This is a genomic window from Loktanella sp. DJP18 (genome assembly GCF_049310965.1).
Taxonomy (GTDB): Bacteria; Pseudomonadota; Alphaproteobacteria; order Rhodobacterales; family Rhodobacteraceae; genus Loktanella.
On record NZ_JBMERN010000005.1, the window covers coordinates 54,895 to 98,287 of the forward strand.

General features: G+C 64.7%; 49 protein-coding genes, 1 other RNA gene and 1 riboswitch (1 of these 51 cut by a window edge). Of the genes, 21 read left to right on the plus strand and 29 right to left on the minus strand.

Annotation, left to right across the window (positions count from 1 at the left end):
• The 3 genes from ACOI1H_RS02550 to ACOI1H_RS02560 all read right to left on the minus strand — a co-directional run.
• On the minus strand, positions 1–1,045 hold the 5' portion of the coding sequence (locus tag ACOI1H_RS02550; RefSeq protein WP_422435152.1) for an 8-oxoguanine deaminase. It extends 290 nt beyond the left edge of the window; the window shows 1,045 of its 1,335 coding nt (coding positions 1–1,045); it begins with the start codon at positions 1,043–1,045; its stop codon lies beyond the left edge, outside the window.
• Positions 1,038–1,841 carry an inositol monophosphatase family protein gene (locus ACOI1H_RS02555; RefSeq protein ID WP_422435153.1) on the minus strand — a complete coding sequence of 268 codons (804 nt, stop codon included), beginning with the start codon at positions 1,839–1,841 and terminating at the stop codon, positions 1,038–1,040. The genes ACOI1H_RS02550 and ACOI1H_RS02555 overlap by 8 nt, the downstream gene beginning before the upstream one ends.
• Before the next feature lie 120 nt (positions 1,842–1,961).
• Positions 1,962–2,333 carry a helix-turn-helix domain-containing protein gene (locus tag ACOI1H_RS02560; RefSeq protein ID WP_422435154.1) on the minus strand — a complete coding sequence of 124 codons (372 nt, stop codon included), beginning with the start codon at positions 2,331–2,333 and terminating at the stop codon, positions 1,962–1,964.
• Positions 2,334–2,614: 281 nt separating this feature from the next.
• Between ACOI1H_RS02560 and ACOI1H_RS02565 the strand changes: the two genes are divergently transcribed.
• The 3 genes from ACOI1H_RS02565 to ACOI1H_RS02575 all read left to right on the plus strand — a co-directional run bounded on the left by ACOI1H_RS02565 (position 2,615) and on the right by ACOI1H_RS02575 (position 5,502).
• Positions 2,615–3,586: an NADPH:quinone oxidoreductase family protein gene (locus ACOI1H_RS02565; RefSeq protein WP_422435155.1), complete on the plus strand. Its 972-nt coding sequence runs from the start codon at positions 2,615–2,617 to the stop codon at positions 3,584–3,586.
• A gap of 130 nt (positions 3,587–3,716) precedes the next feature.
• Positions 3,717–4,487, plus strand: coding sequence for a Bax inhibitor-1/YccA family protein (locus tag ACOI1H_RS02570; protein ID WP_422435156.1), 771 nt, complete (start codon positions 3,717–3,719; stop codon positions 4,485–4,487).
• 124 nt (positions 4,488–4,611) lie between these two features.
• On the plus strand, positions 4,612–5,502 hold the full coding sequence (locus ACOI1H_RS02575; RefSeq protein ID WP_422435157.1) for a DMT family transporter: 891 nt from the start codon (positions 4,612–4,614) through the stop codon (positions 5,500–5,502).
• Between the two features lie 56 nt (positions 5,503–5,558).
• Here the strand turns inward: ACOI1H_RS02575 and rpmG are convergent, their stop codons facing one another.
• From rpmG to gatC, 6 genes are all read right to left on the minus strand, one after another.
• Complete coding sequence (rpmG, locus tag ACOI1H_RS02580) at positions 5,559–5,726, minus strand: 50S ribosomal protein L33 (protein WP_072857731.1); 168 nt, start codon at positions 5,724–5,726, stop codon at positions 5,559–5,561.
• Between the two features lie 115 nt (positions 5,727–5,841).
• Positions 5,842–6,234, minus strand: an RNA gene (gene rnpB, locus ACOI1H_RS02585) — RNase P RNA component class A.
• Positions 6,235–6,246: 12 nt separating this feature from the next.
• Entirely contained in the window at positions 6,247–6,870 is a 624-nt protein-coding gene (locus ACOI1H_RS02590; protein WP_422435158.1) for an N-acetylmuramoyl-L-alanine amidase, read from the minus strand.
• Positions 6,871–6,929: 59 nt separating this feature from the next.
• On the minus strand, positions 6,930–7,643 hold the full coding sequence (locus tag ACOI1H_RS02595; protein ID WP_422435159.1) for a hypothetical protein: 714 nt from the start codon (positions 7,641–7,643) through the stop codon (positions 6,930–6,932).
• A 36-nt stretch (positions 7,644–7,679) separates the two neighbouring features.
• On the minus strand, positions 7,680–9,161 hold the full coding sequence (gatA, locus tag ACOI1H_RS02600) for an Asp-tRNA(Asn)/Glu-tRNA(Gln) amidotransferase subunit GatA (RefSeq protein WP_422435200.1): 1,482 nt from the start codon (positions 9,159–9,161) through the stop codon (positions 7,680–7,682).
• Positions 9,161–9,448: an Asp-tRNA(Asn)/Glu-tRNA(Gln) amidotransferase subunit GatC gene (gene gatC / locus ACOI1H_RS02605; protein WP_422435160.1), complete on the minus strand. Its 288-nt coding sequence runs from the start codon at positions 9,446–9,448 to the stop codon at positions 9,161–9,163. The genes gatA and gatC overlap by 1 nt, the downstream gene beginning before the upstream one ends.
• Positions 9,449–9,671: 223 nt before the next feature.
• Between gatC and ACOI1H_RS02610 the strand changes: the two genes are divergently transcribed.
• Positions 9,672–10,361: a metal-dependent hydrolase gene (locus tag ACOI1H_RS02610; protein ID WP_422435161.1), complete on the plus strand. Its 690-nt coding sequence runs from the start codon at positions 9,672–9,674 to the stop codon at positions 10,359–10,361.
• Between the two features lie 22 nt (positions 10,362–10,383).
• Here the strand turns inward: ACOI1H_RS02610 and ACOI1H_RS02615 are convergent, their stop codons facing one another.
• Entirely contained in the window at positions 10,384–10,830 is a 447-nt protein-coding gene (locus ACOI1H_RS02615) for a nucleoside deaminase (RefSeq protein WP_422435162.1), read from the minus strand.
• Between the two features lie 65 nt (positions 10,831–10,895).
• Here ACOI1H_RS02615 and ACOI1H_RS02620 point away from each other — a divergent pair, with 65 nt between their 5' ends.
• From ACOI1H_RS02620 to ACOI1H_RS02675, 12 genes are all read left to right on the plus strand, one after another.
• Positions 10,896–11,753 (plus strand): pseudouridine synthase, encoded by an 858-nt coding sequence (locus ACOI1H_RS02620; protein WP_422435163.1) that lies wholly within the window; start codon positions 10,896–10,898, stop codon positions 11,751–11,753.
• Positions 11,754–11,842: 89 nt separating this feature from the next.
• Positions 11,843–12,049 (plus strand): hypothetical protein, encoded by a 207-nt coding sequence (locus tag ACOI1H_RS02625; protein WP_422435164.1) that lies wholly within the window; start codon positions 11,843–11,845, stop codon positions 12,047–12,049.
• The gene (locus ACOI1H_RS02630; RefSeq protein ID WP_422435165.1) at positions 12,049–12,924 is read left to right on the plus strand and encodes a 5-bromo-4-chloroindolyl phosphate hydrolysis family protein; all 876 of its coding nucleotides are present in this window, start codon (positions 12,049–12,051) and stop codon (positions 12,922–12,924) included. The genes ACOI1H_RS02625 and ACOI1H_RS02630 overlap by 1 nt, the downstream gene beginning before the upstream one ends.
• Positions 12,925–12,926: 2 nt before the next feature.
• Complete coding sequence (locus ACOI1H_RS02635) at positions 12,927–14,096, plus strand: toxic anion resistance protein (RefSeq protein ID WP_422435166.1); 1,170 nt, start codon at positions 12,927–12,929, stop codon at positions 14,094–14,096.
• Between the two features lie 2 nt (positions 14,097–14,098).
• Complete coding sequence (locus tag ACOI1H_RS02640) at positions 14,099–15,073, plus strand: DUF2927 domain-containing protein (RefSeq protein WP_422435167.1); 975 nt, start codon at positions 14,099–14,101, stop codon at positions 15,071–15,073.
• Between the two features lie 135 nt (positions 15,074–15,208).
• Positions 15,209–15,772: a hypothetical protein gene (locus ACOI1H_RS02645; RefSeq protein ID WP_422435168.1), complete on the plus strand. Its 564-nt coding sequence runs from the start codon at positions 15,209–15,211 to the stop codon at positions 15,770–15,772.
• Between the two features lie 81 nt (positions 15,773–15,853).
• Positions 15,854–16,960 (plus strand): SPFH domain-containing protein, encoded by a 1,107-nt coding sequence (locus ACOI1H_RS02650; protein WP_422435169.1) that lies wholly within the window; start codon positions 15,854–15,856, stop codon positions 16,958–16,960.
• 177 nt (positions 16,961–17,137) lie between these two features.
• A complete protein-coding gene (locus tag ACOI1H_RS02655) occupies positions 17,138–18,238 on the plus strand; it encodes a primosomal protein N' (replication factor Y) - superfamily II helicase (RefSeq protein WP_422435201.1) in 1,101 nt (366 codons plus the stop codon).
• Between the two features lie 14 nt (positions 18,239–18,252).
• Positions 18,253–19,158: a carbohydrate kinase family protein gene (locus ACOI1H_RS02660; protein WP_422435170.1), complete on the plus strand. Its 906-nt coding sequence runs from the start codon at positions 18,253–18,255 to the stop codon at positions 19,156–19,158.
• A gap of 1 nt (position 19,159) precedes the next feature.
• Positions 19,160–19,597, plus strand: coding sequence for a D-aminoacyl-tRNA deacylase (gene dtd, locus ACOI1H_RS02665; protein ID WP_422435171.1), 438 nt, complete (start codon positions 19,160–19,162; stop codon positions 19,595–19,597).
• 60 nt (positions 19,598–19,657) lie between these two features.
• The gene (locus ACOI1H_RS02670; protein ID WP_422435172.1) at positions 19,658–20,821 is read left to right on the plus strand and encodes an alpha-hydroxy acid oxidase; all 1,164 of its coding nucleotides are present in this window, start codon (positions 19,658–19,660) and stop codon (positions 20,819–20,821) included.
• 115 nt (positions 20,822–20,936) lie between these two features.
• Positions 20,937–22,814 (plus strand): amylosucrase, encoded by a 1,878-nt coding sequence (locus ACOI1H_RS02675; RefSeq protein ID WP_422435173.1) that lies wholly within the window; start codon positions 20,937–20,939, stop codon positions 22,812–22,814.
• On the opposite strand, the gene ACOI1H_RS02680 is transcribed toward ACOI1H_RS02675, so the two are convergent.
• Positions 22,811–23,434 (minus strand): YdeI/OmpD-associated family protein, encoded by a 624-nt coding sequence (locus tag ACOI1H_RS02680; protein ID WP_422435174.1) that lies wholly within the window; start codon positions 23,432–23,434, stop codon positions 22,811–22,813. The two genes, ACOI1H_RS02675 and ACOI1H_RS02680, sit on opposite strands and share 4 nt — an antisense overlap.
• Before the next feature lie 160 nt (positions 23,435–23,594).
• Between ACOI1H_RS02680 and ACOI1H_RS02685 the strand changes: the two genes are divergently transcribed.
• From ACOI1H_RS02685 to ACOI1H_RS02705, 5 genes are all read left to right on the plus strand, one after another.
• A complete protein-coding gene (locus ACOI1H_RS02685) occupies positions 23,595–24,251 on the plus strand; it encodes a 50S ribosomal protein L25/general stress protein Ctc (protein WP_422435175.1) in 657 nt (218 codons plus the stop codon).
• Positions 24,252–24,335: 84 nt separating this feature from the next.
• Positions 24,336–25,022, plus strand: coding sequence for an aminoacyl-tRNA hydrolase (pth, locus tag ACOI1H_RS02690; RefSeq protein ID WP_422435176.1), 687 nt, complete (start codon positions 24,336–24,338; stop codon positions 25,020–25,022).
• Positions 25,019–26,056, plus strand: a complete 1,038-nt coding sequence (locus tag ACOI1H_RS02695; RefSeq protein WP_422435177.1) for a DUF2332 domain-containing protein — start codon at positions 25,019–25,021, stop codon at positions 26,054–26,056. Before pth ends, ACOI1H_RS02695 begins: the two co-directional genes overlap by 4 nt.
• A gap of 37 nt (positions 26,057–26,093) precedes the next feature.
• Complete coding sequence (locus ACOI1H_RS02700) at positions 26,094–26,468, plus strand: DUF2237 family protein (RefSeq protein ID WP_422435178.1); 375 nt, start codon at positions 26,094–26,096, stop codon at positions 26,466–26,468.
• The gene (locus ACOI1H_RS02705; RefSeq protein WP_422435179.1) at positions 26,465–27,103 is read left to right on the plus strand and encodes a DUF4893 domain-containing protein; all 639 of its coding nucleotides are present in this window, start codon (positions 26,465–26,467) and stop codon (positions 27,101–27,103) included. Before ACOI1H_RS02700 ends, ACOI1H_RS02705 begins: the two co-directional genes overlap by 4 nt.
• Here the strand turns inward: ACOI1H_RS02705 and ACOI1H_RS02710 are convergent.
• From ACOI1H_RS02710 to ACOI1H_RS02795, 18 genes are all read right to left on the minus strand, one after another.
• Positions 27,052–27,606 (minus strand): helix-turn-helix transcriptional regulator, encoded by a 555-nt coding sequence (locus tag ACOI1H_RS02710; RefSeq protein WP_422435180.1) that lies wholly within the window; start codon positions 27,604–27,606, stop codon positions 27,052–27,054. The genes ACOI1H_RS02705 and ACOI1H_RS02710 overlap by 52 nt on opposite strands.
• Positions 27,606–28,076, minus strand: coding sequence for a PepSY domain-containing protein (locus ACOI1H_RS02715; protein WP_422435181.1), 471 nt, complete (start codon positions 28,074–28,076; stop codon positions 27,606–27,608). Before ACOI1H_RS02715 ends, ACOI1H_RS02710 begins: the two co-directional genes overlap by 1 nt.
• Positions 28,077–28,167: 91 nt before the next feature.
• Complete coding sequence (locus tag ACOI1H_RS02720) at positions 28,168–28,686, minus strand: PepSY domain-containing protein (protein ID WP_422435182.1); 519 nt, start codon at positions 28,684–28,686, stop codon at positions 28,168–28,170.
• 141 nt (positions 28,687–28,827) lie between these two features.
• Positions 28,828–30,054, minus strand: coding sequence for a tryptophan synthase subunit beta (gene trpB / locus ACOI1H_RS02725; RefSeq protein WP_422435183.1), 1,227 nt, complete (start codon positions 30,052–30,054; stop codon positions 28,828–28,830).
• 78 nt (positions 30,055–30,132) lie between these two features.
• Positions 30,133–30,774, minus strand: a complete 642-nt coding sequence (locus tag ACOI1H_RS02730) for a phosphoribosylanthranilate isomerase (RefSeq protein WP_422435184.1) — start codon at positions 30,772–30,774, stop codon at positions 30,133–30,135.
• Between the two features lie 3 nt (positions 30,775–30,777).
• Positions 30,778–31,146 carry a lipopolysaccharide assembly protein LapA domain-containing protein gene (locus ACOI1H_RS02735; RefSeq protein WP_422435185.1) on the minus strand — a complete coding sequence of 123 codons (369 nt, stop codon included), beginning with the start codon at positions 31,144–31,146 and terminating at the stop codon, positions 30,778–30,780.
• Positions 31,147–31,186: 40 nt separating this feature from the next.
• Complete coding sequence (ihfB, locus tag ACOI1H_RS02740; RefSeq protein WP_422435186.1) at positions 31,187–31,468, minus strand: integration host factor subunit beta; 282 nt, start codon at positions 31,466–31,468, stop codon at positions 31,187–31,189.
• 299 nt (positions 31,469–31,767) lie between these two features.
• Positions 31,768–33,447 carry a 30S ribosomal protein S1 gene (gene rpsA, locus ACOI1H_RS02745; protein ID WP_422435187.1) on the minus strand — a complete coding sequence of 560 codons (1,680 nt, stop codon included), beginning with the start codon at positions 33,445–33,447 and terminating at the stop codon, positions 31,768–31,770.
• A 625-nt stretch (positions 33,448–34,072) separates the two neighbouring features.
• The gene (locus tag ACOI1H_RS02750) at positions 34,073–34,681 is read right to left on the minus strand and encodes a (d)CMP kinase (protein ID WP_422435188.1); all 609 of its coding nucleotides are present in this window, start codon (positions 34,679–34,681) and stop codon (positions 34,073–34,075) included.
• Positions 34,678–36,030 carry a 3-phosphoshikimate 1-carboxyvinyltransferase gene (gene aroA, locus ACOI1H_RS02755; RefSeq protein WP_422435189.1) on the minus strand — a complete coding sequence of 451 codons (1,353 nt, stop codon included), beginning with the start codon at positions 36,028–36,030 and terminating at the stop codon, positions 34,678–34,680. The genes ACOI1H_RS02750 and aroA overlap by 4 nt, the downstream gene beginning before the upstream one ends.
• A gap of 119 nt (positions 36,031–36,149) precedes the next feature.
• On the minus strand, positions 36,150–36,866 hold the full coding sequence (gene trmB / locus ACOI1H_RS02760; protein WP_422435190.1) for a tRNA (guanine(46)-N(7))-methyltransferase TrmB: 717 nt from the start codon (positions 36,864–36,866) through the stop codon (positions 36,150–36,152).
• Between the two features lie 69 nt (positions 36,867–36,935).
• Positions 36,936–38,117, minus strand: a complete 1,182-nt coding sequence (gene metK, locus ACOI1H_RS02765) for a methionine adenosyltransferase (RefSeq protein ID WP_422435191.1) — start codon at positions 38,115–38,117, stop codon at positions 36,936–36,938.
• 7 nt (positions 38,118–38,124) lie between these two features.
• Positions 38,125–38,174: riboswitch (SAM-SAH riboswitch) on the minus strand.
• 32 nt (positions 38,175–38,206) lie between these two features.
• On the minus strand, positions 38,207–39,706 hold the full coding sequence (lnt, locus tag ACOI1H_RS02770; RefSeq protein WP_422435192.1) for an apolipoprotein N-acyltransferase: 1,500 nt from the start codon (positions 39,704–39,706) through the stop codon (positions 38,207–38,209).
• Position 39,707: 1 nt separating this feature from the next.
• A complete protein-coding gene (locus tag ACOI1H_RS02775) occupies positions 39,708–40,604 on the minus strand; it encodes a hemolysin family protein (RefSeq protein ID WP_422435193.1) in 897 nt (298 codons plus the stop codon).
• Between the two features lie 31 nt (positions 40,605–40,635).
• Complete coding sequence (gene ybeY / locus ACOI1H_RS02780; protein WP_422435194.1) at positions 40,636–41,127, minus strand: rRNA maturation RNase YbeY; 492 nt, start codon at positions 41,125–41,127, stop codon at positions 40,636–40,638.
• Complete coding sequence (locus ACOI1H_RS02785; RefSeq protein ID WP_422435195.1) at positions 41,124–41,927, minus strand: ORF6N domain-containing protein; 804 nt, start codon at positions 41,925–41,927, stop codon at positions 41,124–41,126. The genes ybeY and ACOI1H_RS02785 overlap by 4 nt, the downstream gene beginning before the upstream one ends.
• Positions 41,924–42,937 (minus strand): PhoH family protein, encoded by a 1,014-nt coding sequence (locus tag ACOI1H_RS02790; protein ID WP_422435196.1) that lies wholly within the window; start codon positions 42,935–42,937, stop codon positions 41,924–41,926. The genes ACOI1H_RS02785 and ACOI1H_RS02790 overlap by 4 nt, the downstream gene beginning before the upstream one ends.
• Before the next feature lie 135 nt (positions 42,938–43,072).
• On the minus strand, positions 43,073–43,390 hold the full coding sequence (locus ACOI1H_RS02795; protein ID WP_422435202.1) for a hypothetical protein: 318 nt from the start codon (positions 43,388–43,390) through the stop codon (positions 43,073–43,075).
• Positions 43,391–43,393 lie beyond the last annotated feature (3 nt).

Consider the following 43,393-nt stretch of genomic DNA (forward strand, 5'->3'; position numbering starts at 1 on the left):
CGCTCATCTTGTCGGCCCCCAGACTGACGCGCTGCAACAGCATCGCCTGACGCGCCTCGGCGATCAAGTTGCCTGCGTCGTTGCTGGCCGACCCGTCGATGCCAAGTCCCACGTTCACCCCCGCATCCAGCATCGCCCGCACCGGCGCGATGCCGGACCCCAGCCGACAGTTGGAGCAGGGACAGTGGGCGACGCCGGTGCCGGACCGCGCGAACAGGTCGATCTCTGCCGCGTCGAGTTTCACGCAATGGGCGTGCCAGACGTCCGCGCCGGTCCAGCCCAGGTCTTCGGCGTATTGACCGGGCCGGCAGCCGAACTGGGCCAGCGCATAGGCCACGTCCTCGTCGTTTTCGGCCAGATGCGTGTGCAGCATCACGCCCTTGTCGCGGGCCAGCAAGGCCGCGTCGCGCATCAGGTCTCGGCTGACCGAGAATGGCGAACAGGGCGCGACGCCGACGCGGACCATCGCTCCTGGCCTGGGATCGTGAAAGGCGTCGATGACCCGGATGCAGTCGTTCAGAATTGCGTCCTCACGTTCGACTAGCGAATCGGGTGGGAGGCCACCACTGCTTTCTCCGATGCTCATGGCCCCGCGGGTGGGATGAAACCGCAGACCGATGTCCCCCGCCGCCGCGATGGTATCGTCCAGCCGCGCACCGTTCGGGAACAGGTACAGATGATCCGCCGTCAGTGTGCAACCCGACAGCGCCAGTTCGACCAGCCCCACCTGCGCCGAAACGAACATCTCTTCCGGTCCGAAACGCGACCAGATCGGATAGAGCGTGCGGAGCCAGCCGAACAGAAGGGCGTCCTGCCCGCCCGGGACGGCGCGGGTCAAGGTCTGATAAAGATGGTGGTGGGTGTTGATCAGGCCGGGCGTCACGACGCAGCCTGCGACGTTGTGGCTCGTGCCCGTGGTTGTCAGCCCCTGCCCCACGGCAGCGATCACGCCGTCGCGGATCAGGACATCGGCCCGCGCCAGTTCCGTTCCCGCGTCGTCCATCGTGACGACGACATCGGCACCGCGCAGCAGCGTTTCAGCCATCGATGGCGTCTTGCAGGATCTGAAGCGCGACGGCGTGAATGTCGCGGTTCGCTGCGGCGATGACGCGGCCGCCGTGATGCGCCGCCCCACCCTGCCAGTTTGACACGATGCCGCCCGCCGCCTGGATGACGCAGATCGGCGCGTGAACGTCGTAGGGTTGCAGCCCTGCCTCGATCACCAGATCGACCTGCCCCGCGGCCAGCAAGGCATAGCCATAGCAATCCATGCCATAGCGGGTCAGTTGCATCCGCTCTGACACTGCACGAAAGGCCCGCCCTTCAACCTTGGTCCCGACCTCGGGAAAGGTCGTCAGCATGATGGAGCTTTCCAGCGGGCGACTTTGCCGGGTCGCGAGCGGGTGGGTTCCATGCGGCCCCTGCACCTCTGCGATGCCGAACCCACCGATGAACCGCTCGCCGATGAAGGGTTGATCGATGAGGCCGAACAGCGGACCCGTCGCGTCGGCGACCGACACCAGGACACCCCAGGTCGGCGTGCCGCACAGATAGCCGCGCGTGCCGTCGATCGGGTCAAGCACCCAAGTCAGGCCGCTGGTGCCTGCCTGCACGCCCATCTCTTCGCCCAGGATTCCGTCGTCGGGGCGTTCACACGCGATGACGGCCCGCATAGCCGCTTCTGCCGCGCGGTCCGCAGCGGTCACCGGATCGAACAGGTCCTGCCCCTTGTTGTCGGCCTGGAGGCCGGGCGAGCGGAACAGGCGCAACGTTTCAGGACGAGCCGCGTCGGCGATCAGGTGCGCAACGCGGATCAGGTCCGCTTTCAGCGTATCGTCCAAAATGTCGGGTTCCCGATGTTACCGGATCGGCAGGTCGTCCTGTCGTGTGGTCACACTACCCGATGGACGTCGTGTTGCAAACGCCGCGTACGGCGGAAGTCGATCAACACCGATGCTACGTCAGGCCGCCTCGCTCAGCACACGGGCAAGGTCGAACAGACGACGACGCTGATGTTCCGGGATCGCATAGTAGGACCGCAGAAGATCAAGCGCTTCCTTGTCGGTCAGGATATCGCCCGGCAGTTCGCCCGCACGCACGGTAAGCTGGCTTTCCGCCTCGATCCCTTCAAAGAAAAATGACACCGGCACACCCAGCACATGCGCGATATCCCACAACCGGGACGCGCTGACACGGTTCATGCCGGTCTCGTATTTCTGGATCTGCTGAAACTTGATACCGACCGCTTCGGCAAGCTGTTGCTGGGTGGTGCCATTCATCCACCGCCGATGACGGATGCGCTTGCCGACGTGGACATCTACAGCGTGTTTCATCAATTCTTTCCTTGTTAACGGACTAGGTCCAATAAATTTGCGACCAAACCGGAGCGTCATGACCGGCGGTCGAAGTCTTCCTAAAGACGCCATAAAATAAGCTCCGGTAAACACGCAACGGTTGCAACGCGACGCCTAACCTTAAGGACAGGATCGTCGAACACAACTTGGCCAAAAGGTCAAAAATGACGCTACGTTAACCCTACGGGCGGCGGCCTTGACAAGATCGCCGCAAGATTGCGCCATTGCGGCCCGAAACCTTGCGAAAGACCAAACATCCCATGCGCGCATTTCAGGTCACCGTGTTCGACGCCCCGCCGCAGCTTGTCGACATCCCGACGCCAAACCCCGCACCGGGCGAGGTGGCGCTGCGCATCGCGGCGTGCGGGATCAACTTCGCCGACCTCCTGATGGCGCAGGGCAAATATCAGGATACCCCGAAACCGCCATTTACACTGGGTATGGAAGTTTGCGGGACCGTCATAGCACTGGGCGAGGGTGTCACCGACCCGGCTGTCGGCACCCGTGTCAGCGTGTTCGGCGGTCAGGGCGGCATGGCCGAGGTCGGCGTCTTTCCCGCACATCTGTGTCGCCCGGTGCCGGATGCCATGCCGGATACCGTCGCTGCCGGGTTTCAGGTGGCCTACGGCACGTCGCACCTTGCGTTGACGCGGCGCGCGCGGCTGAAGTCGGGCGAGACGCTTCTGGTGCTGGGTGCCGCGGGTGGCGTCGGACTGACCGCCGTCGAGATCGGCAAGGCCTTGGGCGCGACCGTGATCGCCGTGGCGCGGGGCGCTGACAAGTTGGCCGTGGCACGGGCAAAGGGTGCGGATCACCTCATCGATTCGGACGCGGGCGAACTGAAAGCGCAGCTCAAGTCGCTTGCAGGCCGGATTGGCGGCGTCGATGTCGTCTACGATCCCGTTGGCGGCGACGCCTTCAAGGCCGCCTTGTCAGTCTGCAACCGAGAAGCCCGCGTGGTCGTGATCGGTTTCGCCAGCGGTGACGTGCCGCAGGTGCCGGCGAATCTGTTGCTGGTCAAGAACATTGACCTGATCGGGTTCTACTGGGGCGGCTATCTGACGTTCGACCCGCAGGCCCTGACCGACAGCCTGGCGGACGTCATGCGCATGTATGCTGACGGTCACCTGACACCACATATCAGCGAGGTTCTGCCCTTGGACCGCGCGCAGGACGGGATGGACCTGATCGCCCGGCGTGCATCGACCGGAAAGGTCGTCGTCACGCCTTGATTGCAAGGTTCTGCAACAGACTGTGTCAACCTGTCGCGCCGACCATGCGGGACTTGAAACACGGGGGCAGTCTGCCAATATGTTACCCGAGCGCACCGCACGTTGCGCACCGCTTTAACAGGAGGTCTTGATGGCTGAGTATCAAACGATCCGGACCGCGGGCACCGTCCGTGGTGTCGCGATCGACGAAGGGCTCCGCGCCCATATGAACAAGGTCTACGGCATCATGTCCGTAGGCATGCTGATTACCGCTGCCGCAGCTTGGGCGATCTCTGGCCTTGCCCTGTCGCCTGTGCCGACCGGAGCGCAGATCGGCGCGAATACCTATCTGACCGAGTTCGGCGTGATGCTGTACACCAGCCCGCTGAAGTGGGTCGTCATGTTCGCCCCGCTGGCGATGGTCTTTGCAATGGGCGCGATGATCAACCGCCTGTCTGTCGCCGGTGCGCAGACGTTCTTCTACGCTTTCGCGGCGCTGATGGGTCTTTCGCTGTCGTGGATCTTTGCCGTTTATACCGGCTTCTCGATCATTCAGGTCTTCCTGATCACGGCCGTGTCTTTCGCGGGTCTGTCGCTTTACGGCTACACGACCAAGAAGGACATCAGCGGCTGGGGCAGCTTCCTGATCATGGGCGTGATCGGCCTGATCGTCGCCTCGATCGTGAACATCTTCCTCGGTTCGCCTGTCGTGCAACTCGCGATCTCGGCCATCGGCGTGCTGATCTTCGCCGGCCTGACCGCCTACGACACGCAGAAGATCAAGACCGACTACATCGCGCATGCCGCACAGGGCGATGCAGAGTGGCTGGGCAAGTCGGCGATCATGGGGGCGCTGAACCTCTACCTCGACTTCATCAACATGTTCATGTTCCTGCTGCACATTTTCGGCAATCGCGAATAAACTGCGGTCCGAGACTGAAGAATGAAAGGCCGGTCCAAGCGACCGGCCTTTTTTGTTGTCCCGATGGACGTATAAGGGCCGTGTCCGGTGCCCAACGCCGTTCGATGCGGATGGAACCCAGACGATGACCGCAACGGCCCTTGCCCGCAAAGCCGACCTGACCGGCAGCGTGTTCATGATACTGGCGATGGCGCTTTTTGCCGTCGAGGATGCCTTCATCAAGACGGCCGCGCTGACCCTGCCGATCGGCCAGATCCTGATCCTGTTCGGCGCGGGCGGAGCCGTGGTCTTTGCCGTTCTGGCGCGGGCCAACGGCTGCCCGCTATACGTGCCGGACGTGCTGTCGGGCCCCATGCGGATCCGCGCCCTGTTCGAGGTGACGGGACGCCTGTTCTACACCCTCGCCATCGCGATGATCCCGCTGTCGGCAGCGACCGTGATCCTGCAAGCCACGCCGCTGGTCGTCGTGGCCGGTGCTGCGGTCCTGTTCAAGGAGCGTGTCGACTGGCGACGCTGGACCGCCATCCTGCTCGGCCTCATGGGCGTCATGATCATCGTGAAACCGGGGACCGATGCGTTCTCGGTCCTGTCGCTGCTCGCGGTCGCCGGGATGATCGGATTCGCGGGACGCGACCTTGCCAGCCGCGCGACCCCTGCAACCATCAATACGCTGCTGCTTGGGTTCTACGGCTTTTGCGCGGTCATCGTGGCCGGTGTCGGCTATGCCGTCTGGGAGGGAGCGGCATTCGCTCGTCCCACACCCCTTGCCGCCGTCTGCCTGCTGGGGGCCGTCACCGCCGGGACCGTCGCCTATGCCAGCCTGATGAAGGCCATGCGTTCCGGTGATGTGTCGGCGGTCACCCCGTTCCGCTACACCCGGCTGCTGTTCGGCATCGGGATTGGGTTCGTACTGTTCGGAGAACGGCCGGATCTGGCGACATGGATCGGGTCAGGCCTGATCGTGCTGTCGGGCCTGTTCATCATGTGGCGGGGCAAGCGCCGCGCCACCCTTTGAACGCCAAAAGGCCCCGCAAATGCGAGGCCTTTCAATCCGTCAGGTCAGGCGATCAATTACTTGATCTTGCCTTCCTTGTATTCCACGTGCTTGCGCACGACGGGATCGTATTTCTTGATGACCATCTTTTCGGTCATGGTGCGGGCGTTCTTCTTGGTGACGTAGAAATGCCCGGTGCCCGCGCTGGAGTTCAGGCGGATCTTGATGGTGGTTGGCTTCGCCATGTGTCTTCTCCTGTTCGCGGCGCGGATTGCGTGCTGCGCATCAAATCTCTTGAAGTCTGCCTTCTAACCGGCGGCGGCCCCGAGTCAACCACAAAAGGCTGTGCGCGGGGCGGTCATGTGCGGATGACCTGTAAGCCGGATTCTGTCCCCCGCATCGCTGCAGATGGACGATCATTCATCTGAAGCCGCCGTTGCCGACGACCCTCTAGCTGCCAACCCGGGCCTTTCGGGTCAGGCGTCCCTGCCGGGATATCCCGTTGCCAGGATCACACCGGCGCAAGGCCCCTATTTGGCATTGCTCCCGGTGGGGCTTGCCATGCCGCTCCTGTTGCCAGTCGCGCGGTGGGCTCTTACCCCACCGTTTCACCTTTACCCTGCACGCAAGGTAGTCTCTTCTCTGTGGCGCTTTCCCTGGGGTTGCCCCCGCCGGGCGTTACCCGGCACCGTTGCCGTCCTGGAGTCCGGACTTTCCTCGAAGGTTGCCCTCCGCGACCGTCCAGCCATCCGCACGGATGTGCGCCTAAGCGGTGGCGGTGTCTGCGTCAACGGGAAAGCGTGCGGCAAGGTCGGCGATCAACGCCATGTCGTCGGGGCTTACCGGCCCGGCGGCGCGGGGACGGAACCGCAGGCGAAAGGCGGCCAGCAAGATCTCGTCAGTGACATCGGCCGTGTAGCCGGCCCGTGCGGCCAGACCGCGGAACTGCACCGTATCAGGCGGAACTGCCACCGGCTGTGGCCAGACCGACAGGCCCAACCGCGCCAGCCGTTGCCAGTCGAACCGTACGCCCGGATCGATCTTGCGCCCCGGTGCCATGTCGGAATGACCGATGATGCGCTCGGGCCGGATCGTCCAGCGATCCTTGATGGCAGCCAGCAGGTCGCACAGCGCGTCCATCTGCGCCGCAGCAAAGGGGCAGGTGCCGGGGTTCGCAAGCTCGATCCCGATGGACCGGCTGTTCACGTCGGTCACGCCCCCCCAGCGCCCTGCCCCCCCATGCCAGGCGCGCATGTCCTCGGGCACAAGGCAGTGAACAGTGCCATCCTCTGCGATCAGGTAGTGGGCCGACACCTGCGTGTCGGGATTGCACAACGTGTTGCAGGCCGCTGTGGCGCTGGTCATAGCGGTGTAATGGATCACCACCATGTCGGGCCGCTGCCCGTCGCGACGCGGCCCGTGGTTGGGCGAGGTGCGATCGCTGCGGATCAGTTGCCGGCCGCCAGCAAAAACGGTGCCGGGTCCCAGCCACAGGCAAAACCGTCACCGTCGGGATCAAGACCGCGCGAGTCCTTCTCTGGTCCGCCCCGCGCGAGGAAGTCCCGCTGCGCGGCGTCCGGCGAATTGTAGGTCGCGCAGTTGCGCTGGAACTTGCCCTGCGTCGCGAAGATCGACCGCGAATACCACTCCTGCCCCAGCCGGTTCGGGGCGCTGATCGCGTACTGCACGATGTTCGGGCCGGTATCGGCCGGGCGGTCCGGCAAGGCGCTCGGCATCACGACCTGACGGGCGGCGGCCTGCTGCGCGCGGCGTTGTGCGTCGCTCTCGATCGTTTCGCGGTTCGACACCGCCTCGAACGACTGTTCGTCCGACAGGCCGGTGTTGTTCGTCGCGGGCGGGGCGGCGGCGATGGGTTGCTGCATCGCCTGATCCTGCGCCAAACCGACGGGCGCGCCGATGCCCAGCGCCGCCAATTCGGACGACTCGACCGCACGGCCGTTTTGGCCCGCGTCGGTCATTGGTGGCAGCGCCGATGCCGCCAGCGGTGTGGGTGCCGCGAAGGTGGTCGTCGTGCTCGCCGACAATTGCGCATCGCGCGCGGACGCGGCCTGCGGGGCCACCGCGGCACGGCCACTGTCCGGCACCTGCTGCGTGCAGGCGCCCAGCGCAAGAATGGTCACGACGGCAAGCGAACGGATCACGGCGAGGCCCCAGTCAAATCTTCGATCGCGGTGGTCTTACCACCAGCGATCCGGTTTGGCGACAAATCCTGCCGCACGTTCCAGTGAATATGCGACGTTAAGCAGATCGCCCTCCTCCCACGGTCGCCCGATCAGTTGCAGACCCAACGGCAGGCCTTTGGCATCGACACCCGTGGGCACAGCGATGCCCGGCAATCCTGCAAGGTTTACAGTGACGGTAAACACGTCGTTCAGATACATCTTGATCGGGTCCGCATCCGCCATCTCGCCCAGCCCGAAGGCGGCAGAGGGGGTCGCGGGCGTCAGGATTGCGTCCACGCCTTCGGCAAAGACCTGATCGAAGTCGCGTTTGATCAGCGCACGGACCTTGCGGGCGCGGTTGTAGTAGGCGTCGTAGAAGCCCGCCGACAGCACGTAAGTGCCGACCATGACGCGGCGCTGCACTTCCGGCCCGAAGCCTTCGGCGCGGCTCTTCTCATACATCTCGGTGATGCCGTCGCCTTGGGCCAGTCTGGCCCGGTGCCCGAACCGCACGCCATCATAGCGGGCCAGGTTGGACGACGCTTCGGCCGGGGCGATCACATAGTAGGCGGGCAGCGCGTATTTCGTATGCGGCAGGCTGATGTCGCGAATTTCGGCACCGGCATCGCGCAACATGGCGGTGCCGTCATGCCACAGCGTCTCGATCTCGGCCGGCATGCCGTCCATGCGGTATTCCCTGGGGATACCGATGACCTTGCCCCGGATGTCGCCGGTCAGGGCCGCCTCGAAATCGGGCACGGGAATGTTGGCGCTGGTGCTGTCCTTGGCGTCGAATCCGGCCATGGCCCGCAGCATGATCGCGGCGTCGCGCACATCCTTGGTCATCGGCCCCGCCTGATCGAGGCTGGACGCGAAGGCCACTATGCCCCAGCGGCTGACACGGCCGTATGTTGGCTTGATCCCCGTGATCCCGGTAAAGGCGGCCGGCTGGCGGATCGACCCGCCCGTGTCGGTGCCGGTCGCACCCAGGCACAGGTCGGCGGCGACGGCCGCGGCAGACCCACCCGACGACCCACCCGGCGTCAACTTGCGGTCGTCGACCTTCCAAGGGTTCACTGCATCGCCGTAGACGGAGGTTTCATTAGACGAACCCATGGCGAATTCGTCCATGTTCAGCTTGCCCAGCATCACGGCACCCGCGTCGAATAACTGCGTCGTGACGGTGGATTCGTATTCCGGCCTGAAGCCTTCGAGGATGCGGCTGGCGGCCTGGCTGGCCACGCCCTTCGTGCAGAACAGATCCTTGATCCCAAGGGGGATACCGCACAAATCCGGCGTGTCGCCGGCCTTCAGACGCAGATCCGCCGCCGATGCTTGGCTTTTTGCAATCTCGGGCGTCTTGTGGACGAAGGCGTTCAACGCATCCGCCGCATCGATGGCGGTCAGGCAGGCCTCTGTCAGCTCTGCGCTGGTAACGTCGCCCTTACGCAGAGCGTCACGGGCGGCGGCTATCGTCAGTTTCGTCAGATCGGACATCATTCCACCACTTTCGGCACGGCAAAGAACCCCTCGCGGGCATCGGGGGCATTGGCAAGAACGGCCTTCTGCTGATTGCCGTCCGTGACCACGTCGTCGCGGCGATAGAGGCGTTGCGGCGTCACGCTGGTCATCGGCTCGATCCCGTCGACATCCACTTCGTTCAACTGCTCGATGAAACCCAGAATCGCGCTGAATTCCTGCGCCAGCGCCGGCAGGGCGTCATCCTCGACCTTGATCCGGGCGAGCTTCGCCACGCGGCGGGCGGTGTCTGTGTCGATGGCCATGCGAGCTCCGAAATCAGGTTGCGGGCGAGTTGGCCCCGCATTTACCCCGCACGCGCGTCCGCTACAACACCTGTCCGGGATCGTGCAGGCGACGCCTGGCGATCGGCCCTGCCCGCCGACCAGGGCAGATGTCGTGAATATCGCGGGACACGCCAGGTTTTTGCCCTAGAACCGGGATCAGCGGGGGCTGTCCATCCGGCCTCTTTTCGTTGAGGAGAAAACCATGAACATCATCTGGCTGGGCCACGCCAGCTTTCGGATCGAGATCGAGGACGCCGTCCTGCTGATCGACCCCTGGCTGGACGGCAATCCGTCCTTTCCGTCCGACCGCCGCGACGCCGCGCTGACGGGGGCCACCCACGTCGTGCTGACCCACGGCCACGGCGACCACGCAGCGAACGCCGGTGCCATCCTTCGTGACACCGGGGCCGTGCTGGTCGGCATTCCGGAACTTTGCGCCTTGCTGGGCGGAGACGGGGTCGAGACGGTCGAATTCAACAAGGGCGGCACCGTCGATCTGAACGGCGCACGGGTCACGATGGTCAATGCAGTGCATTCGTCGTCCATCGGCACCGAGAACGGTCCGCGCTATGCCGGGCACGAGGCCGGCTACATGATCGCGGGCGAAGGCCACACGATCTATCTCTCCGGCGACACGGACATCATGGCTGACATGGAGTGGATGGGCGATCTGCACAAACCCGACATCGGCATCCTGTGCGCCGGCGGCCACTACACGATGGACATGGCCCGCGCGGCCTATGCGGCCAAGCGCTATTTCGATTTTGCAACCGTGATCCCCTGTCACTACAAGACTTTCCCCGCTCTGGCGCAGGACGCGCAGGTGCTGATCGACGGGCTGCCGGGTGTGGACGTGCGGACGCCGGAGGTGATGGAAGCGGTGCACTTCTGAAGCGGCGATGTCGGCGGCGTCCTCAGCGGCGCTGCGCGAAGAAGTCCTTCAGCAGCGCTTCCGATGCGGTGGCATCGATGCCGTCGTAGACTTGTGGCACATGGTGGCACTGGGGATGCGCAAAAATGCGCGGCCCCTGTGACACGCCGCCCGACTTGGGGTCTGCGGCCCCATAATAAAGCCGCGCAATGCGGGCGTTCGATATGGCAGCGGCGCACATCGGGCAGGGTTCAAGCGTGACGTAAAGATCGCAACCGGTCAGCCGTTCCTGCCCCAAGGCCGCGCAAGCCGCCCGGATCGCGAGCATTTCCGCGTGCGCCGTCGGATCGTTCATCGCACGCGTGCGGTTGCCCGCCTGCGCCAGCACGCCTTGCGGTCCCACAATAACCGCACCGACCGGCACCTCGCCTCGCTCGCCAGCGGCGCGGGCCTCGTCCAAGGCGATCGTCATGTAGCTGCGGAATGTCATGGCCCCGTCATGCCCGGCCCGGCCCCGCTCTGGCAAGACCCCGCGAAAGCGGCTAAGCGGGTGGGATGACCGATACCCCTCCCGAAGGCGACCGAATCGCCAAAGTCCTGTCCCGCGCCGGCATCGCATCGCGCCGCGATGCGGAACGCATGATCGAAGAAGGCCGCGTGTCGGTGAATGGCAAGACCATCACCAGCCCCGCGCTGAACGTGACGGAGCGTGACCGCATCGTCGTGGACGGCAAGCTGGTGGGCCAGCCAGAGGCCGCGCGCCTGTGGCTGTATCACAAGCCTGCGGGCCTCGTGACCTCGGCCCGGGACGAAAAGGACCGCGAGACGGTGTTTGACGCGTTGCCCGAGGACATGCCGCGCGTGATGTCCGTGGGGCGGCTCGACATCAACTCCGAAGGGTTGCTGCTGCTGACCAACGACGGCGGCATCAAGCGGCGGCTGGAACTGCCGTCGACCGGCTGGCTGCGCCGCTACCGCGTGCGGATCAACGGGTCGGTGTCCGAGGCGCGGCTGGACGAACTGCGCAAGGGGATCACGGTCGAAGGCGTGAGATACCAGCCGATGATCGTGACCTTCGACCGCCAGCAGGGCGCGAACGCCTGGCTGACCATCAGCATCCGCGAAGGCAAGAACCGCGAGATCCGGCGCGCAATGGAGGCGGTGAACTCCACCGTGAACCGGCTGATCCGCGTCAGCTACGGCCCTTTCCAACTGGGCAAGCTGGAGGCGGGTGCCGTGGAAGAAGTGAAGGGTCGCGTGCTGCGCGAGCAGTTGGGCCTCGAGATTCCGGCCCCGCAAAAGGCGAAGGTGCGCAAGCCGCTGACCCGCGTCATGAAATCCGAGGGCGGAGGTCCCGATGGTGCCCGCAAGGCTGGCGCAAGGCCGGGCGCACCCCGGCGCACCTCGCGCTGACCGGCGCGATTTGCGCGAAAACCGCTCGCAAATGGCGACCTTCACCCTTACCTGATGCCTGACACGCAAAGACCGCGAGTGACCCTGCGATGGCAAGATTGATCCTGTTCGTGACGCTGGTGGCGGGGCTGGCCTTGGCCGCGGCAGCCGCTGTGGCGGCCCTGCGATCCTTTTCAGATACGGAGCCCTCGGGCGATACGCAGACCGGCCTGCCCGCCCCATTGCGGATGATCGCCTTCGTGTTCCTGTTTCTGCTGACGACCGGCGTCAGCACTGGCCTGCTGGGGGCAAGCTGATGGCGAAACCCTATGGCGGAAAATACAGCCCCGGTGCGACACCCGCAGGCGATGTGGCCCAGCGACCTGTCGTGGACCCGGTCGGTGCCCGCGCCAACCTGATGTGGGTGCCACCGGCGATCCTGCTGTTCACCTCGCTTGGGGCGGGGGCCGTGGGGCTGGCAACCGGACTGGCCGGGGCGGCGTCCATGGCACTGGGTGCATGGCTGCTGCGGGGTGGCCTGCGGGCAGAGGCCGCCTTCCGCGCCCGCGCCGTCGCACGTCGCCCGGTCGCTCCGCGCAAGATGCTGGCCGCTGGATTCACCGGCCTTGGCGTGGCCCTTGCGACCGTCGCCGGGGATGCCAGCGTGCTGGGCGCCGTGATCTACGGGGGGGTTGCCACCCTGGCCCATCTGGCGGCCTTCGGCCTCGATCCCCTGCGGGACAAGCGTCTGGCCGGCGTCGATACGTTCCAGCAGGACCGTGTCGCCCGCGTGGTCGAAGAGGCAGAGGCGCATCTGGCCGCCATGACTGCACAGGTTGCGGCCTTGAACGACCGCCCCTTGCAGACCCGCGTCGCGACGTTTCAGACGACCGCCCGCGTGATGATCCACACGGTCGAGGAAGACCCGCGCGACCTGACCTCGGCCCGCAAGTTTCTGGGCGTCTATCTGCAGGGGGCTGCCGACGCGACGACGAAATATGCCGATCTGACCCGTCGCAAGGCCAGTCCGCAGGCACGCACCGACTATCTTGCACTGCTGGACGACCTCGACCGGAACTTTACCGCCCGCACTGCGCGTTTGTTGGAAGACGACCGCAGTGATATGGAAATCGAAATCAAGGTGCTGCGCGACCGTCTGGCGCGTGAAGGCATCACAGACAGACAGGACTGATCATGCCCGACACGATCCGCGACCGCGCACAGGCGACCCTCACCGATGTCGAGCGGATGACCGCTGTGGTCCTGCCGGAGCCGCCGTCCGAGATGGTCACGCTCGAAACCGCCGACAGGCCGATGTCCGAGGCGATCACCCGTCGCATGAACGAGATCGACCTGACCGACACCAACTCCATCGTGACCTTCGGCACGGCGGCGCAGGCGGGACTGCAACAGATATCTCAGGACATGCTGTCGGGCGTGCGCAACAAGGACGTCGGTCCGGCGGGCGACAGCCTGCGCAGCATCGTCAGCACGATCCGGGGGTTTTCGGTCGCGGAACTCGATCCCAACGCCAAACGCGGATGGTTCGACAGGCTGCTGGGTCGGGCCACGCCGCTGTCTAAATTCGTCGCCAGGTACGAGGAGGTTCAGACCCAGATCGACCGGATCACGGACGACCTGCTGGGCCATGAGACGGCACTGATGAAGGATATCGAAAGCCTCGATCGGCTGTATACCAAGACGCTCGCCTTCTACGATGAACTCGGCCTTTACATCGTGGCAGGACAAGCGCGTCTGGCCCGCATCGATGCCGAGGAAATTCCCGCCAAGCAAGCCGAGGTCGCCGCGGCACCCGAAGCGGACAGCGTGATGGAAGCGCAGGAGTTGCGCGATCTGCGCACTGCGCGCGACGATCTGGAACGGCGCGTCCACGATCTGAAGCTGACGCGGCAAGTGACGATGCAGTCCCTGCCCTCGATCCGGCTGGTGCAGGAAAACGACAAGAGCCTCGTGACCAAGATCAATTCGACCCTCGTGAACACCGTGCCGCTGTGGGAGACGCAACTGGCACAGGCCGTCACGATCCAGCGGTCGGCGCAGGCCGCCGGCGCAGTGCGCGAAGCGAACGATCTGACCAACGACCTGTTGAAGGCGAACGCCCGGAATTTGCGGCAGGCCAATGCCACCATCCGCACCGAGATCGAACGTGGCGTCTTCGACATCGACGCCGTGAAGGCGGCAAATGCCGACCTGATCGCCACCATCGACGAAAGCCTTGCCATCGCGGACGAAGGCAAGCGCAAGCGCGCCAGCGCCGAGGCAGAGCTTGCGAAGATGGAACAGGACCTCAAGACGACACTGGCCGCCGCGACGTCCCGCGCAACCCCGGCAAAGGGTATCTAGTCATGGGCCAGCAGGCCGCGTTTCGCTTGTTCTCGGTTCTTGTCGGCCTCGCCGGCCTGTCGGCCTGCACCCCGCCTGCCGCTGTCGACAGCCCGATGGCGGCACCGCCCGCCGTTGTCCGCCCGGTCACACGCACCCCGCCCCCTGCCGCCGAACCCACGCCCCCGGTCAGCGCCGAAAGTGCCGCGCTGAAGATCTATTATCAGCGCCTGCAGAACGACCTGCTGACGCAGGGCTTGCTGCGGGCCGATGGGGGCGGGCCGGACACGCCGTTCACGGACACGATGCTGGCCCGGAACTTCGTTCGGATCGCCTTGTTCGACGAATACGTCAGTGACGGCGATTTCCTGCGGGCGCAGGCCACGGAATCGCGCCTGCGGCGGTGGGACCAGCCGGTCCGCATGGCGGTGGAATTCGGCCCCTCGGTCCCTGCGGCCAAACGGGTCCGCGACCGCGCCAGCGTTGCCGCCTTTGCCGGCCGCTTGTCGCGGGTGTCCGGGCTGCCGATCCGCATGACCGACAATGACGCGAACTACCACGTCCTGTTCCTGTCCGAAGACGACCGCGCCGGATACGAGCGTCGCCTGCGCGAACTCGTGCCCGGCATCACCGGCAGCAGCCTGCGCGCCATCATGAACCTGCCGCGCGATCAGCTTTGCATCGTCATCGCCTTTTCGGAAGGCAACAGCGCCAGCTATGCCAAGGCGGTCGCCGTGATCCGGGCCGAGCACCCTGACATGCTGACGCTGTCCTGCATCCACGAGGAACTGGCGCAGGGGCTTGGCCTGGCCAACGACAGCCCAGAGGCCCGCCCCTCGATCTTCAACGATGACGAGGAATTCGGCCTTCTGACGACCCACGACGAGCTTTTGCTGAAGATGCTGTATGATAAACGGTTCAGCACCGGCATGACCCCGGCGGAAGCAGCCCCCATCGCGCAGGAGATGGCGCGCGAACTGATCGGTGGCGCAAGCTGACTCCGACCGCCGGCGGACAGAAAAGCATTGCATGACGACCCGTCCGTTTGGCAGGATGACGCTAGGTCAAGAGGCGGGCTCTTGGACCGCGTCTCTGCCGGGCGTTCAGGCTGCACATTCAGAAAGGATACGATGATGTCGATGGGTCGAGTCTGGTTCATTCCCTGGGAACAAAGCAAGGCCGGAAACTTTCTGGCGGAAGCGTCGCAGGGGTTGTCGAACAGCCATCACAAGCGATCGGTTTCCGTCGTGTGCAAGGACACGCCTGGCAAGAAGCTTGCCGAACTCGGCTTCGGCACGAACGCGCGAATTCACGTGGCCGGTCACGGGTCCATCGGCGGTCAGACGCTGGGGGCCGACCACGGAACCGGTGCGAGCGACGTCACCATCCCCGAACTCGTGGCGCTGCTCGAGGCGCACGGGCTCAAGAAATATTACGTAGGCACCATCGTCTGCGATGTCTGCTACAGCGCGCTCGGCAGCCCTTGTTTCGCCAAGACCTTTGCGCGAGCACTCTATGATGCGGGTTACAAGGCCACCTGCACGATGGGCTACAAGGGTCCCTTGGGTGCCGCCTACGGCGACGAATTGGGCGGCAAGTTTTCGCACCGCGTCGTCGACCAGGAGGACGAGTCCGGAAACGTCATCGCCACCTTGAAATCCAAGAAGATGCAGGAGCGGTTCTGGGGCTTCAACTAGGCCGGCATTGCGAGGCGCCGCGTCCGGTGCGATGGTGCATCGGACGCGGCAACGCACCCTCACTCACGGCGGCAGATCATCATGGGCATCCTCGACTTCCTCTCCGGCCAGTTCATCGACGTCATCCAGTGGACGGACGACACGCGCGACACGATGGTCTGGCGGTTCGAACGCCACGGCCACGAGATCAAGTACGGTGCCAAGCTGACCGTGCGCGAAGGGCAAGCGGCCGTCTTTGTCCACGAAGGCCAGTTGGCCGACGTGTTTACTCCCGGCATGTACATGCTGGAAACCAACAACATGCCGATCATGACGTCCCTGCAACATTGGGACCATGGCTTTCAAAGCCCGTTCAAATCGGAAATCTACTTCATCAACACGACGCGGTTCACGGACCTCAAGTGGGGGACCAAGAACCCGATCATGCTGCGGGACCCGGAATTCGGGCCGATCCGGTTGCGCGCCTTCGGCACCTACGCGATCAAGGTCGGCGACCCGGCGGTCTTCATGCGCGAGATCGTGGGCACGGATGGAGAGTTCACGGCGGACGAGATCAGTTTTCAGATTCGCAACGTGATCGTGCAGGAATTCTCGCGCGCGATTGCGGCGTCGGGGATTCCGGCGCTGGACATGGCGGCGAACACCAAGGACCTCGGTGATCTTGTCGCCAAGGCGATCGACGGGACAATGACAGCCTACGGTCTTGATATCCCTGAGCTTTACATTGAAAATGTCAGTCTTCCGCCAGAGATCGAAAAGGCGCTGGACGCCCGGACGTCACGCGGGATCGCCGGCAATCTGAACGACCACATGAAATGGAAGGCGGCCGAGGCGATGGCCCAACCCGGCAGCGCGGCCGGTCAGGCGATGGGCATGGGCATGGGCGCGGGCCTTGGGATGCAGATGGGCAACATGATGCAGGGCGGCCCCTGGGGTCAGGCCCCGCAAGCCGCACCGGTCACCGCACCGCCGCCGCCGCCGCCCGCCGAACACGTCTGGCACATTGCCGTGGCGGGCGAGGTCTCCGGCCCATTTTCCAAGGCCGCGATGGGCCGTAAGGTCAGCGAAGGCGGCCTGTCGCGCGACAGCATGGTCTGGACCCAAGGCCAGGACGGCTGGAAGCGGGCGGTCGACACGGAACTGGCACAATTGTTCACCGTGATGCCACCGCCGCCGCCAGCCGGCTAGTCCTGCCTGACGACATCGTGGGGCCTTGCGGTTGCCCTTTTCAGATCCTGGTTCCGTTCTGATGAACGGCACAGTGCGGCGGGTGACGTGCCTGCCCGCCGCCCGATGGGCGCTGGCATCCGGCGCACCACATCGCTATCCGTTGAGCTGACCGACCTGATCAGCCCTGAGGCTCCGATGCCGACTGCCGCCGCCCCGACCGATCACCGCTTTCCCTGTGTCACCTGCGGGTCGGACCTGCGGTTCGATCCCGCCCGCGGTCAGCTGGTCTGCGATCACTGCGGCAATGCAGAGCCGGTCGGCAATGCGCCCGGTCCTTTCGCCGCCGTATCAGAGCTTGATCTGCGTCAGGCCCTGAACGCGACACTGCCTGCGACCGAGATCGAGGAAACGCGCGTCCAGTCTTGCCCCAACTGCGGCGCGCAATTCGAATTGCAGGGCGACACCCACGCAGCAGCGTGTCCGTTCTGTGCCACGCCGGTGGTCACCGGGACCGGAACGCACCGCCATATCAAGCCGCGCGGTCTGCTGCCCTTTGCGTTGGATCAGTCCCGCGCGCGGGACGCGATGACCGACTGGCTGGGCAGCCTCTGGTTTGCACCGAACGGTTTGACGGACTATGCCCGCAAGGGCCGCGCTATGGACGGCATCTATGTCCCCTACTGGACTTTCGATGCCCAGACGGAAAGCCAATACACCGGCCAGCGCGGCACCTATTACTACACGACCCATACCGTGATGCGGGACGGCAAGCGGCAGACTGTGCAGCAGCGCCACACCCGCTGGCGAGGGGCCGCGGGGCGCGTTGCGCGCTTCTTCGACGATGTGCTGGTGCTGGCGTCGCACAGCCTGCCCAAGCAATATACCGATGGCCTGGAACCCTGGGACCTGTCGGAACTGGAGCCCTATCAGCCGCAATATCTGGCCGGGTTCCGGGCCGAGGGGTATCAGGTCCAGCTCGAGGACGGCTTTGCCGAGGCGCGCGGTTACATGGACCGCATGATCCTGCGCGACGTGAAATTCGACATCGGCGGGGATGAACAGCGCGTGACCGACGTCCAGACGCAGATTTCCGCCGTGACGTTCAAGCATATCCTGCTGCCGATCTGGATGGCCGCCTACAAATACAACGGCCAGACCTACCGCTTTGTCGTGAATGGCCGGACCGGGCGGGTGCAGGGCGAGCGGCCCTGGTCGAAATGGAAGATCGCCTTCGCCGTCCTTGTCGGGCTGGTGATTGCGCTAACGGTCGGCTATTTCTACGCGATCAACCAGTAAAAGGGACCGGGGCGATGATCATCTGTTGTGGCGAGGCACTGATAGACATGCTGCCGCGGAAAACCCAAGCCGGCGAGGCGGCCTTTGCCCCCTATGCCGGCGGTGCCGTCTTCAACACGGCGGTCGCACTGGGGCGTCTGGGGACGCCGGTGCAGTTCTTTTCCGGCCTGTCGTCGGACCTGTTCGGGGACAAGTTGCGGGACGTCTTGACGGAAAGCCACGTCGACAGCAGCCCGGCGCATGTTTCGGATCGGCCCACGACGCTGGCTTTCGTGCGCCTGACGAACGGCCATGCCTCCTATGCTTTCTATGACGAGAACACGGCAGGCCGGATGCTGACAGAGGCCGATCTTCCGCCGATCACCGCGGATGCGCTGTTCTTTGGCGGCATCTCTCTGCCCGTCGAACCCTGCGGCGAGGCCTACAAGGCGCTGATCATGCGCGAGGCCCCGACGCGCCTGACGATGATCGACCCCAACATTCGCCCCGGTTTCATCCGTGACGAGGCCGCCTACCGCGCGCGCTTGAACGCGATGCTGGCCGTCGCCGACATCGTGAAGATTTCCGACGAGGATCTGCACTGGCTGACCGGTGACAGCGACGGTGCCATCCTGCTGGGCAATGCAGCGACCCAAGTGGTGCTGCTGACCAGGGGGGCCGAAGGCGTCACGGTCATCACGCGCCGCGGTCAGTTCGACGTCGCTGCCCAGCGGGCAGAGGTCGTGGATACCGTGGGCGCTGGCGATACCTTCAACGCGGGTTTCCTGACCGGACTGGACCGCGCCGGCCTGCTGACCAAGGCGGGTGTGGCGCAGGCAACCGACGATCAGTTGCGCGCCGCCGCCGCACTCGGCGCGCGGGCTGCCGCGATCACCGTATCCCGCGCCGGGGCCAACCCGCCGTGGAGCCGCGAGCTGTGACATGCGCGCCCTGATCCAGCGGGTCAGCCAGGCCTGCGTCGCCATCGACGGTGCCCAGGTCGGCGAGACCGGGCCGGGCCTGCTGATCCTGATCTGCGCCATGGCAGGCGACGGCCCCGATGCGCCCGCCAGGATGGCAGCGAAGATCGCGAAACTGCGCATCTTCAAGGACGATCAAGGCAAGATGAACCTGTCGCTGCTCGACACGCACCGCAGCGCCCTGATCGTGTCGCAGTTCACGCTGGCCGGTGACACCAGCCGGGGCAACCGCCCCGGATTCTCCAGCGCAGCGCCACCTGACGACGGCCGCGCGGCCTATGAGGCATTCGTGGCCGAAGTCGAAAAGCTGGGCATCACCACCGCGACCGGACAGTTCGGAGCCGACATGGCGGTCACGCTGACCAACGACGGCCCGGTGACGCTCTGGCTCGAGGTCTAGCATTGCAAGCCGCCTGCCGAATTGGCAAGGTAAGCTGACCAATTCAGACAGGTGCGCCCCATGCCGGTGATCACGACCATTGACGACCTCAGACGGATGCACCGCCGCCGCGCACCTAAGATGTTCTTTGACTACTGCGAAAGCGGCAGTTGGACCGAACAGACCTTTCGCGAGAATACGTCCGATTTCGACAAGCTGCGCCTGCGTCAGCGGATCGCGGTGGACATGTCGAACCGCACCCTGCGCAGCACCATGATCGGACAGGACGTGACGATCCCCGTGGCGCTGGCCCCCGTCGGCATGACGGGCATGCAGTCCGCGGATGGAGAGATCAAGGCCGCCCGCGCCGCCCGCGATTTCGGCGTGCCCTACACGTTGTCCACCATGTCCATCTGCTCGATCGAAGATGTCGCCAAGGCAACGAAAGCGCCCTTCTGGTTTCAGCTTTACGTCATGCGCGACGCGGACTTCGTCGACAACATCATCCGGCGCGCAAAGAACGCGGGTTGCGATGCACTTGTCCTGACGCTTGACCTGCAACTGCTAGGCCAGCGGCACAAGGACCTGCGGAACGGTCTGTCCGCGCCGCCGAAACTGACGCCAAGGACCATCCTGAACCTCGCGACGAAATGGTCATGGGGGCTGGAGATGTTGCAGACGAAGAACCGCAGTTTCGGCAATATCGTCGGCCACGCGAAATCCGCCTCGGACATGACCTCCCTGTCCGCCTGGACCGCCGAACAGTTCGAGCCGAAACTCGACTGGGACATGATCGCACGACTCAAGGAAAAATGGGGCGGCAAGCTGATCCTGAAAGGCATCCTCGATGTCGAGGATGCGCAGAAGGCCGCCGATCTGGGCTGCGACGCCATCGTGGTGTCCAACCACGGCGGGCGCCAGCTTGACGGTGCCCTGTCCGCGATCCGCATGCTGCCCGCCATAGTGGCCGCCGTGGGCGACCGGGTCGAGGTGCTGATGGATTCGGGCATCCGGTCGGGTCAGGACATCCTCAAGGCGCGCGCGCTGGGGGCGCACGGCGTCATGATCGGCCGCGCCTATATCTACGGCCTTGGTGCCATGGGTCAGAAGGGCGTGACAAAGGCGCTGGAGATTCTGCAAAAGGAATTGGACCTGACGATGGCACTCTGCGGCAAGCGCGACATCGCGGATGTGAACCGCGATATCCTGCTGGTGCCCAAGGACTTCGAAGGCGAATGGGTCTGACCTTTCCCTTTCATCCTGCCAGATAAATACCCGCCGGAGGCTTTGACGCCGCCACCTATCCGCCCCTTGCGGCGGCGGCCCCACCCGTCATAGTCGGGCCGGCAGGAGGACCCCGATGCAAGAGACAGCACGCGCCGCAATCACCGACGACGACCTTTTTGCGCTGCGCTGGGATCGGGGCCGACGCGACCTGACGGGGCCGATCCGCAGGCTTTACGGCGAGTCCATCGACGCCAACGCCTTTCTTGACCGGCTCAAGTTGCTGCTGCAATGGCACTGGCGCGAACGCCCCGCCGACCTGCGCCTGCTGGACCTGACGCGCGATCTGAACCCCGACTGGTTCCTGTCGGAAAAGATGGTCGCCTACGTCTTCTACATCGACAAGTTTGCCGGGCGGCTGGCGAACCTGCCCGCCCATATCCCCTATCTTCAGGACCTTGGCGTCACCTACGCCCACATGATGCCCTGCCTGAAACCACGTCCCGGCGCGAACGACGGCGGCTATGCGGTGATGGACTACCGCGAAATCGACCCCGCCCTTGGCAAAATGGCGGATTTTCAGCAGGCTACGCTGAAATTCCGCGCGGCCGGCATCAGCCCTGTCATCGACATGGTGTTGAACCACACGGCCAAGGAACACGACTGGGCGGTGCGCGCCCGCGCAGGCGACCCGTTCTATCAGGCGTTCTACCGCATGTTCGACGACGACACGTTGCCACGGGCCTATGAGGAAACGCTGGTCGAAATCTTTCCCGCGCATGCCCCGGGCAACTTCACCTTCTACCCCGACATGGGGAAATGGGTCTGGACGACCTTCAACGAATACCAGTGGGACCTGAACTGGGAAAACCCGGAGGTTTTCCTCGCCGTCCTCGACACCATCCTGTTTCTCGCCAACAAGGGCGTCGAGGTGTTCCGCCTCGATGCCGTGGCCTTCATGTGGAAACGGATGGGCACGGGCTGCCAGAACCTGCCCGAAGTCCACGATCTTCTTCAACTGCTGACCCAGTCCACCCGCATCGCTGCCCCTGCGGTGATCCACAAGGCAGAGGCGATCGTCGGGCCCTCCGACCTCGTTCCCTACCTCGGCACCGACACGCACGCGGGAAAGGTAAGCCAACTGGCATACCATAACAACCTGATGGTGCAGTACTGGTCGTCGCTGGCGTCGGGCGACACGCGGTTGATGACCCATGTGATGAAAACCCACTTCCCCGAGTCTTTCCGCCGCGCATCCTTTGCACCCTATATCCGCTGCCACGACGACATTGGCTGGGCGATCACGCCAGAGGATACCGTCCACATCCCGCACATGGACGCGAAGGCGCACCGCGATTACTTGTCCGATTTCTACAACGGCAGTCATCCGACCAGCTGGGCGCGGGGCGCTGATTTTCAGGTGAACGCGGAAACCGGCGACCGGCGCACCAACGGCACATTTGCAAGCCTCGCGGGGCTGGAGGCGGCGGTAGAGGCCGACGACCCCGCACTGATCGAGGCGGCAATTGCCCGCATCCGGCTGGGACACGCGTTGATCGCGGCCTATGGCGGCATCCCCCTGATCTATATGGGGGACGAGATCGGCATGACAAACGACCATTCGTATCTGAATGATCCTGGGTTGGCCGACGACGGTCGCTGGATGCAGCGCCCGGCAATGGACTGGACGGCGGCCCAGGCCAGGACCGGCCCCGCCGCCCGCATCCGGGCCGACCTCAAGCATATTCTCGCGACTCGCAAGGCGACACCGCAACTGGCGGGCGACGTGCCGACACGGGTGATCGTCACGGGACACCGCGCGCTGTTCGTCTGGCAGCGCCTTGGCGACGATCGCTCCGTGACCTGCATCGCCAATTTCACTGGCCAGCCGCAGCTTTTCCGGGTGGCGGATGCGGACATCCTGCCTGACATCGACCTGCTGACAGGCCATGCGCCAGAAATTGCGCAGGGTCTCATGACCGTCGCGCCCTACGCCTGCCTCTGGCTGCGCTAGCGTTCCTGCGCCCCCTTGCCCGCAATGATCCTGGCGCGGCCCTTCACGATCCTGGCCATCCGGGTTGCGCTAACCTTTGTGCCTTCCAGATGCAGCACCCATGACCGCTGACGGCCGGGCGTCAGCCACGCAAAGGCTTCGGCCAGATCGGGGTCGCCGTCGAGGGCCGCGACCAGTTCGTCCGGCAGTTCGAATGTCGCCTCAGTTCTCGGCGGCTTCGTCCCGGCGTCCGCGTGGCGCATCAACTGTCCCAGATAGTCCCGGATGACAGGCTCCAACGCCAGCACACGGGCCGTGTCGGTGAACCGCAGCGATCCGGCCGTCTGGCTGTTGGCACCCTGCTTCTCCAGCAGACCCGCGGTGTCCGTCACCAGCCCGGGATTCATGAAGTTCAGGCGGAAGTCGTCGCGAAGCGCCCCGATCAGCGCGATGTTGCGCCCCGCATGCACATAGCAGGGATGCGCCCATTTGACCTCCTCCTTCAGCCCCATGTCGCGGCAGATGCGACGCAACTGGTTCAGTCCGTCTATCCAGCGGCGGGTCGAACAGTCGGGCGTCGCGAAGCGGTCGCAGCGCCCGCAGCCCAGGGTAAAATAATCCTCGATGTCCGTGATCATCATGGCGGGTCCCCTTGTCCCAACATACACAAGCATGCAGGCATGCAAAAGCACCCTGACAGCGCTTTCTCCCCTTTCAAAACCCACACACAGGCCCTATAGGGGCGACTTCATCGGGCCGCACACCCTTGGAGGGCGGTCCCACTACAATCGGAGAATACCAATGGCTGACAAGATCCCTGATCTGCACGCCGAGGTTCGCGCGGGGACAGGCAAGGGGGCCGCCCGCACAGCTCGTCGTAACGGAATGGTCCCTGGCGTGGTTTATGGTGGCGGTGTCGATCCGCTGGCTCTCAACCTCGACTTCAACAAGCTGCTGACGCGCCTGCGCAAGGGCCGCTTCATGTCCACGCTCTTCAACCTCAAGGTCGAAGGTCATGACGACGTCCGCGTGATCTGCCGTGGCGTCCAGCGCCACGTCGTCAAGGATCTTCCGGTGCACGTCGACCTGATGCGCCTGAAGCGCACGAGCCGCGTCGACATCTTCATTCCTGTCGAATTCATCAACGAGGAAGAGTGCAAGGCGCTGAAATCGGGCGGCGGCACGCTGACCGTGGTGCGCAACGAGGTCGAGATGAACGTGCTGGCCGGTGACATCCCCGACCACATCACCGTCGATCTGACAGGCCGCAAGATGGGCGACGTCATCCACTTCAGCGACATCGTGCTGCCGGGCGACATCAAGCCGGTCATCAGCGACCGCGACTTCGTCATCGCCAACATCGCGGCGCCGAAGACCCTGACGGCCGACGACGAGGACGACGTCGCAGCCGACGAGGTCCCGACGACCGAGATGGATTCGCCGGCTGACGCCGAATAGAATTGATGGAACGGGGCCCTGCGGGGCCCCTTTTCACATGCGACGCCCTTTCCGCGGGGCTGCGCGCGGGCTAGTGTCATTGCCATGAAACTCATCGTTGGCCTTGGCAATCCCGGCGCGCAATATGCGGGCCACCGTCACAACATCGGCTTCATGGCGCTGGACCGGATCGCAGGCGATCACGGGGCCGGCCCCTGGCGCGCCAAGTTCAATGGCGAGGTGGCGGAAGGTCGGTTCGGCAGCGACAAGGTTTTGCTGCTGAAACCTACCACCTTCATGAACGACTCCGGGCGTGCGGTGCAGGCCGCCTGCGCTTTTCACAAGATCGCCCCTGCCGATGTCATCGTTTTCCACGACGAGATCGACCTCGCCCCCGGCAAGGTCCGGTTGAAGACGGGCGGTGGCCATGCGGGCCACAACGGCCTGCGGTCGATTCACGCCCACATCGGCCCCGATTACGACCGCGTACGCCTTGGCGTCGGGCATCCGGGGCACAAGGACCGTGTGCCGGGTTATGTGCTGCACGAATTCGCCAAGGCCGATCAGGACTGGCTCGACGATGAACTGCGCGGCATATCCGACGGGATCGCAGCCTTGGTGGCGGGCCAAGGCGACAAGTTCCTGAACGCCATCGCCCTGCGCACTGCCCCGGCCCGATCCTCGGCGACGAAGACCGACAAGCCGGCTTCGGCCACCCCTGCCCCTGCCCCGGACCACGTCGCGGTGGACAAGCGAAGCCCGTTCGAACGGCTCAAGGACCGATTTCGGTGACACCAGAGGTCATCGCCGCTGCCTTTGCCGCTCAGGCCGTTCACTGCGCCAACCTCGAATCGCCATTCATGGCACGCCTTTGCACACTGCTTGCCACCCGTGACTGGCCTGCTGGCCGCATCCGCGATCGCATTTTTGCGTGGCCCGGCAATCCGTCGCATCGCGCCGATGCCGTGCCGCTGCGCCTGTGCGGTGCCTTGCATGCGCTGCGCCTGCAAGGCGATCCCGCCCTGATGCTGACCTATCCCCCGCATGAGGTCAGCGACGACGATCTGTGGCAGGCCGTCGGTGCCGCGCTGACCGACCATGCCGGCGCGATCGACCGCTTCATCGACAGCCCGCCGCAGACGAACGAGGTTCGCCGCGCTGGCGGCCTGATCGCGGCGGCCCATTGGCTGCACGCCCGCCATCCCTTGCCGTTCCGCCTGACCGAACTGGGGGCCAGCGGCGGGCTGAACCTGATGTTCGACTATTTCGCGCTGGCGCTTCCGGGCCGAACGCTTAACCCAGCCGAACCTGTCTTGGCATTGCAGCCAGACTGGACGGGTGCCGTGCCGCCTTACACCCCGCCGAAGATCGTCGACCGCATGGGCGTCGATCTGAACCCGCTCGATCCTGCAGACCCGCACGACGCCCTGCGCCTCCAAGCCTACCTTTGGGCGGATCAACCGCACCGACTGGACCTGACCCGTGCGGCGATGACCGTGGCCACCGCCCCGGTGATCCGGGCCGACGCCATCGACGGGCTGACGCCGCGGCTAATTCACGTGCCGGGGCAGCTCCACCTGATCTACCACACCATCGCCTGGCAATATTTTCCCGCCGACCGTCAGGCGCAGGGCCGCGCCCGGATCGAGGAAGCCGGTGCAGTCGCAACACCTGACACGCCGCTGGCGTGGCTTGGGATGGAGGCGGATGGCACCGACGCCCCCGGCGCGGCGCTGACCCTGCGGCTGTGGCCCGGCGACGTGACGGTGCAACTGGCCCGGATGGATTTCCACGGACGCTGGATCGACTGGATCGTGACCGACTGACCCTTTCGCAGACCGCCGGTGCGCGCTAGGATGCGGCATGGAAAAAGACCCGTTATTCAATGTCCTTGGTAGCGCGCTGCAACCCTGTTCGGCCGAGCCGGTGACCGGATTCTTTCGGAACGGAGCCTGCGACACCTGCGCCGCCGACCAAGGCAGCCACACCGTCTGCGCGGTCATGACGGCAGAGTTCCTCGCCTTTTCGAAATACGTGGGCAACGACCTGTCCACACCCCGCCCGGAATTCCAGTTCCCCGGACTGAAACCGGGCGACGGCTGGTGTCTGTGCGCCAGCCGCTTCTTGCAGGCCCACGACGAAGGGTGCGCGCCGGACGTCGACCTGCACGCCACCCATGTCCGCGCGCTGGAGATCGTGCCGATCGACATCCTGCGGCAATACGCGGTGGCCCTGTGATCCGGTCCGCAGTCCTGCTCTTGCTGATACCGTCAGCCACCAGCGCACAGGCGACGCTGCGTGCCGCCGACGTCGCTCGGCTGGAGAGCCACGACGCGGCCGTTGGGGCTGCCCTGTTGCAGGCCTTTGCCGGCGGGGCCCGCGGTGACCTCGATCTGCTTCAGGAGGTTCTGGCAGGCACCGCCACATCGCCGCTGGCCACCGCCCTGCCCGGTGACTGGTCCTGCCGCACGTTAAAGGCTGGCGGCGACCTGAACCCGCTTGTGGCCTATGCGCCCTTCGACTGCGTGATCGCCGCCGACGGGGCCGGTTTCACGTTTGAAAAGACCAGCGGATCGCAACGATTGACGGGCCGGATCGACCTGATCGACGGCCGGATGATCCTGACCGGCACCGGTTACGTCGCCGATACGCCACCCGTCCCCTACGCGGATCTGCCCGCCGAAAACCTCAGCGACGGCACGATCTGGCCCGTTGTCGGGACCGTCGCGCAGCCGGACCCGGACCGCATCCGCATCCTGATGCCGCAACCGGTGCTGGAATCCGACCTCGATATCCTCGATCTGCGCCGCAAGGGACCGCCTCAGACCGAGGCAGCGGAAGACGAGACCTCGGCGGCCGCACCGGCTGACTGATCCGCATCGGGCATGACCATCAGATCATCAAGGAACAGGCTCAGAAGCTGGCCCCGTCCGCTGACGCCTGCCTTGCGGTAGATCGCGTTGCTTTGCGCCTTGACGGTGCCTTCACTGACACCGCGCAGCGCCGCAATCTCGGCCCCGCTCAGGCCCTTGATCGCAAACAGCGCCACATCGCGTTCGGCCGGGGTCAGGCGCCAGACCTCGAACCGGGTTTCCAGCACGTCCATGAACGCGCCGGAGGCGCGTTGAAGCTGCGCCTCGATCCGGGCGGATCGCGCCAATGTCCGGCGCAGCACGACAACACCCAGAACAACACCCAGCAGCAGGCCAAAGGCTGCGCCGAGTTCGATGAATTCGCTGACCTGCCAGTTGATCGGCATCAGCCCCAGGATCGAAGACAGGATATTCGCAACGAAGAAGAAGGTGCACAGCATCTGAACGACGAGAATGGCGGCTACGGCCCCGCTCTTGCGATCAAGTCGACCGGGCCGGCGCATCAATCGTCGTCTCCGCCGTCGTCGCTATCGCGCCCTGAATTGTCATCCGTGTCATCATCCCGGTCATCGCCGTCATCGTCCCGGTCGTCGCTGTCATCGTCCCGGTCGTCACCGTCGTCGGCCCGGTCATCCCCGCCACCGGACGAGAAAGAGCCGCGGCCGCTGTTGTCATCAGCACCGTCACGATCATCATTGGCCTGCGATATCCGGACCCTTGGCCTCGAACCGTCGTCGTCATCGCGGTCCTGCCAGTAATCGCGCAGAATCTCACCCGTTGACGGATTGAACACCAGTTCGCGTTCAAGCGTCGGGCTGCGCGCTTCGATCTTGACCCGCCCCAGCAGCGTTCGACTGACCTCGATTCGGGTGAAGCCCTGCGCAGTCAGTTGCGTCATGATCTGATCCTGCACGGATTGCGCCTGCGCCGCAGCGGGCGCAAGCAGCAACAGGACGATCAACAGATATTTCATGAACGGCGACCCTTTGATCAGGAAATCCCCCACCTTGCGATGGGGGCTGGTGGCTGCAGGAGAATCCTACAGCATCGTGGGCGTCAGGTCATCAGTCGTCATCGGACGACGATGAACCGTCGCGGCGACCGCTGCGATCATCGTCGTCGTTGTCGTCGTTGTCGTCATCATCATGGTCATCGTCATCATGGTCATCGTCATCACCGTCATCGTCGCGATCGTCGTCACGGTCATCGTCGCGATCGTCGTCACGGTCATCGTCAGAATCGTCGTCACGGTCATCATCATCATCATCATAGGAATCGTCAGAGCGGTCGTCGTCGCTGCGGTCGGACAGAAAGACGCCGGGACGGGTGTCGTCGCCCGCGCGGATCGCATTGACCTCGCGCTTCAGGATCGCGCCGGTCGCGGCATCGTAGATGACTTCCAGCTCGCGGCCGTCGCGCTGCGCTTCGACCTTGACCGTATCGGCGAAGGTCTTCACCTCGATCCGGGAATAACCTTCTGCCGTCAACTGGCTGACGGCCTGATCGGCGATGGACTGGGCGTGACCGGCCGCTGCAATGGTGGCAAGGACGGCGGCGCTGACAAAGATGTTACGGATGGACATGGGGTGTGCTCCCTGAAATGCAGACACCGCATCGTGCGGCGGCCTGACACCGAATGAGCCTCATTCTCCGGTGCTGCACCATTGACCGTAAGGTGCACAAGCAGCCTCTTCACCCATCGAAAGAGGCTGCTCAACCAAAGTTTAGATCTTCATATCGAAGCCGAGGTGCTTGGCGACGGTAAAGATGTCCTTGTCGCCTCGCCCGCACATGTTCATCACCAGCAGGTGATCCTTGGGCAGCGTCGGCGCGATCTTCATGACATGGGCCAGCGCATGAGAGGGTTCCAGCGCGGGAATGATCCCCTCCAGCGCGCAGGACAACTGGAACGCCTCCAGCGCCTCTGCGTCGGTGATCGAGACATACTGTGCCCGCCCGATATCATGAAGCCACGCATGTTCCGGGCCAATGCCGGGATAATCAAGGCCGGCACTGATGCTGAACCCTTCCAGGATCTGCCCGTCGTCGTCCTGCAGCAGATAGGTGCGGTTGCCGTGCAGCACGCCGGGACGGCCGCCGGTCAGCGACGCGCAATGCTCCATCTTGGCGTTGACGCCCTTGCCGCCCGCCTCGACCCCGATGATGTTCACGTCCTTGTCGTCAAGGAAGGGATAGAACAGCCCCATCGCGTTCGACCCACCACCGATGGCAGCGATCAGCGTGTCGGGCAAACGACCTTCGGCCGCCTGCATCTGTTCGCGGGCTTCCTTGCCGATGATCGATTGGAAATCACGGACCATTGCGGGATAGGGGTGCGGCCCGGCGACCGTGCCGATGCAATAAAAGGTATCGCGCACGTTCGTCACCCAGTCGCGCAGCGCGTCGTTCATCGCGTCCTTCAACGTGCCACGGCCGGACACGACGGGAATCACTTCTGCCCCCAGCAGGCGCATCCGAAAGACGTTAGGGGCCTGGCGTTCGACGTCGTGCGCGCCCATGTAGACGACGCATTTCAGGCCGAATTTGGCACAGACCGTCGCCGTCGCAACGCCATGCTGACCCGCGCCGGTTTCAGCGATGATCCGCGTCTTGCCCATGCGGCGCGCCAGGATGATCTGTCCCAGGACGTTGTTGATCTTGTGCGCGCCGGTGTGGTTCAGCTCGTCTCGCTTCATGTAGACCTTGGCACCGCCCAGATGGTCGGTTAGCCGTTCGGCAAAGTAAAGCGGGCTGGGGCGGCCGACGTAATGGGTCCACAGATCATGCATTTCCGCCCAGAAACTGTCGTCGGTCTTGGCCTTCTCGTATTCCTCGTCAAGCGAGAGGATGAGCGGCATCAGCGTCTCGGACACGAATCGCCCGCCGTAGTTGCCAAATCGGCCCTTCTCGTCGGGCCCGTTCATGAAGCTGTTGAAAAGATCGTCAGGCATGGCCCGTCTCCCGTGAAAGCATTCGTTCAGCACTAAACCCGCAGGCCACCCTGGTAAAGACGGCAGCACGCCGCGGGGTCAGGTCCCGCGGACCGCCGCGCAGAAATCGCGGATCATGTCCGGGTCCTTTTCGCCGGGATCGCGTTCGACCCCGGACGACACATCGACCTGCCGTGCGCCGGTCAGGCGGATCGCTTCGGCCACGTTCGACGGTCGCAGACCGCCTGCCAACATCCAGGGCACGGACCATTGCCGCCCCTCCAGCAGGCGCCAGTCGAAGGACAGGCCGTTTCCGCCGGGCAGGTCAGCATGCTTCGGGGGCTTGGCATCGACCAGCACTTCCTCGCAGACCGCCATGTAAGGGTCCAGCTGTGCGAGGTCGGACGCATCCGCGATCCCGATCGCCTTCATCACCGGCACGCCGAATTGGGCGCGGATGTCGGCGACGCGCGCGGGCGTCTCGGTGCCGTGCAACTGGAGCAGATCGACCGGCACCCGCGAGACGAGTGCCGACAAATCTTCGTCCGTCGCATCGACCGTCAGCGCGACCTTGCGGACGCCGACCGGAACGGTCAGCGCGAGGGCGGCGGCTTCGTCCAGTGTCAGGTGGCGCGGCGACTTCGCAAAGAATACCAGCCCGATGTCGTCTGCCCCGCAGGCAACGGCGGCAGCGACGTCCTGCGGCGTGCGCAGGCCGCAAATCTTGATGCGCGTCCGCAAGGGTCAGGCCAGCTTGCGTTTCGGAGCGTCCAGCAACGCCAGCACGTCGTCGCCCTTTTCCGGGCTGGCATGCACGGCGCGCAACTGGGCGACCTCTGCCCGCAGCCGGGCGATTTCGCGCGCGCGGGCACGGGCCTCCACCCGTTCGGGATATTCGCGGAGCCATTCCCAGATCAGACCCAGCAGCAGACCGGCCCCCACGGCAATGAAGATCACGATGAACAGTGGCAGAGTCACTTCAGGAGAGATGTTGAACAGGTTCGCAAAGGCCGTCGGCATTGCCTGCAACGTCGTCGCGTCCCTGTTGGCCAACCCGACCAGCACGAGAAGGACCGCCACGACGGCCCAAAAGACGAATTTCAGGGTTTTCATGCGGATGCGGTCCTTGCTTTTGGGTCCAAAGGCAGTCGCCTCAGGCGCCGTTCAACCGGTCGCGCAGCAGCTTGCCTGTCTTGAAGAATGGCACGTGTTTCTCTTCGACATCAACCGCTTCACCCGTGCGCGGGTTCCGTCCGGTGCGTCCATCCCGTTTTTTCACGGAAAACGCGCCAAAGCCACGCAATTCGACCCGGTCACCGCGCACCAGAGCGCCCGTGATTTCATCGAATATGGTCGCTACGATACGCTCGACATCGCGTTGGAACAGATGAGGGTTCTCTTCGGCGATCTTCTGGATCAGTTCGGATCGAATCATCGATGTCCTCGCGGGTTCGGGCAGCAGCCTGCAGATCGGCCAGTCCGTTGACTATAGGCCGGAATTTCCGCCCACGAAATAGGTCGCGGTGCCGTGAGCGGTCGAAAGTTGTCGCAGCAGTTGTAACGTTCATCGCGAACACACCACATCTAGTAAGCTGTTGATCTCGCCGCCACAAACGTCGCGGACACGAGACCAGTGCCGCTCACCTGATTCGCTGTCGAGACATGAAAAGACCCCGCCGGTTCGCACCGGCGGGGTCTAAATCGTTTCAATCTGTCAGTAACGGCAATCCGAGCTTAGTTGTCGCCCTTCAGCGCCGCGCCAAGGATATCGCCGAGCGATGCACCGGAGTCCGAGGAGCCGTATTGGTCGATGGCTTCCTTTTCTTCCGCGATTTCGCGCGCCTTGATCGACAGGCCCAGCTTGCGGGTCTTGGAGTCGATGTTGGTCACGCGCACGTCGACCTTATCGCCCACGCCGAAACGCTCGGGGCGCTGTTCGGCACGGTCGCGGGACAGGTCGGACCGACGGATGAAGGACTTCATGCCCTCATATTCGACCTCGATGCCGCCGTCTTCGATCTTGGTCACCTCGACGGTGATGATCGAACCGCGCTTCACGCCGCCGATGGCGTCGGCAAAGGGATCACCGTCCATCGCCTTGATCGAGAGCGAGATGCGCTCCTTCTCGACGTCGACCTCGGAGACCTTGGCCTTGACCATGTCGCCCTTGCGGAAGTCGCCGATGACATCCTCGCCACGGCCATCCCAGGTCAGGTCGGACAGGTGGACCATGCCGTCGATGTCGCCGGGCAAGCCGATGAACAGACCGAATTCGGTGATGTTCTTGACTTCGCCTTCGACTTCGGTGCCCTCGGGGTGCGTTTCGGCGAACACTTCCCACGGGTTGCGCTGCGTCTGCTTGAGGCCGAGCGACACGCGACGCTTCGCGGAGTCGATCTCCAGCACCATCACTTCGACTTCCTGAGAGGTCGAGACGATCTTGCCGGGGTGGACGTTCTTCTTGGTCCAGGACATCTCTGACACGTGGACCAGACCTTCGACGCCCGGTTCCAGTTCCACGAATGCGCCGTAGTCCGTGATGTTGGTCACGCGGCCCGTGTGGGTGGATTCCATCGTGTATTTCTGTTCCACGGCATCCCACGGATCGGCCTGCAGCTGCTTCATGCCAAGGCTGATGCGGTGGGTTTCCTTGTTGATCTTGATGACCTGCACCTTGATCGTCTCGCCGATCGACAGGATCTCGGACGGGTGGTTGACCCGGCGCCAGGCCATGTCGGTGACGTGCAGCAGGCCGTCAACGCCGCCCAGATCGACGAACGCACCGTATTCGGTGATGTTCTTGACCACGCCGTCGACTTCCTGACCTTCGGTCAGGTTGCCGATGACTTCGGCACGTTGTTCGGCACGGGATTCTTCAAGGATCGCACGGCGCGACACGACGATGTTGCCCCGGCGGCGGTCCATCTTGAGGATCTGGAACGGCTGCTTCAGACCCATCAGCGGGCCGGCATCGCGCACGGGGCGCACATCGACCTGTGAGCCGGGCAGGAACGCGACTGCGCCACCCAGATCGACGGTGAAACCACCCTTCACACGGCCAAAGATCGCGCCATCGACACGCTCTTCATCAGCATAGGCTTTTTCCAGACGGTCCCACGCTTCTTCGCGGCGGGCCATTTCACGGGAAATTACGGCTTCGCCACGGGCGTTTTCCACCTGACGCAGGAACACTTCGACTTCGTCGCCAACCTTGATGTTGGGTTCTTCGCCGGGTTCTGCAAATTCCTTGAGGTCGATGCGGCCTTCCATCTTGTAGCCGACGTCGATGATGGCCTGACCGGCTTCGATCGCGATGACCTTGCCCTTGACGACCGAGCCCTCTGCGGGCGTATCGATTTCGAAGCTTTCGTTCAGAAGGGCTTCGAATTCTTCCATGCTTGTGTTGCTTGCCATGTGGCGCTGATTTCCTAATCTTGCGTTTTATACGGGCCGTGCGGTTGTCTCCGCCGGTCTTTGGATTGCGGTTTGGCATCAGCCACGAGGCGGACATAAAACAACAGGGCCGGTTCAGAACCGACCCTGCTCGAGTCTCATGCCCGCACCTGTCTCGGTGCTTCAGCCCGCGTCATATACCGCGCGCGCGCGACAATCGCAAGACCCGGACAGAGGGCAGTGCAGCCGACCCGACCGAAAGCCGGTTCAGGTCACGCCCCACTCTTTGCGCGTCCACCAGCCAGTCGCCATGTTTCGCGCGCGCCAGGGCAGGTGCTGTCGGTCGATTTCAGGCCCTTCTCGTAGGCCATGGGTTATGTCCACCCTATGCGTCATTGCGCGCTGCACTTGCCGGAACGCTCGACTCCTGCGTTTTTGGATCAGCAGGGGCGGGCTACGCCATGTCGGACAAACCGCTTTTGCGGATTGGCGGGCTTCGATTGCGCAGTCCCGCCCAGCGTGCACTGTTCCGGGTGCGGCGCAGCGAGGTCCGCCGCAAACGACCCGGATGGCGCGACACCGCGGGGGCCTGCCCCGCACGCCCGGGGTATTTCCGTCCAGACGAAGGGACGAGGCAGAGTGCGGACTAACCGCGTCGCGCGTCGACAATCGTCAAGGCGCGGGACAACGCCTGTGCTGCCGTCAGGTCCGAGGTGTCGATGACGGTCGCATCCGTCGCGGCCCTCAGCGGTGCCTCGGCCCGGCCTGTGTCACGGGCATCGCGGGCGACGACCTCGGCGAGGATGGCATCGCGATCGGCGGCAACACCTTTGTCGGCCAGCTCGAGATAGCGGCGTTCGGCGCGCGTCTCGGCGCTGGCCGTGACGAACAGTTTCACATCGGCCTGCGGGCAGATCACCGTGCCGATGTCGCGTCCGTCCAGCACCGCACCGCCATCGCGGCGCGCGAAGTGCCGCTGAAATGCGACCAGCGCCGCGCGCACGTCAGGGATCACGGCAACCCGGCTGGCGGCCTCGGCGACGACCTGCGTGCGCAGGTCGGCATTGTCGAGGGCTGACGGGTCGAGCGCCTGCGCGACGGCGACGGCCTCGCCCCCCGCCAGCACGCCGGCACCCACCGCGCGGTAAAGCAGCCCTGTATCAAGGTAGGCGAAGCCGTAGTGCGCGGCCAGCGCACGGGCGAGCGTCCCCTTGCCCGCGGCCGCCGGCCCGTCGATGGCGATGGTAAAGATCATGCGGCGTCACGTGTGATCGCGGCACCCAGTCGGTCCATCAGCGGACCGAAGATCGGGAAGGACGTGGTGATCGGACTGCAATCATCGACACGCATCGGTGCCTGCGTGGCCATGCCCATGACCATGAACGCCATGGCGATCCGGTGGTCCAGACGGCTTTCCACCGTGGCCCCACCCGGCACATGGCCCGCACCCCGTCCGGTCACGCGCCACCAATCCTCACCCTCGTCCACGGTCACGCCGGCGGCGCGCAGGCCCTTGGCCATCGCGTCGATCCTGTCGCTTTCCTTGACACGCAGTTCCTTGACGCCCTGCATGTCGGTCACACCTGTGGCAAAAGCCGCGACGACCGACAACACCGGGTATTCGTCGATCATGCTCGCCGCGCGCGCAGGCGGGACGCTGACGCCGCGCATGGCGGGCGAATAGCGGGCGCGCAGATCGGCGACGGGTTCGCCGCCCTCCTGGCGCTCATTCTCATAGGTCAGGTCAGCCCCCATCTCGCGCAGCGTTGTGAACAGGCCCGCCCGCGTCGGATTCAGGCCGATGCCCGGCACCAGCACGTCCGACCCCGGCACGATCAGCGCTGCGCAGACGGGAAAGGCCGCACTTGACGGATCGCGCGGCACGGCGATGGTCTGGGGCTGCAACTCGGGCTGGCCCAGCAACGTGATGACACGGCCCTCGTCGGTCTGCTCGATCTCGATCTCGGCCCCGAACCCCGCCAGCATCCGTTCCGTATGATCGCGGGTCGCTTCCCGTTCGATCACGACGGTCTGGCCGGGGGCATTCAGCCCTGCCAGCAACACGGCCGATTTCACCTGCGCCGACGGCACCGGGACGACATAGCGCACGGGGACCGGTTGGACGGCCCCGTTCAACGTCATCGGCAGGCGACCCCCTTCGCGACCAGCTGACGTGCAGCCGAACAGCGCCAGGGGATCGGTCACGCGCCCCATGGGTCGGCTGCACAGGGACGCGTCCCCGGTGAAGGTCGCGGTGATCCCGGTGGTCGCCATGGCGCCCATGATCAGCCGCACACCGGTGCCGGAGTTGCCGCAGTCGATGACACCCGCCGGTTCCGCAAAGCCGCCGACCCCCACGCCCTGTACGGACCACTCACCGCCGCCGTGATCGGTCACCGTTGCCCCGAAGGCGCGCATGGCCTTCGCCGTGTCCAGCACGTCATCGCCTTCCAGCAGGCCGGTGATCCGCGTCTCGCCCACACACAGCGCCCCCAGGATCAGCGACCGGTGAGAGATCGACTTGTCGCCCGGCACCTCTGCCACGCCGGTCAGCGGTCCGCAGGCAGAAGACGTCATCGGAACGGGGGAACTGTGGCCGGACATGAGGGGTCATCCTTGAAGATTTGCCGGTCCTGACTAACGCAGGTCCCGTGCAGCGTCGAGAGGTATGGGACGGCGGGCGGGGCGCCTTGGCCGCTTGCGGCCAACAGCGCCGTACGGCGTCAGCCCGGCTTGCGAAACGTCAGATAGTGCGGCGGTCGCCCTTCGCGCAGGGCCTTTTGTTCGTAGCGGGTGGACACCCAGTCACCCCAGGGCACGGCCATGCCGTCCGGCAGCGGTGTCTCCAGCGCAAAACCGGCCTTTGGCACTTCCTGCAATGTCTGGCGCACGTAGTCGGGAATGTCTGTCGCAACTCGAAACTCCGCCCCTGGCGTCAGGACGCGAAACAAAGGGGCCAGATGTTCCTGCGTGACGAACCGCCGCCGGTGGTGGCGCGATTTGGGCCAAGGGTCGGGATAATTCAGAAACGCCTTCGCGATGGAGGCTTCGGGCAGCACGTCGAACAGGTCGCGCACGTCGCCGGGATGGACGCGCAGATTCTCGACCCTTGCCCGACGAATCTTGCCCAGCAGCATTGCGACGCCATTGATGAACGGCTCGCAACCGATCAGGCCAACCTGCGGATAGCGCTCCGCCATCGCCAGCAGATGTTCGCCGCCGCCGAACCCGATCTCAAGCCACAGTGGCTTGCCGTCGCAGATCGCAGCGGGGTCAAGTTTCACCCGCGACGGGTTCACGTCCCAACCAACAGCGCCGGGCGACAGCGCGTCAAGGTCGTTGTCCAGATAATCCTTCTGGCTTGCCCGGATCGTCTTGCCGCGAAAGCGACCGTAGAAATTGCGCCAAGGAGCGCCGGAGGGGTGCTTGTCATTCTGCATGGCGGCGCTTTAGCGCGCCCTGCCTCGCCTCGCAAGCGGGGCGGACCAATGGCCCGCCCCGCTGCCCGATCAGACCGCGCGCTTCAGCGCGTCGGCCAGATCGGTGCGTTCCCAGCTGAAACCGCCGTCGGCTTCTGGCGCACGGCCGAAGTGGCCGTAGGCCGAGGTGCGCGCGTAGATCGGGCGGTTCAGGCCCAGATGCGTGCGAATGCCCTGCGGGGTCAGGTCGATGGTGGCGCGGATCGCCTTTTCGACCGCCGACGGATCGACTTCGCCCGTGTCGTGCAGATCGACGTAGACCGACAGCGGCTGCGCGATGCCGATGGCGTAGGACAGCTGCAGCGTGCACTTCTGCGCGATCCCGGCCGCCACGACGTTCTTGGCCAGATAGCGCGCGACATAGGCGGCAGAGCGGTCCACCTTGGTCGGGTCCTTGCCGGAAAACGCGCCACCGCCATGTGGTGCCGCACCGCCGTAGGTATCCACGATGATCTTGCGGCCCGTCAGGCCTGCATCGCCGTCCGGCCCGCCGATCACGAAGGTGCCGGTCGGGTTGACCCACCATTCGGTCGCGCCCGTGATGAAGCCGTCGGGCAGCACCTCGCGGATGTGGGGTTCCACGATGGCGCGGATGTCCGCGCTGGTCTGGCTTGCGTCGCGGTGCTGGGTCGACAGCACGATGGACGTGACCTCGACCGGCTTGCCGCCGGAGTAGCGCAGGCTGATCTGGCTTTTCGCGTCGGGCCGCAGGGTCGGCTCTTCACCGCTTTTGCGCACCTCGGCCAGACGCCGCAGGATGGCGTGGGCGTACTGGATCGGTGCCGGCATCAGTTCCGGCGTCTCGGTCGTGGCGAAACCGAACATGATGCCCTGATCGCCGGCCCCCTCGGCCTTGCCTTCGCCCGCGTTGACACCCTGCGCGATATGGGCCGACTGCTCGTGCAGCAGGTTCGTGATCTCGCAGGTGGCGTGGTGGAACTTGTCCTGCTCGTAGCCGATATCCTTGATCGCCGCGCGGGCGATGCCATCGACCTGCGCCAGCAGGGCCTGGGTCTTCTCTTCCGCGCTCAGTCCCACTTCGCCGCCGATGACGACGCGGCTGGTCGTGGCGAAGGTTTCGCAGGCGACGCGGGCCTCCGGCTCCTCCGTCAGAAAGGCGTCGAGGATGCTGTCGGAGATGCGGTCGCAGACCTTGTCAGGGTGTCCCTCCGACACGGATTCAGAGGTGAAGATATAGTCTTGGCGTGCCATTGGGACGTGCTCCATTTCGGGTTACCCTGCCCCGTCAGGAAGCCGTTGGAGCAGGTCAGCCGCGTGACTACGCACACGGGCAGGCAGGGTCAACGCAATTCGCGCCGACCCCAGCGGTTGTGCAAGCCCGTGGCCGCCATGCCGATCAACACGAGAATCAGGACCGGCCAGTCGCCCCACCGCACGTAGGGCGTGACTGCTCGTGCCGGTGGCAGCGCAGCGTCGAAATAGCCGGTTTCATCCAGTGGAATCCTCTTTACCACTCGGCCATGCGCGTCGATCATCGCGCTGATCCCGGTGTTGGCGGACCGCACCATCGGCAGGCCCTGTTCGATCGAACGCAGACGCGCCTGCGCCAGATGCTGCGTCGGCCCTGCCCCCTTGCCGAACCAGGCGTCGTTGGTGATCATCAGCAGCAGTCGGGGCCGCGCAGGCGTCGCGATTTCCTCGGCAAAGATGCCTTCGTAGCAGATCAGCGCCCGCGCCGTGCCGATCCCGGGCAGGTCGATCAGCGGCTGCGGCATCGCCCCCTTTGCAAACCCGCCACCCTCCGACGTGGCGATCCCGTGAATGCCCATGTTCTTGAGCACTTCACCAAAGGGTACGTATTCGCCGAAGGGCACCAGATGCGCCTTGTCGTAGGTCTGCGTCACCTGCCCCATCCGCGACAGCACGATCAGCGAATTGTAGTAAAGGCCGTCCTGACTGCGGTTAATCCCGGTCACGACCGGCACCCCCTGCGCCGCCTCCGAGATCGCCTCCAGCTCTGCCTGAGCGTAGTCCAGCAGCACCGGCACGGCGGTTTCGGGCCAGACGATCAGGTCCGGGCGCGGGGCCGCCTGCGTGAAGGCGATCATGCGCTGAAAGAAGATCAGGTTCTGCGCCGGGTCCCATTTTTCGTCCTGCGGCGCATTCGGCTGGACGATCCGCACGACGGGTGCATCGGGGTCGGCGGGGTCCGGCGACGGGATCAGGAAAGGGACGACCGCGACGGCGGCAATCAGCGGCAGCGCACCCAGCCAGCGGCGACGGGTCAGCCAAACCAAGCCCGCCGCCACGGTGAGAGTCAGCAGCGTCAATAGATGCGGCCCGCCGTAGGCGGCCAGCTGCGCCCAGGGCGTCGGGATCAGCACATGGCCGATCAGCGCCCAGGGAAAGCCGGTGAACAGGTAACCGCGCAGCGCTTCTGCCAGAGTCAGGCTCAGCACCAGCGCCGACAGGTGGCGCGGCGCGATCAGTCGCGCGACCGCCGTGCCGGCGACCCAGAACAGGCTTTCGCGCAGCGCCATCAAACTGACGGCCAGAGGCGCGGCCCAGCCCCATGTCGCGGCGTCCACCAGGAACGGATCGACCAGCCAGCGCAGGGTGAATCCGAAATATCCCAGCCCGATGCACAGCGCGGCGAAAAGCGCCGCCCGCAAGCCGGGTGCCGACACCAGTACGGCCAGCACGACGGCCCAGGCCGGGACGGCGATGAACCACCACTCGAGCGGGGCCATGCCCAGCGCCACGACGACACCCAGCACCAGAAATGCGGCCAAGCGGGACCAGCGGCCCAGCCGCCAGAGGCGATCCGTCAGGCCCGTCATGTCACGCCTGCGGTATCCGCACACGCAGCCGCTTGATCCGGCGGGGATCGGCGTCCAGCACTTCAAACTCCGGTCCGTCGGGATGGATGATGACTTCGCCCCGCACCGGCACGTGACCCGACAGCATCATCACGAGGCCGCCAAGGCTGTCGACCTCCTCTTCGTCTATGTCGTCGTGCAGGGTCAGGTCCATGCCGATCTCGGCCTCGAAATCCTCCAGCGCGGTCTTGGCCTGCGCGATGTAGACGCCGGGGCTTTCGAGGCTGAAACTTTTCACCTCGTCCACGTCATGTTCATCCTCGATGGCGCCCACGACCTGTTCGATCAGATCCTCGATCGTGACCAACCCGTCGGTGCCGCCGTATTCGTCGATCACCAGCGCCATGTGCGTCCGGTCGGCCTGCATCTTGGTCAGCAGGATTCCCAGCGGCATCGACGGCGGCACGAACAAAAGCGGGCGCAGCAACGCGCGCAGATCGAAGGCGACGGCATCGCCGTTGAACCCATACTTCAGCGCGAAATCCTTGAGGTTCACGAAGCCCAGCGGCGTATCGAGCGTGCCGTCATAGACCGGAAGCCGGGTCAGGCCGCTGTCGCGAAACACGGCGACCAGATCGTCCTTGCTGGTCGCGACCGGTGTCGCCACGATGTCGGCCTTCGGAACCGAGACATCCTCGACCCGCATCCGGCGCAGGTTCAGCATGCCGGGCATCGGCAGCGTGGGCATGGCCTGACGCGGACTGTCGGTGCTGTCATCGGCGTCCTCGCCATTGGGGGAAAGCGCGTCGAACAGCCTGCTGAAGAAATTGCCGCGTTGTTCGTCGCCGTTCTGGTCTGGGGCCTGTTCGGGCTGCGCGCCTTGCGCCGCCCCCAAAGACCCGTCGTCGGTGTCGCCCATTGTCTCCCTGCCTATCTGGTGCCTTGCGGCGTCATGTCCGGTATGGATCATCAAGACCCATCTTGCCAAGTATCTGCGTCTCCAGCCCCTCCATCAGGGCGGCATCTGCGTCGCGTTCGTGATCGTAGCCCAGCAGATGCAGCGTCGCATGGACGATCAGATGCGTCACATGGTCCGTCAGCGGCTTCTCCGCCCGGCGCGCTTCGGCTTCGCAGGTCTCATAGGCGATGGCAATGTCGCCCAGTTCCGGGTCGGCGGGATCGGGCGCAACCGGCATTTCGCCCGCCACCGCCACACCGCGTTCGTCTGACGGCCATGACAGCACGTTGGTGGCGGCAAGCTTGCCCCGGAAATCGGCGTTCAACGCGGCGATGCGCGCATCGTCGCAGCCCATCAGGCTGATCTCCCAGGCCGACGGCTCCAGTCCCAATTCGGTCAGGGCCGCATCCGACGCGGCCTCTGCCAGCGTCGCAAGGTCCAGCGCATCCCAGCGCGCATCCTCGATCAGGCAATCCACGGTCATGTGTCGGCGTCCCTCGCAAGCGCGTCCAGCGGGACAGGAGCGCCAAAACTGTCGTCCAGCAGACCGCTCAGCTCATCCCGTCCGATCTGCTGCACCATCAGCCGCAACTGCCGCACCGCGTCCAGCCGCTTCAGTACCGTATCGGCCCACAGGTTCGCCGTCTCGGCGTCCGTGCGCCGCACCTCGGCATAGGCCTTTTGCGTGTCGGCGGCGAGCTTGGCGATCTCGGCATCGAGCTTGGTGTTCTGCTTGCCCGGCTGGTCCAGCCAGGCGCGCACCCGGCCCAGCGCCGCCTGTGTCGTCTCGTCCAGTTCGGTCATCACCGTCGATCCACCCGGCAGCGGCATCGCCGCGATGGCGGACAGCATGTCGGCCAGTTGACCGCGCAGGGAATTGCGCAGACCCTTGTCCTGCGCATCGAAGACCCGTTCCATCGGCAACTCGCCACGCCGGTATGCCACGAAGGTTTCCGCAACCGTGCGCGCGATGCGGTCCGCATCTGGTCCGCGAAACCCGGTGGCCAGCATGATGAAGCCCTGTTCCGCGTAGGCCCAGGGCCTGCCTCGCCGCCCGCCGTGCGCGCTTGACATCACAGTATGTGATTTCAAGTTGCGCCATTCGTCCAGCGTCAGCTGAAACGCATAGTCGTCCAGAAACCGCCCCGCGTTGCGGCTGCGGTGCTGATTCACGGCAGAGGTCGTGCGCCCGAAGACCGCAGCGACATCGGCATCCAGAATGACCGGCTGGCCGCGCAGGCGAAAGATCGCCTGACGCACACCCGCCGCAAGGTCGTCCGTCATCCCGTCTTTTCCGCGTCCGCCTCGTAGGCCTCGATGATGCGGGCCACCAGCGGGTGGCGCACGACGTCTTTCGAGGTGAAGTAGTTGAAGCTGATCCTCGGGATGTCCTTCAGCAGACGCTCTGCTTCCCACAATCCCGATGTCACGCCGCGCGGCAGGTCGATCTGCGTGCGGTCGCCGGTGATCGTCATGCGCGATCCTTCGCCCAGACGGGTCAGGAACATCTTCATCTGCATGGTCGTGGCGTTCTGCGCCTCGTCCAGCACGACAGCGGCATTGGCCAGCGTGCGCCCCCGCATGAAGGCGAGGGGTGCGATCTCGATCCGCTTCTCCTCGATCAGCTTGGCGACCTGCTTGGACGGAAAGAAGTCGTTCAGCGCATCGTAAAGCGGCTGCATGTAGGGATCGACCTTGTCTTTCATGTCGCCGGGCAGGTACCCCAGCTTCTCGCCCGCCTCGACGGCAGGACGTGACAGGATGATCCGGTCCACGTTCCCGCTGATGAAGTGGTTCACGGCGACGGCGACGGCCAGATAGGTCTTGCCAGTGCCCGCAGGCCCGATGCCGAAACACAGCTCATTTTCGAACAGGGACCGGACGTAGGCCTTCTGCGCCTCGGTGCGCGGCTCGACCAGCTTCTTGCGGGTCTTGACCTCGACCCGATCGGACAGTTCGCCCTTGAACAGCTCTTTCTGATCGCCGACGGTCACGCTTTCGTCCGGATGCATCCGCAATTCGCGGTCGATGTCGCCGGGTTCAAGCGTCTTGCCCGCCTCAAGCCGTTCATACAGCGATTTCAGGATATCGAGGGCGTCGCGGCGCGGGACCGCTTCGCCGATCACCTCCAGCCGGTTGCCACGGCGCAGGATCTGGACGCCCAGCGCGCTTTCGATCGCGGTCAGATTGCGGTCGTATTGGCCGCACAGGTCGATCAACAGAAAGTTGTCGGGAAATTCCAGAACGGATTCCGAAACGTCGGGGGCGGTGGGGGTCAGAACGCCGGAGGGCAATCGTATCTCCTGAACAGGGGGCCTAGGCTCATCGTCGCAAGGGTGAACGTCCACCGCAAGCGCTTGGTCGCACCCACGACGAAAAAAGGCCGCAGCAGATGCTGCGGCCATTCAGATGCCCACAGGTCGGGCAAATTACAAGGAGTCCGGGATCGGAGTGCCGGATTTGAACGGACCCACGGCGGTATTCGGCGGGGCCACGCCGGAACAGACGGGCAGGCCATCGGGCGTCAGGCGCACCGACAGGTAGCCTTCGACTCCGTCATCGATGATCCAGTGATCGCAGCCGTTGGGATCGACCCAGACGCCCGCCACTAGCGTGGACAGGTGATGTGCGTTGACGCCGCGATCGATGGACTTGTCCGGGCCGATCTCGCGAAGTCCTTCGCCACCTTCACAGGCGGACAGTAGGCCGCCCACGGCAATGAGCCCGATGAGTTTCATGATGGTCATGTC

Excerpts from the sequence above, each read along its gene's own strand:
- ACOI1H_RS02560 (WP_422435154.1), bottom strand. The coding sequence starts at position 2,333 with ATGAAACACGCTGTAGATGTCCACGTCGGCAAGCGCATCCGTCATCGG.
- ACOI1H_RS02565 (WP_422435155.1), top strand. The coding sequence starts at position 2,615 with ATGCGCGCATTTCAGGTCACCGTGTTCGACGCCCCGCCGCAGCTTGTC.
- ACOI1H_RS02570 (WP_422435156.1), top strand. The coding sequence starts at position 3,717 with ATGGCTGAGTATCAAACGATCCGGACCGCGGGCACCGTCCGTGGTGTC.
- ACOI1H_RS02575 (WP_422435157.1), top strand. The coding sequence starts at position 4,612 with ATGACCGCAACGGCCCTTGCCCGCAAAGCCGACCTGACCGGCAGCGTG.
- rpmG (WP_072857731.1), bottom strand. The coding sequence starts at position 5,726 with ATGGCGAAGCCAACCACCATCAAGATCCGCCTGAACTCCAGCGCGGGC.
- ACOI1H_RS02590 (WP_422435158.1), bottom strand. The coding sequence starts at position 6,870 with ATGGTGGTGATCCATTACACCGCTATGACCAGCGCCACAGCGGCCTGC.
- gatA (WP_422435200.1), bottom strand. The coding sequence starts at position 9,161 with ATGTCCGATCTGACGAAACTGACGATAGCCGCCGCCCGTGACGCTCTG.
- gatC (WP_422435160.1), bottom strand. The coding sequence starts at position 9,448 with ATGGCCATCGACACAGACACCGCCCGCCGCGTGGCGAAGCTCGCCCGG.
- ACOI1H_RS02610 (WP_422435161.1), top strand. The coding sequence starts at position 9,672 with ATGAACATCATCTGGCTGGGCCACGCCAGCTTTCGGATCGAGATCGAG.
- ACOI1H_RS02615 (WP_422435162.1), bottom strand. The coding sequence starts at position 10,830 with ATGACATTCCGCAGCTACATGACGATCGCCTTGGACGAGGCCCGCGCC.
- ACOI1H_RS02620 (WP_422435163.1), top strand. The coding sequence starts at position 10,896 with ATGACCGATACCCCTCCCGAAGGCGACCGAATCGCCAAAGTCCTGTCC.
- ACOI1H_RS02625 (WP_422435164.1), top strand. The coding sequence starts at position 11,843 with ATGGCAAGATTGATCCTGTTCGTGACGCTGGTGGCGGGGCTGGCCTTG.
- ACOI1H_RS02630 (WP_422435165.1), top strand. The coding sequence starts at position 12,049 with ATGGCGAAACCCTATGGCGGAAAATACAGCCCCGGTGCGACACCCGCA.
- ACOI1H_RS02635 (WP_422435166.1), top strand. The coding sequence starts at position 12,927 with ATGCCCGACACGATCCGCGACCGCGCACAGGCGACCCTCACCGATGTC.
- ACOI1H_RS02640 (WP_422435167.1), top strand. The coding sequence starts at position 14,099 with ATGGGCCAGCAGGCCGCGTTTCGCTTGTTCTCGGTTCTTGTCGGCCTC.
- ACOI1H_RS02645 (WP_422435168.1), top strand. The coding sequence starts at position 15,209 with ATGTCGATGGGTCGAGTCTGGTTCATTCCCTGGGAACAAAGCAAGGCC.
- ACOI1H_RS02650 (WP_422435169.1), top strand. The coding sequence starts at position 15,854 with ATGGGCATCCTCGACTTCCTCTCCGGCCAGTTCATCGACGTCATCCAG.
- ACOI1H_RS02655 (WP_422435201.1), top strand. The coding sequence starts at position 17,138 with ATGCCGACTGCCGCCGCCCCGACCGATCACCGCTTTCCCTGTGTCACC.
- ACOI1H_RS02660 (WP_422435170.1), top strand. The coding sequence starts at position 18,253 with ATGATCATCTGTTGTGGCGAGGCACTGATAGACATGCTGCCGCGGAAA.
- dtd (WP_422435171.1), top strand. The coding sequence starts at position 19,160 with ATGCGCGCCCTGATCCAGCGGGTCAGCCAGGCCTGCGTCGCCATCGAC.
- ACOI1H_RS02670 (WP_422435172.1), top strand. The coding sequence starts at position 19,658 with ATGCCGGTGATCACGACCATTGACGACCTCAGACGGATGCACCGCCGC.
- ACOI1H_RS02675 (WP_422435173.1), top strand. The coding sequence starts at position 20,937 with ATGCAAGAGACAGCACGCGCCGCAATCACCGACGACGACCTTTTTGCG.
- ACOI1H_RS02680 (WP_422435174.1), bottom strand. The coding sequence starts at position 23,434 with ATGATGATCACGGACATCGAGGATTATTTTACCCTGGGCTGCGGGCGC.
- ACOI1H_RS02685 (WP_422435175.1), top strand. The coding sequence starts at position 23,595 with ATGGCTGACAAGATCCCTGATCTGCACGCCGAGGTTCGCGCGGGGACA.
- pth (WP_422435176.1), top strand. The coding sequence starts at position 24,336 with ATGAAACTCATCGTTGGCCTTGGCAATCCCGGCGCGCAATATGCGGGC.
- ACOI1H_RS02700 (WP_422435178.1), top strand. The coding sequence starts at position 26,094 with ATGGAAAAAGACCCGTTATTCAATGTCCTTGGTAGCGCGCTGCAACCC.
- ACOI1H_RS02710 (WP_422435180.1), bottom strand. The coding sequence starts at position 27,606 with ATGCGCCGGCCCGGTCGACTTGATCGCAAGAGCGGGGCCGTAGCCGCC.
- ACOI1H_RS02715 (WP_422435181.1), bottom strand. The coding sequence starts at position 28,076 with ATGAAATATCTGTTGATCGTCCTGTTGCTGCTTGCGCCCGCTGCGGCG.
- ACOI1H_RS02720 (WP_422435182.1), bottom strand. The coding sequence starts at position 28,686 with ATGTCCATCCGTAACATCTTTGTCAGCGCCGCCGTCCTTGCCACCATT.
- trpB (WP_422435183.1), bottom strand. The coding sequence starts at position 30,054 with ATGCCTGACGATCTTTTCAACAGCTTCATGAACGGGCCCGACGAGAAG.
- ACOI1H_RS02735 (WP_422435185.1), bottom strand. The coding sequence starts at position 31,146 with ATGAAAACCCTGAAATTCGTCTTTTGGGCCGTCGTGGCGGTCCTTCTC.
- ihfB (WP_422435186.1), bottom strand. The coding sequence starts at position 31,468 with ATGATTCGATCCGAACTGATCCAGAAGATCGCCGAAGAGAACCCTCAT.
- rpsA (WP_422435187.1), bottom strand. The coding sequence starts at position 33,447 with ATGGCAAGCAACACAAGCATGGAAGAATTCGAAGCCCTTCTGAACGAA.
- ACOI1H_RS02750 (WP_422435188.1), bottom strand. The coding sequence starts at position 34,681 with ATGATCTTTACCATCGCCATCGACGGGCCGGCGGCCGCGGGCAAGGGG.
- aroA (WP_422435189.1), bottom strand. The coding sequence starts at position 36,030 with ATGTCCGGCCACAGTTCCCCCGTTCCGATGACGTCTTCTGCCTGCGGA.
- trmB (WP_422435190.1), bottom strand. The coding sequence starts at position 36,866 with ATGCAGAATGACAAGCACCCCTCCGGCGCTCCTTGGCGCAATTTCTAC.
- metK (WP_422435191.1), bottom strand. The coding sequence starts at position 38,117 with ATGGCACGCCAAGACTATATCTTCACCTCTGAATCCGTGTCGGAGGGA.
- lnt (WP_422435192.1), bottom strand. The coding sequence starts at position 39,706 with ATGACGGGCCTGACGGATCGCCTCTGGCGGCTGGGCCGCTGGTCCCGC.
- ACOI1H_RS02775 (WP_422435193.1), bottom strand. The coding sequence starts at position 40,604 with ATGGGCGACACCGACGACGGGTCTTTGGGGGCGGCGCAAGGCGCGCAG.
- ybeY (WP_422435194.1), bottom strand. The coding sequence starts at position 41,127 with ATGACCGTGGATTGCCTGATCGAGGATGCGCGCTGGGATGCGCTGGAC.
- ACOI1H_RS02785 (WP_422435195.1), bottom strand. The coding sequence starts at position 41,927 with ATGACGGACGACCTTGCGGCGGGTGTGCGTCAGGCGATCTTTCGCCTG.
- ACOI1H_RS02795 (WP_422435202.1), bottom strand. The coding sequence starts at position 43,390 with ATGACCATCATGAAACTCATCGGGCTCATTGCCGTGGGCGGCCTACTG.